The organism is Cupriavidus sp. DF5525, assembly GCF_040149425.2.
Taxonomy (GTDB): domain Bacteria; phylum Pseudomonadota; class Gammaproteobacteria; order Burkholderiales; family Burkholderiaceae; genus Cupriavidus; species Cupriavidus pickettii_A.
Genome location: NZ_CP168266.1, coordinates 226,664 through 284,334, shown reverse-complemented (window position 1 = coordinate 284,334; position 57,671 = coordinate 226,664). Strand labels below are relative to the sequence as shown.

At 67.4% G+C, this 57,671-nt stretch carries 46 protein-coding genes (2 of these 46 running past the window's edge); 17 read left to right on the top strand and 29 right to left on the bottom strand.

The genetic code is table 11. The features are described from left to right. The 6 genes from ABNX08_RS22500 to ABNX08_RS22475 all read right to left on the bottom strand — a co-directional run. Nucleotides 1-4,861, bottom strand: partial view of a beta strand repeat-containing protein gene (locus ABNX08_RS22500; protein WP_374063701.1) — the 5' portion only. It extends 443 nt beyond the left edge of the window; only the first 4,861 of its 5,304 coding nucleotides appear in the window; it begins with the start codon at nucleotides 4,859-4,861; its stop codon lies off the left edge, out of view. Between the two features lie 74 nt (nucleotides 4,862-4,935). Further along, nucleotides 4,936-6,336 carry an HlyD family type I secretion periplasmic adaptor subunit gene (locus tag ABNX08_RS22495; RefSeq protein ID WP_022537909.1) on the bottom strand — a complete coding sequence of 467 codons (1,401 nt, stop codon included), beginning with the start codon at nucleotides 6,334-6,336 and terminating at the stop codon, nucleotides 4,936-4,938. Continuing rightward, nucleotides 6,320-8,512 (bottom strand): type I secretion system permease/ATPase, encoded by a 2,193-nt coding sequence (locus tag ABNX08_RS22490; protein WP_022537908.1) that lies wholly within the window; start codon nucleotides 8,510-8,512, stop codon nucleotides 6,320-6,322. Before ABNX08_RS22490 ends, ABNX08_RS22495 begins: the two co-directional genes overlap by 17 nt. A 304-nt stretch (nucleotides 8,513-8,816) precedes the next feature. Further along, complete coding sequence (locus tag ABNX08_RS22485; protein ID WP_022537907.1) at nucleotides 8,817-9,023, bottom strand: DUF6494 family protein; 207 nt, start codon at nucleotides 9,021-9,023, stop codon at nucleotides 8,817-8,819. A gap of 98 nt (nucleotides 9,024-9,121) precedes the next feature. Continuing rightward, complete coding sequence (locus ABNX08_RS22480; protein ID WP_022537906.1) at nucleotides 9,122-10,381, bottom strand: CaiB/BaiF CoA-transferase family protein; 1,260 nt, start codon at nucleotides 10,379-10,381, stop codon at nucleotides 9,122-9,124. Between the two features lies 1 nt (nucleotide 10,382). After that, nucleotides 10,383-11,297: an SDR family NAD(P)-dependent oxidoreductase gene (locus tag ABNX08_RS22475; RefSeq protein WP_022537905.1), complete on the bottom strand. Its 915-nt coding sequence runs from the start codon at nucleotides 11,295-11,297 to the stop codon at nucleotides 10,383-10,385. Between the two features lie 190 nt (nucleotides 11,298-11,487). Between ABNX08_RS22475 and ABNX08_RS22470 the strand changes: the two genes are divergently transcribed. Further along, on the top strand, nucleotides 11,488-12,390 hold the full coding sequence (locus tag ABNX08_RS22470) for a LysR substrate-binding domain-containing protein (RefSeq protein ID WP_022537904.1): 903 nt from the start codon (nucleotides 11,488-11,490) through the stop codon (nucleotides 12,388-12,390). A 35-nt stretch (nucleotides 12,391-12,425) separates the two neighbouring features. Here the strand turns inward: ABNX08_RS22470 and ABNX08_RS22465 are convergent, their stop codons facing one another. Beyond that, nucleotides 12,426-12,935, bottom strand: a complete 510-nt coding sequence (locus tag ABNX08_RS22465; protein ID WP_022537903.1) for a DUF2628 domain-containing protein — start codon at nucleotides 12,933-12,935, stop codon at nucleotides 12,426-12,428. Nucleotides 12,936-13,130: 195 nt separating this feature from the next. Then, on the bottom strand, nucleotides 13,131-13,598 hold the full coding sequence (locus ABNX08_RS22460; RefSeq protein ID WP_349608833.1) for an MgtC/SapB family protein: 468 nt from the start codon (nucleotides 13,596-13,598) through the stop codon (nucleotides 13,131-13,133). A 512-nt stretch (nucleotides 13,599-14,110) separates the two neighbouring features. Here ABNX08_RS22460 and ABNX08_RS22455 point away from each other — a divergent pair. The 6 genes from ABNX08_RS22455 (at nucleotide 14,111) to ABNX08_RS22430 (ending at nucleotide 21,199) form a co-directional block, all read left to right on the top strand. Next, nucleotides 14,111-15,280 carry an acyl-CoA dehydrogenase family protein gene (locus tag ABNX08_RS22455; RefSeq protein ID WP_022537901.1) on the top strand — a complete coding sequence of 390 codons (1,170 nt, stop codon included), beginning with the start codon at nucleotides 14,111-14,113 and terminating at the stop codon, nucleotides 15,278-15,280. A gap of 9 nt (nucleotides 15,281-15,289) precedes the next feature. Next, nucleotides 15,290-16,492 (top strand): CaiB/BaiF CoA-transferase family protein, encoded by a 1,203-nt coding sequence (locus ABNX08_RS22450; protein ID WP_022537900.1) that lies wholly within the window; start codon nucleotides 15,290-15,292, stop codon nucleotides 16,490-16,492. 71 nt (nucleotides 16,493-16,563) lie between these two features. Next, nucleotides 16,564-17,946 (top strand): MmgE/PrpD family protein, encoded by a 1,383-nt coding sequence (locus ABNX08_RS22445; RefSeq protein ID WP_022537899.1) that lies wholly within the window; start codon nucleotides 16,564-16,566, stop codon nucleotides 17,944-17,946. 10 nt (nucleotides 17,947-17,956) lie between these two features. Further along, nucleotides 17,957-18,781: a CoA ester lyase gene (locus ABNX08_RS22440; protein WP_022537898.1), complete on the top strand. Its 825-nt coding sequence runs from the start codon at nucleotides 17,957-17,959 to the stop codon at nucleotides 18,779-18,781. 45 nt (nucleotides 18,782-18,826) lie between these two features. Continuing rightward, entirely contained in the window at nucleotides 18,827-19,693 is an 867-nt protein-coding gene (locus tag ABNX08_RS22435; protein WP_022537897.1) for a MaoC family dehydratase N-terminal domain-containing protein, read from the top strand. Between the two features lie 114 nt (nucleotides 19,694-19,807). Then, entirely contained in the window at nucleotides 19,808-21,199 is a 1,392-nt protein-coding gene (locus ABNX08_RS22430) for an IS4 family transposase (RefSeq protein ID WP_022537896.1), read from the top strand. A 174-nt stretch (nucleotides 21,200-21,373) separates the two neighbouring features. On the opposite strand, the gene ABNX08_RS22425 is transcribed toward ABNX08_RS22430, so the two are convergent. Together ABNX08_RS22425 and ABNX08_RS22420 are read right to left on the bottom strand one after the other, a co-directional pair. After that, complete coding sequence (locus tag ABNX08_RS22425) at nucleotides 21,374-22,345, bottom strand: tripartite tricarboxylate transporter substrate binding protein (RefSeq protein WP_022537895.1); 972 nt, start codon at nucleotides 22,343-22,345, stop codon at nucleotides 21,374-21,376. A 72-nt stretch (nucleotides 22,346-22,417) separates the two neighbouring features. Further along, nucleotides 22,418-23,938 (bottom strand): class I adenylate-forming enzyme family protein, encoded by a 1,521-nt coding sequence (locus tag ABNX08_RS22420; RefSeq protein WP_022537894.1) that lies wholly within the window; start codon nucleotides 23,936-23,938, stop codon nucleotides 22,418-22,420. A gap of 319 nt (nucleotides 23,939-24,257) precedes the next feature. On the opposite strand from ABNX08_RS22420, the gene ABNX08_RS22415 reads away from it, so the two are divergent. From ABNX08_RS22415 to ABNX08_RS22405, 3 genes are all read left to right on the top strand, one after another. Next, the gene (locus ABNX08_RS22415; RefSeq protein ID WP_022537893.1) at nucleotides 24,258-25,451 is read left to right on the top strand and encodes an acyl-CoA dehydrogenase family protein; all 1,194 of its coding nucleotides are present in this window, start codon (nucleotides 24,258-24,260) and stop codon (nucleotides 25,449-25,451) included. Nucleotides 25,452-25,464: 13 nt separating this feature from the next. Beyond that, the gene (locus tag ABNX08_RS22410) at nucleotides 25,465-26,592 is read left to right on the top strand and encodes an acyl-CoA dehydrogenase family protein (RefSeq protein ID WP_022537892.1); all 1,128 of its coding nucleotides are present in this window, start codon (nucleotides 25,465-25,467) and stop codon (nucleotides 26,590-26,592) included. Between the two features lie 298 nt (nucleotides 26,593-26,890). After that, nucleotides 26,891-27,340 (top strand): cellulose biosynthesis cyclic di-GMP-binding regulatory protein BcsB, encoded by a 450-nt coding sequence (locus tag ABNX08_RS22405; RefSeq protein ID WP_022537891.1) that lies wholly within the window; start codon nucleotides 26,891-26,893, stop codon nucleotides 27,338-27,340. A gap of 104 nt (nucleotides 27,341-27,444) precedes the next feature. Here ABNX08_RS22405 and ABNX08_RS22400 read toward each other — a convergent pair whose 3' ends face one another. The 4 genes from ABNX08_RS22400 to ABNX08_RS22385 form a co-directional block, all read right to left on the bottom strand. Further along, a complete protein-coding gene (locus ABNX08_RS22400; protein ID WP_022537890.1) occupies nucleotides 27,445-28,617 on the bottom strand; it encodes a thiolase in 1,173 nt (390 codons plus the stop codon). A gap of 3 nt (nucleotides 28,618-28,620) precedes the next feature. Then, nucleotides 28,621-29,013 carry an OB-fold domain-containing protein gene (locus ABNX08_RS22395; RefSeq protein ID WP_041681707.1) on the bottom strand — a complete coding sequence of 131 codons (393 nt, stop codon included), beginning with the start codon at nucleotides 29,011-29,013 and terminating at the stop codon, nucleotides 28,621-28,623. Between the two features lie 188 nt (nucleotides 29,014-29,201). Next, a complete protein-coding gene (locus ABNX08_RS22390; RefSeq protein WP_041681957.1) occupies nucleotides 29,202-30,746 on the bottom strand; it encodes an acetolactate synthase large subunit in 1,545 nt (514 codons plus the stop codon). A 61-nt stretch (nucleotides 30,747-30,807) separates the two neighbouring features. Beyond that, nucleotides 30,808-31,593 (bottom strand): GntR family transcriptional regulator, encoded by a 786-nt coding sequence (locus tag ABNX08_RS22385; RefSeq protein ID WP_022537887.1) that lies wholly within the window; start codon nucleotides 31,591-31,593, stop codon nucleotides 30,808-30,810. Between the two features lie 319 nt (nucleotides 31,594-31,912). Here ABNX08_RS22385 and ABNX08_RS22380 point away from each other — a divergent pair, with 319 nt between their 5' ends. Beyond that, nucleotides 31,913-32,410 (top strand): thioesterase family protein, encoded by a 498-nt coding sequence (locus tag ABNX08_RS22380; RefSeq protein ID WP_022537886.1) that lies wholly within the window; start codon nucleotides 31,913-31,915, stop codon nucleotides 32,408-32,410. A gap of 84 nt (nucleotides 32,411-32,494) precedes the next feature. On the opposite strand, the gene ABNX08_RS22375 is transcribed toward ABNX08_RS22380, so the two are convergent. The 7 genes from ABNX08_RS22375 to ABNX08_RS22345 form a co-directional block, all read right to left on the bottom strand. Then, nucleotides 32,495-33,919 carry a sensor histidine kinase gene (locus ABNX08_RS22375; RefSeq protein ID WP_022537885.1) on the bottom strand — a complete coding sequence of 475 codons (1,425 nt, stop codon included), beginning with the start codon at nucleotides 33,917-33,919 and terminating at the stop codon, nucleotides 32,495-32,497. A 343-nt stretch (nucleotides 33,920-34,262) separates the two neighbouring features. Continuing rightward, the gene (locus ABNX08_RS22370; RefSeq protein ID WP_022537884.1) at nucleotides 34,263-34,466 is read right to left on the bottom strand and encodes a CsbD family protein; all 204 of its coding nucleotides are present in this window, start codon (nucleotides 34,464-34,466) and stop codon (nucleotides 34,263-34,265) included. A gap of 110 nt (nucleotides 34,467-34,576) precedes the next feature. Beyond that, complete coding sequence (locus ABNX08_RS22365) at nucleotides 34,577-35,158, bottom strand: hypothetical protein (RefSeq protein ID WP_022537883.1); 582 nt, start codon at nucleotides 35,156-35,158, stop codon at nucleotides 34,577-34,579. Between the two features lie 339 nt (nucleotides 35,159-35,497). Beyond that, a complete protein-coding gene (locus tag ABNX08_RS22360) occupies nucleotides 35,498-38,620 on the bottom strand; it encodes an efflux RND transporter permease subunit (protein WP_022537882.1) in 3,123 nt (1,040 codons plus the stop codon). A gap of 13 nt (nucleotides 38,621-38,633) precedes the next feature. Next, nucleotides 38,634-39,845, bottom strand: coding sequence for an efflux RND transporter periplasmic adaptor subunit (locus tag ABNX08_RS22355; RefSeq protein ID WP_041681706.1), 1,212 nt, complete (start codon nucleotides 39,843-39,845; stop codon nucleotides 38,634-38,636). 53 nt (nucleotides 39,846-39,898) lie between these two features. Further along, a complete protein-coding gene (locus ABNX08_RS22350) occupies nucleotides 39,899-41,149 on the bottom strand; it encodes a TolC family protein (RefSeq protein ID WP_349608664.1) in 1,251 nt (416 codons plus the stop codon). 543 nt (nucleotides 41,150-41,692) lie between these two features. Then, nucleotides 41,693-42,850 carry an acyl-CoA dehydrogenase family protein gene (locus ABNX08_RS22345; protein WP_022537879.1) on the bottom strand — a complete coding sequence of 386 codons (1,158 nt, stop codon included), beginning with the start codon at nucleotides 42,848-42,850 and terminating at the stop codon, nucleotides 41,693-41,695. Nucleotides 42,851-43,082: 232 nt separating this feature from the next. Here ABNX08_RS22345 and ABNX08_RS22340 point away from each other — a divergent pair, with 232 nt between their 5' ends. Next, nucleotides 43,083-43,322, top strand: a complete 240-nt coding sequence (locus tag ABNX08_RS22340) for a hypothetical protein (RefSeq protein WP_022537878.1) — start codon at nucleotides 43,083-43,085, stop codon at nucleotides 43,320-43,322. 15 nt (nucleotides 43,323-43,337) lie between these two features. On the opposite strand, the gene ABNX08_RS22335 is transcribed toward ABNX08_RS22340, so the two are convergent. From ABNX08_RS22335 to ABNX08_RS22325, 3 genes are all read right to left on the bottom strand, one after another. Then, complete coding sequence (locus ABNX08_RS22335) at nucleotides 43,338-44,198, bottom strand: LysR family transcriptional regulator (protein ID WP_022537877.1); 861 nt, start codon at nucleotides 44,196-44,198, stop codon at nucleotides 43,338-43,340. A gap of 228 nt (nucleotides 44,199-44,426) precedes the next feature. After that, nucleotides 44,427-44,810 (bottom strand): hypothetical protein, encoded by a 384-nt coding sequence (locus ABNX08_RS22330; RefSeq protein WP_022537876.1) that lies wholly within the window; start codon nucleotides 44,808-44,810, stop codon nucleotides 44,427-44,429. A 218-nt stretch (nucleotides 44,811-45,028) separates the two neighbouring features. Beyond that, nucleotides 45,029-46,540 (bottom strand): SLC13 family permease, encoded by a 1,512-nt coding sequence (locus ABNX08_RS22325; protein WP_022537875.1) that lies wholly within the window; start codon nucleotides 46,538-46,540, stop codon nucleotides 45,029-45,031. Nucleotides 46,541-46,822: 282 nt separating this feature from the next. On the opposite strand from ABNX08_RS22325, the gene ABNX08_RS22320 reads away from it, so the two are divergent. After that, nucleotides 46,823-47,560 (top strand): helix-turn-helix domain-containing protein, encoded by a 738-nt coding sequence (locus tag ABNX08_RS22320; protein ID WP_022537874.1) that lies wholly within the window; start codon nucleotides 46,823-46,825, stop codon nucleotides 47,558-47,560. A 37-nt stretch (nucleotides 47,561-47,597) separates the two neighbouring features. On the opposite strand, the gene ABNX08_RS22315 is transcribed toward ABNX08_RS22320, so the two are convergent. From ABNX08_RS22315 to ABNX08_RS22300, 4 genes are all read right to left on the bottom strand, one after another. After that, nucleotides 47,598-48,422 carry a class I SAM-dependent methyltransferase gene (locus ABNX08_RS22315; protein WP_022537873.1) on the bottom strand — a complete coding sequence of 275 codons (825 nt, stop codon included), beginning with the start codon at nucleotides 48,420-48,422 and terminating at the stop codon, nucleotides 47,598-47,600. Between the two features lie 131 nt (nucleotides 48,423-48,553). Then, nucleotides 48,554-48,799 (bottom strand): hypothetical protein, encoded by a 246-nt coding sequence (locus ABNX08_RS22310; RefSeq protein WP_022537872.1) that lies wholly within the window; start codon nucleotides 48,797-48,799, stop codon nucleotides 48,554-48,556. 87 nt (nucleotides 48,800-48,886) lie between these two features. After that, complete coding sequence (locus ABNX08_RS22305) at nucleotides 48,887-50,230, bottom strand: sorbosone dehydrogenase family protein (protein WP_022537871.1); 1,344 nt, start codon at nucleotides 50,228-50,230, stop codon at nucleotides 48,887-48,889. Nucleotides 50,231-50,397: 167 nt separating this feature from the next. Further along, nucleotides 50,398-51,102, bottom strand: a complete 705-nt coding sequence (locus tag ABNX08_RS22300; protein WP_041681955.1) for a glutathione S-transferase N-terminal domain-containing protein — start codon at nucleotides 51,100-51,102, stop codon at nucleotides 50,398-50,400. A gap of 316 nt (nucleotides 51,103-51,418) precedes the next feature. Here ABNX08_RS22300 and ABNX08_RS22295 point away from each other — a divergent pair, with 316 nt between their 5' ends. From ABNX08_RS22295 to ABNX08_RS22285, 3 genes are all read left to right on the top strand, one after another. Beyond that, nucleotides 51,419-51,955 carry a fimbrial protein gene (locus ABNX08_RS22295; protein WP_022537869.1) on the top strand — a complete coding sequence of 179 codons (537 nt, stop codon included), beginning with the start codon at nucleotides 51,419-51,421 and terminating at the stop codon, nucleotides 51,953-51,955. A 72-nt stretch (nucleotides 51,956-52,027) separates the two neighbouring features. Further along, a complete protein-coding gene (locus ABNX08_RS22290; protein ID WP_022537868.1) occupies nucleotides 52,028-52,861 on the top strand; it encodes a fimbria/pilus periplasmic chaperone in 834 nt (277 codons plus the stop codon). A gap of 30 nt (nucleotides 52,862-52,891) precedes the next feature. Then, complete coding sequence (locus ABNX08_RS22285; protein ID WP_022537867.1) at nucleotides 52,892-54,022, top strand: fimbria/pilus outer membrane usher protein; 1,131 nt, start codon at nucleotides 52,892-52,894, stop codon at nucleotides 54,020-54,022. Between the two features lie 102 nt (nucleotides 54,023-54,124). On the opposite strand, the gene acnB is transcribed toward ABNX08_RS22285, so the two are convergent. Further along, nucleotides 54,125-56,716 (bottom strand): bifunctional aconitate hydratase 2/2-methylisocitrate dehydratase, encoded by a 2,592-nt coding sequence (gene acnB / locus ABNX08_RS22280; RefSeq protein WP_022537866.1) that lies wholly within the window; start codon nucleotides 56,714-56,716, stop codon nucleotides 54,125-54,127. A 464-nt stretch (nucleotides 56,717-57,180) separates the two neighbouring features. On the opposite strand from acnB, the gene fliL reads away from it, so the two are divergent. Next, nucleotides 57,181-57,671: the 5' portion of a flagellar basal body-associated protein FliL gene (fliL, locus tag ABNX08_RS22275; protein ID WP_022537865.1), read on the top strand. Its footprint extends 4 nt past the window's final position; the window shows 491 of its 495 coding nt (coding positions 1-491); the start codon lies at nucleotides 57,181-57,183; the stop codon falls past the right edge of the window.

Genomic DNA, 57,671 nt, shown 5'->3' with positions numbered 1-57,671 from the left:
TGAAGGCCGAGCCGATCACACCTTCTATGTTCCTGTAGGTGTCGGTGCCAAGGCCCACTGCGCCCAGGTTCACCGTGGTGTCTGTGCTGCTCTGTGTCAGCGAAAAACTCACAGCCCCGGTGGCATCGGAGAAATCCAGCAGGTCGATGCCCGCACCGCCATTGATGGTGTCGTTGCCGGCGCCAGCGCGGATGATATCGTTGGCGGAGCTGCCGGTGAGCGTATCGTTGTAGGCCGACCCGATCACTCCCTCAATATTGCTGTAGGTGTCCTTACCCAGGCCGCCACCCAGAGTGACCTGGGTCCCGCTGCTGCTCTGCGTCAGGCTAAACGTGATCGCGCCGGTTGCATCGGAGAAATCCAGCATGTCGATGCCCGACCCGCCGTCAATGACATCGTTACTGGCGCCCCCTCGCAAGACGTCGTCGCCGGTGCCGCCGTTGAGGGTGTCGGCAGCGCCGCCGCCAATGAAGACGTCACCCACGCCGGCACCAGTCATGGTGTCTGAATTGCCGCCACCATCCAGATAAGACGCCTGGTAACTGAGATTCTCAAGCGAAAAGCCGGCAGGACTGTTCTTGTCCATAACGTTGACGGTCACCGTCGCCATGCTGTTGCCACCTGCGCCGTCGGAGACGGTATAGCTGAAGCTGCCCGACGTCGACTTGTTGTCACTATCAAACTCGATGAAGCTGCCATTGCTTTCAGTGACAAGTCTGAGGCCGGAAACCGTGCCGGAGGCGGAATCGACCGCAGTAATAGACAAGGCTCGTCCGTCGATGTCGACATCGTTGCCAAGCAGCGCGCTCACCGGAATCAGGATGTTGCTGGTGTTATTCGATACGTAGACAACGTCCCCTGCTGCCACTGGCGCATCGTTGACGGGATTGAGCGTAATCGCCACCGTATCGGTATCGACCGAAGCGCCATCGTTGGTCTGTATCTGCAACGATGCGGTGCCTGCGTAATCTTTCTCGCCAAGGAAGCTCATGCCATTCAGCGCAGCATTGATTGCCGCATCGCTGCCCGTGAATGTCATGGTGCTGTCCGCGGTGCCGTCGCCCGACAGGAACTGCAGTCCGGCAACGCCGTTCAGCGTAATCGCGCCGTGGCTTGCGCTCAGTGTCACGGTGTGGCTCGCGTTGTCCACGTCAGAGATGCCGAGTGCATTGCCGTTGGCGGTACGGAACACCAATGGCGTATCTTCGTTGACCACCTGCGCCAGGGGCACGGCATTCACCGCAGCATCGTTGGTGCCGGTGATGTTGACGGTGATCGCCTGGGTGGCGGTGAGATCAGCCGACTGCACGGACAGCGAGTCGGTCACATGCTGGCCCGCGCCGAGGGACTGGGCCTTGCTGTTGTCCAGCGTGTAGGTCCAGGCCCCGGTATTGCTGTCGAAGGTGAAGGAGCCGTATTGCCCGGCCAGGCTGGCCGGTGGCACGGCAGCAAAGTGCGCTTCGCCGCTGTCGGCATCGCTGACCGTCAGCGTGCCGCTGGCCGTAGGGTCGCCGGGAATGGCATTTCCTGCCCCGCCGGCCTCGGTCACCGAGGTGTCCTCGCTGGCTGAAGACGTGATCGTGGCGTAGTCGTTCGCGCCGGTGATGTTGACGGTGATAGTCTGCTGCGCGGTATGGTCGAACGAAGCCACCGTCAGTGAATCGCTGACCTGCTGGGCTGCTGTCAATGCATTGGCCTTGCTGTTGTCGAGCGTGTAGGTCCAGGCGCCGGTGTTGGCGTCGAAGGTGAAGGTGCCATACTGCCCCACCAGACTCGGCGGTGGCACATCGGCAAAGAGCGCTTGGCCCGCATCGACATCGCTGACCGTCAGCGTGCCGCTGGCGGAAGCGTCGCCAGCAATCGCATTGGCCGCGCCGCCCGCTTCGGTCACCGACGTGTCTGTACTGCCCGACGCCGCGATGGTGGCATGGTCGTTGGCGCCGGTGACGTTGACCGTGATGGTCTGCTGCGCGGTCTGGTCGAACGAGGCGACCGTCAGCGAATCGCTAGCCTGCTGCCCTGCGGTCAATGCATCGGCCTTGCTGTTGTCGAGCGTGTAGGTCCAGGCACCGGTATTGCTGTCGAAGGTGAAGGTGCCGTACTGCCCCACCAGACTCGCCGGTGGCACATCGGCAAAGTGCGCTTGGCCGGCATCGACATCGCTGACCGTCAGCGTGCCGCTGGCGGAAGCGTCGCCAGCAATCGCATTGGCCGCGCCGCCCGCTTCGGTCACCGACGTGTCTGCACTGCCCGACGCCGCGATGGTGGCATGGTCGTTGGCGCCGGTGATGTTGACCGTGATGGTCTGCTGCGCGGTCTGGTCGAACGAGGCGACCGTCAGCGAATCGCTGGCCTGCTGGCCCGCGGTCAACGCATCGGCCTTGCTGTTGTCGAGCGTGTAGGTCCAGGCACCGGTATTGCTGTCGAAGGTGAAGGTGCCGTACTGCCCCACCAGACTCGGCGGTGGCACGGCAGCAAAGTGCGCTTGGCCCGCATCGACATCGCTGACCGTCAGCGTGCCGCTGGCGGAAGCGTCGCCAGCAATCGCATTGGCCGCGCCGCCCGCTTCGGTCACCGACGTGTCTGCACTGCCCGACGCCGCGATGGTGGCGTGGTCGTTGGCGCCCGTGATATTGACCGTGATGGTCTGCTGCGCCGTTTGGTCGAACGAGGCGACCGTCAGCGAATCGCTAGCCTGCTGCCCTGCGGTCAATGCATCGGCCTTGCTGTTGTCCAGCGTGTAGGTCCAGGCACCGGTATTGCTGTCGAACGTGAAGGTGCCGTACTGCCCGGCCAGACTGCCCGGCGGCACGGCAGCAAAGTGCGCTTGGCCCGCATCGACATCGCTGACCGTCAGCGTGCCGCTGGCGGAAGCGTCGCCAGCAATCGCATTGGCCGCGCCGCCCGCTTCGGTCACCGACGTGTCTGCACTGCCCGACGCCGCGATGGTGGCATGGTCGTTGGCGCCGGTGATATTGACCGTGATGGTCTGCTGCGCGGTCTGGTCGAACGAGGCGACCGTCAGCGAATCGCTGGCCTGCTGGCCCGCGGTCAACGCATCGGCCTTGCTGTTGTCGAGCGTGTAGGTCCAGGCACCGGTATTGCTGTCGAAGGTGAAGGTGCCGTACTGCCCCACCAGACTCGGCGGTGGCACGGCAGCAAAGTGCGCTTGGCCCGCATCGACATCGCTGACCGTCAGCGTGCCGCTGGCGGAAGCGTCGCCAGCAATCGCATTGGCCGCGCCGCCCGCTTCGGTCACCGACGTGTCTGCACTGCCCGACGCCGCGATGGTGGCGTGGTCGTTGGCGCCCGTGATATTGACCGTGATGGTCTGCTGCGCCGTTTGGTCGAACGAGGCGACCGTCAGCGAATCGCTAGCCTGCTGCCCTGCGGTCAATGCATCGGCCTTGCTGTTGTCCAGCGTGTAGGTCCAGGCACCGGTATTGCTGTCGAACGTGAAGGTGCCGTACTGCCCCGCCAGACTGCCCGGCGGCACGGCAGCAAAGTGCGCTTCACCGGTGTCGACATCGCTCACCGTCAGCGTGCCGCTGGCAGTGTCGACGGCAATGGTGTTGGCGGCAACGGCGCTGGCTGCCCCACCCGCTTCCTTCACCGACGTGTCCTCGCTGCCCGACGCCGTGATGGTGGCCCCATCATTGGCGCCGTTGATCCGGATGCTCAGCGACGATGCCGCGCCGGCCTGGCCGTCGGTCACGTCATAGCTGAAAGTGTCCTGCACATGCTCACCCTGCCGCAGTGCCTGCACCTGGCCATTGCCGTTATCCAGCTTATAGCTATAGCTGCCGTCAGCATTGATCGTCAGCGTGCCGTAGTGCCCGACATACGTGCCGGCATTGGCCACCGCCAGCACATTGCCGGCGTCGACATCGCTGTCATTGGCCAGCACATTGCCGGTGATCGGGTTCGGCGAGTTGTCCTCGCCGATCGCGTGGGTATCGGCCATGGCCGTGGGCGCATGGTTCTCGTAGCCGGCAAAGTCCGACTTGGTCAACTCGTGCAGGCCATTGAGCCTGATGACCATTTCCGCCGTCGCGGGATTGCCGTCGACATCGACATAGACATAGGTATTGCCGCCCGATTGCTGGAACCAGGCGCCATGAGCCGTGGGCTGGCGTCCACCCCATTCAAAACCGGAGTTGCCCAGCACCGGGCGCAGGTCGAGGCGGTCCGCGCCACGCTGGAAGTCGGTGATGACATCCATGCCGGACGCTGCGGAGTCGGACACCGCGTTGTAGACGAACACGTCGCCGCCACTGCCGCCGCTCAAGGTATCGCCGCCTGCCCCGCCGCCAATGTTGTCGTCGCCGCCTTCGCCGTAGATGGTGTCCTTGCCATTGCCGCCGGCGACGATGTCGTTGCCGCCCAAGGCGGCATTGTTGCCGTTGTCCCCATAGATCAGGTCATCGCCGTTGCCGCCAAAGATGCGGTCGTTACCCGGCTGGGCCGACTCATGGCCGCGCCCGAGCAGGTGGTCGGCGTAGCTGTCGTAGCCGTCGCCATACAGCGTATCGCCGCCATTGTCGCCGGTGTAAAGCGCCGAGGAACCGTCGATGCTGCCGATCACGTCGTCGCCGCTGCCGCCATAGACCGCGTCGGCGCCGTTGCCGCCGGACAGGTTATCGTTGCCGCGCCCGCCGAATACGCGGTCCTTGCCATTGGCCCCCAGCAGCGTGTCGTTGCCGTCGCCGCCTTCGACGATATCGTCGCCGTTGCCCGCATCGACATAATCATTGCCATCGCCAGCGCTGACATAGTCATTGCCGTTGCCGCTCAGGATGGTGTCGCTAGACGTGGTGCCGCCGATGTTGTCGCTGCCGTTGGTGCCGGTCAGTGTTGCCATGATGTCCCTCTCTCCGTCCTGAGTGCCGGCCTGGTGGCCATGCCTTGCTTGTTGTCGTTGTGGGTAACGCTCGCTTATCGTTCGCGGAACGCCATCTCTTTGGTCTTGATGATTGGCTTGAGCAGGTAGTGAAGTACCGTCTTCTGCCCGGTCAGCACATCGACCGTCGCTACCATGCCGGGCAGGATGGGCACCTGCACCGCGCTGCCGCCGGGCCGGTTGTCGCGGGTGCGAACGCGCACCAGGTAGTAGCTTTCGGGGCGCTCGCCGGGGCGCTCCGGGGTCAGCGTATCGGCGCTGATATGCTCGACGGTGCCGGGAAAGCCGCCATACACCGAGAAGTCATAGGCCGACAGCTTGACCGTCGCCGGCTGCCCGGGCCGAAGGAAGGCAATGTCAGCCGGGCGCACGCGCGCCTCCACCAGCAAGGTGTCTTCGAGCGGGACGATTTCCAGCAGGTCCATGCCGGGCTGCACCACGCCGCCCACGGTGTTGATCTTGAGCTGCTTGACGATGCCGGCCAGCGGCGCGCGGACCAGGGTACGGTCGACACGGTCCTGCAGCGCCGTGTTGGTGGCACTCTGCGCCGCCTGCTCGGCCTTGGCCTGGTTGAGTTCGCGCATGGCCTCCGCGCGGAAATGCGTGGCCGCCTCGTCGAGCTTCTGCTGGCTCTCGCGGTAGGCCGCTTCCAGGCGCGGCATGGCGAGCCGCGTGGCATCGAGCTCGCCCTTCAGGTCATTGGTCTGCCGCTCGAGCCGCAGCACGTCGACGTCGGACACCACGCCCTGCGCCACCATCGGGCGCATCATGGAAAGCTCCTGCGCCACCAGCCGGTGGCTCTGCCGCAGCTGCTGCTCGCGCGAGCGCTTCTCGGTCAGTTCCTGTCGCCGCTGCTCGGACTGCTGGCGCAGCACGGCAAGGTTGGCCTCGAACGCGCGCTTGCGCGACTCGAACAGCGAACGCTCCTCGGCGACGAAGCGGCGGCCCTCGGCATCGGCGGGTGCGCTGGCGACGAAGTCCGTGCCGCCGGCCTCGCCGCTCAGGCGGGCGATGCGCGCCACCAGCGCATCGTCCTTGGTGCGGCCCTCCTGGTATGAGGCGGTGAAGCGGGTATCGTCGATGCGCATGAGGGCCTGGTCCTTCTTCACGACTTGGCCCGGGCGCACCATGATCTCGGCAATGATTCCGCCTTCGAGGTTCTGCACCACCTGTACCTGGCTCGACGGGATCACCTTGCCCTCGCCCACCGTGACTTCATCCACGCGCGCCAGCGCAGCCCAGGCCAGCGCCACCATGACAAAGACGAGGGCCGACCAGAGGATCCAGTGCGTGAAATAGCGCGGCTGGGCCATCGCAGCCGCATCGCGCTCACCCATGAAGGCGGTGTCGTCGGCACGCGGCCTCAGCGCGGCGGCGAGCCATCGCGCCATGCGTCGGGGCGGCGCGACGCGTTGCGGGTCAGGCTGAGGCGACATGGAGCTTCCTCCCCGCGAGCGCGTTCAGGACTTCGGCCTTGGGACCGTCGGCGACGATGCGACCCTGGTCCATCACGATCAGGCGATCGACCAGGCTGAGCAGCGAGCCGCGATGCGTGACCAGGATCAGCGTGCGCCCGCCCAGCGCCGCGGCCAGGCGCGCCTTGAACTGCTCCTCGGTGCGGTTGTCCATCGCGCTGCTCGGCTCGTCGAGCAACAGCAGCGGCGGCTGCAGCAACTCGGCACGTGCGATGGCGATGGCCTGGCGCTGGCCGCCCGACAGCCCTTCGCCACGCTCGCCGAGCCGCAGGTCATAGCCGTCCGGCAGGCGATCGGCAAAGTCGCTGACGCCGCCCACGCGCGCCGCGCGCAGCACCGCTTCGTCATCGGCGTACGGGGCGCCCATCACGATGTTGTCGCGGATGGTGCCGCTGAACAGCATCACGTCCTGCGGCACATAGCCGATATCGCGCCGCAGCGCCGCCGGGTCGAGCTGGCGCACTTCGGCGCCATCGACCAGCACCGTGCCGGTATCCGGCGCGTACAGGCCGAGGATCAGCTTCTCGATCGTGGTCTTGCCCGAGCCGATGCGGCCGATCAGCCCGACCCGCTCGCCGCTGGCAATGTGGAACGAGACGCCGTCCAGTGCCGCGTTGTCGCGGCCCGGATAGCGGAAGCTGACCTGGCGGAACTCGATCTCTCCGCGCAATGGCGGACGATGCAGGAAATGCTTGCCGGGCGGGCGCTCGACCGGCAGCGCCATCATCCGGTCGATGCCGGCCAGTGCGGTGCGGGCCTGGTGATAGCGCGTGGTCAGCCCCGCCACTTGCGACAGCGGCGCCAGCGCGCGGCCGGCGAGGATGGTGCAGGCGATCAGGCCGCCCATGGTCAGCCGGTCGTCGGCAATCAGGTACACGCCGATGACCACCACCACCAGCGTGGCGGCCTGCTGGGCGAACAGCGCGACGTTGATCACGCAGGCGGAAAGCAGCCGCGCCCGCAGCCCGAGCTTTGCCATCTGGCCGGCCACCTGTTCCCAGTTGCGTTGCGCTGGGCCTTCTGCGCCGGTGGTCTTGATGGTTTCGAGCCCGACCAGGGTCTCGACCAGCGCCGCCTGGCGCTGGGCCGCGCAGGCGCTGCTGGCGCGTACCGCGCGCGACAACGGACCCTGCAGCGCCAGGCTGATGCCGATCACCAGCGGCACCGCCAGCAGCGGCACCCATGCCAGCGGGCCGCCGACCCAGAACATGGCAGCAATGAAGACCGCGGCAAACGGCAGGTCGATCAGGGTCGTGATGGTGGCCGAGGTCAGGAACTCGCGCACGGACTCGAATTCATGCAGCTGGCTGCTCAGGCTGCCCACGGACGCGGGCCGCGCCTTCATCTCGATGCCCAGCACCTTTTCGAACACTGTCGCGGAGACCGTGACGTCGATGCGCCGGCCGGCCACGTCGACGAAATAGCCCCGCAACGTCCGCATCACCAGTTCGAAGGCAAGCACCAGGCCGACGCCGATGGCCAGCGCCCACAGCGTTTCCAGCGCATGGTTGGGCACCACGCGGTCATAGACGTTCATGGTGAACAGCGGCATGACCAGCGCGAACAGGCTGAGCAGCAGCGAGGCCACCATCACCTCGCCATAAAGCGGCCACGAGTGGCGCAGCACGCCCCAGAACCACTCGTGCGGCGGCGTCGGCCCTGGCTCGCCCGCCGTCTCGAAGCGGTGCGTGGGCCGGGCCAGGATGGCATGCCCGGTGTAGCGGGCCAGCAAGTCTTCGCTGCGGACAGCGTGCTCCCCCTCCCCCCACTCCGGCATCGCGACCAGCAGTTGTCCGGCTTCGCCGCCGCGGCGCAGCAATACGCAGGCCTCGCCCTGGTCGAGCAGCAGGATCGCAGGCAGCACCAGCTCGGGAATCTCGTCCAGCCGGCGCCTGACCAGCCGGGCCGACATACCGGCGCGCGCAGCCGCACGGGGAAACAATGCTGGTGTCAGGCGATGCGTTTCAAGCGGCAGGCCGGCAACCAGGGCTTCGGCCGAAGCTGGGCGGTTAAAACGTCGCGCCAGCCATAGCAGGCACGCAAGCAGCGGATCGTCGGGACGGGCATGTCGGGATGCCGGATCCGGCATATTCCAACCGGCGTCCTCGACAGGGCGTGCGGGTGCGGCGGCATGCATGGCGGGAGCCTGCCTGCTTCAGCGCGGCCCGTGGCCAACGCGGTGGCGTGCGATGCGGCCTGGCGCCATCATCGCTGCGCGGCTTGCGAATACCGCGCTCCCTGCGTAAAGCCTGCGCCAATTGCATCCAGCCATGGTGTCCCCCCGGTCCCATTGGTGTGGCGTTTTTCGCAAGAATAGGCGCGGGGGGCTGGCGCGCCCATCGTGCAGATGGATCAGCGGGCGCAACAAAGGGGCTGGACGGAATCATCCGTTTGGCGTTTCACGCAAGAAACGGGTGACGCCGGGTACAACAACAACCGGCTCACTCGAGCTGGATCTCCCCGTCGAACCGCACGTTGAGCTGCACGCCCGGCAGTTCCAGGGTCACCGAGACCGGAAAGCGCTCGGTGCCGGCGATGGTGCCGGCGGCCAGCGCCTTCGATATCGCCTGTTCGATCTCGCGCTGGGAACTGACGCCGACGACCTTCAGGAACTTGCGGATGCTGAGGTTGAAGGTTTCCTCGTTCATGGCTGTCTCCTGGGAGCGGGCTTGCGACCGCTACCAAGACAGCCTAGGCGATGCGGGGGCAATGCGGGGCGTTTTGCAGGCCCCCGCCGGGGTCCCCGTCAGATCACGCGCTGCTCCCGCAGCTTCGCGATCCGCTCGGCCGACAGGCCCAGCACGGCTTGCAGCACCTGCTCGGTATGCTCGCCCAGCCGGGGCGGCGGCGCGTCATACTGCACCGGCGTGGCCGACAGGCGCAGCGGGCTCTTGACCGTCGGGCATAGGCTGCCGTCCTCGCGCACCAGGTCGACCTGCAGTTCGCGATGCCGCACCTGCGGGTCCTCCAGCACCTGGCCGTAGTCATTGATCGGCCCGCACGGAATGCCCTGCGCTTCCAGCGCCTGCACCCAGTGCGCCGTCGGCCGCGTGCGCATGTGGGCCTCCAGCATCGGCACCAGCGTTTCGCGATGGACGATGCGGCCGGGGCCGGTGGCGAAGCGTTCGTCGGCGGCCAGGTCGGGACGCTCGATGCCGCGGCAATAAGCCTGCCACTGCCCGTCGTTGCCGGCCGCCACGATCATGTAGCCGTCGGCGGTGGCGAACACATGGTAGGGCACCATGTTGGCGTGCGCGTTGCCGTAGCGCGGCATGGCCTTGCCGGTCACGCGCTGGGCGATGATCGGCGTGGCGCCGACCGCGACCACCGCGTCCAGCAGGGCCATGTCGATATGCTGGCCCTCGCCGGTGCGCTCCGCGTGGCGCAGCGCGGCCAGCACGGCCACCGTGGCATACATGCCGGTGAGCATGTCGACCACGGCCACGCCCACCTTCTGCGGGCCGCCGCCGGGCAGGTCGTCACGCTCGCCGGTGACGCTCATCAGGCCGCCCAGGCCCTGGAAGATAAAGTCATAGCCGGGCTTGTGCGCGCTCGGCCCGGTCTGGCCGTAGCCCGTGATCGAGCAGTAGACGATCGACGGATTAAGCGCCTTGAGGCTGTCGTAGTCCAGCCCGTAGCGCTTCAGGTCGCCGACCTTGTAGTTCTCCAGCACGATCTGCGACTTCGCGGCCAGCTCGCGCACGATCGCCTGCCCGTCGGGGCTGGCGATATCGAGCGTCACCGACTGCTTGCCGCGATTCGCGCCGGCAAAGTAGGTGGCATCGCGCGACGGCTGGCCGTCCGCGCCAGGCAGCCAGGGCGGCCCCCACGAACGGGTGTCGTCGCCCGCGCCGGGACGTTCGACCTTGATGACCTCGGCGCCCAGGTCGGCCAGGTTCTGCGCGCACCAGGGCCCGGCCAGGATGCGGGACAGGTCCAGCACCCGGACGCCCGCAAGGGCGCCCCGGGTGCCACGGGTTTCTCGCGTGGCTTGCGTGCCCGCCATCTCAGATCGGGTCCCAGCCGATCACGTCGGGCGAACGCTCCAGCTTGAAGAAGCTGTTGCGCATCGCCGGCATGGCGATCTCGCCCACGCTCTCCGGCGTCCAGCCTTCGCTCATATGCACCGAGCGCACCGGGCGCGGCTGGCTCATCAGCATGATCTCGTTGGCGCGCACCGCGAAGATCTGGCCGTTCACTTCGCTGGCGGCCGGGCTGGCGAGGTACACCGCCACCGGCGCGATCTTGCCGGCTTCCATCTTCTGCAGCTTGGCCACGCGTGCCTTCTCTTCCGGCGTCTCGGCCGGGATCGAGCTGGTCATGCGGCTCCACGCGAACGGCGCGATGCAGTTCGAGCGCACGTTGAAGCGCTGCATGTCCAGCGCGATCGACTTGGACAGCGCGGCGATGCCCAGCTTGGCCGCCGAGTAATTGGCCTGGCCCAGGTTGCCGATCAGGCCCGAGGTCGAGGTCATGTGCACGTAGGCGCCGCCCTCCTGGTCCTTGAAGTAGTTGGCCGCGGCGCGGCTGACGAAGAACGTGCCGTGCAGGTGCACGTCGATGACCGAACGCCATTCTTCCTCGTTCATCTTGAAGAACATGCGGTCGCGCAGGTTGCCGGCGTTGTTGACCACGGCGTCGATGCGGCCGAAGTGGTCCAGCGCGCATTGCACGATGGCATTGGCGCCGTTCCAGGTCGACACGCTGTCCGTGTTGGCCACGGCCTCGCCACCGGCGGCGCGGATTTCATCGACCACGCGCTGGGCGGGGCCGGCGTCGCCGCCTTCACCGGTCATCGACACGCCCAGGTCATTGACCACAACCTTGGCGCCGGCGGCGGCCATTGCGAGCGCGATGCCACGCCCGATCCCACCACCCGCGCCCGTCACCAGCGCGACCTTGCCTGCCATCAAACCGCTCACTGCGTTGCTCCTCTGAATACTTTTTGTGCGGTCACCGACCGCAAATCCGGCAAACACCCTTTCGCCGCGGGCACATGGCGCGCCAATGCGGTCAGTCCGGATGTCAATGCCCCGCGGGATACGATAAATTGGCGGCCGCGACATTGGAATTCACGAATCACAAAAGTGGCCTTTGGCCTTACGGAAGCCCATGCATTACGACCTGACAGACCTCCGCCTCTTTCTGAACGTCGGCGAGACGGAGAACCTGACCCGTGCAGCCGAGCGCAGCTTCCTGTCCCTGCCCGCGGCCAGCACCCGGATCAAGCAGCTGGAAGAGGCGTTCCAGACACAATTGCTGATCCGCCAGGTCAAGGGCGTGCGCCTGACGCCGGCTGGCGATGCGCTGCTGCGCCACGCGCGCGAAGTCTTCCGCGAGCTGGAGTGCCTGCATTCCGACCTGCGGCCGTACGCCAAAGGGGTCAAAGGCCGCGTGCGGTTGCTGGCCAACACCACCGCCACCAACTCATTCCTGGCCGCCGGTGTGTCGCGCTTCCTGACGGAAAACCCGGATGTCGATATCGAGCTGGAGGAGCACCTGTCGCAGGAAATCGTCTCGGCGATCAGCGCGGGCGCGGCCGACCTGGGCATCGTCGCGGGTGAAGTCGCCACCCAGGACCTGGACGTGATGCATCTGTGCAGCGACGAGCTGATCGTGATCGCCCCGGTCAACCACCCGCTGCCGGCGTTCAAGCGGCTGCATTTTGCTGACCTGCTCGATACCTGCCGCTTCGTCGGCCTGAACCAGTTCAGCGCGATCCAGTCGTTCCTGGACCGCATCGCCAGCGGCATGGGCAAGCGCATCAGCCTGCGCATCCAGGTGGGCAGCTTCGACGCGGTGTGCCGCATGGTGGAGGCCGGCGCGGGCATCGCCATCGTGCCCAACAGCTGCGCGCGCCGCTACGCCAGCCGCAAGGTGCTGCGCTTCATCCAGCTGGAAGACGAATGGGCCAAGCGCGAGCTGCGCCTGTGCCGCCGCCCTGGGCGCGAGCTGCCCCAGTTTGCCGAGACCCTGATCCAGTACCTGGTGGACGCGGCGCGCGAGCCGGTGTAAGGCCCGCCTGCGCCGCCCTGCAGCGAATCAGCCCCTCAGCCCGCGGCCAGGCCCGCGGAATGCGCCACCAACCCCGCCAGCGGACGCAGCGACACCACCATCACCGCCAGCAGCAGGCCCATGGCGAACACGCCGGGCCAGCTGGTGCGCCCGCTGCGCGCCAGTGAATAATTGACCAGCTCCGGCGACCAGTGATAGTCGCGCAGGCGCCGGATCGTGGTTTCGGCATGCCAGCGGTAGAGCTGGTTGCCATACATGCCCAGCAGCAGCGCCAGCGCATACAGCATCGGCCGCGACAGCACCAGCGGCATGTCCAGACGGAACAGCGCGTGCAGCACCGGCTCTGCGCAGACGATCAGCGCATAGACGCCCACCTGCCAGTACATGCGCCGGTAGGCCATCCAGAACGGCCCCAGCAGGCACGCCGCCCAGTTCCACGACATGCCGCCGCGGCCCACGGCCAGGGCCCAGCGCGCGCTGTAGAACGGGTAGCGCGGCCCCACGAAAACGGCCAGCGCCGCGTCGTCACGGATCGATGATTTCATGCCAACCTCCCCCTGCCTGCGCTGCGCTCGTCCGTCGCGGCGCAGCCTGTGCCAAAGCATAGGCCAGGCGGCGCGCCGCCTGCGTGCGCTAGCGCGCATTGCGGCGGAGATTGGCGCAGGATCGGGGCAGGACTGGCGGCCGCGGTGCTGCCGGCGCATCCTCGCCCCGGGCCGGGTAATTCTCCGGCCCTATTCCTATTTCCAGCGCCACAGGATCTGCAGGATGATCAGCGTGAAGACGGTCGCGATCACGGCAGTGGTTTCGCGCCCCAGGCCGGCGGCGACGCCGATGGCGGCGACCATCCAGATGCTGGCGGCCGTGGTCAGGCCCTTGATATGGGCCTCGTCGCTCTGCTTCAGGATCGCGCCGGCGCCCAGGAAGCCGATGCCCGCGATCAGGCCCTGCAGCACGCGGCTCATGTCGGCCAGCGGCACCCCGGCCTGCAGCGGCACCAGCACGAACAGCGCCGAACCCAGCGCCACCAGCATATGGGTGCGCAGCCCGGCAGCCTTGCCGGCGGCCTCGCGCTCATAGCCGATCAGGCCGCCCAGCACCACCGCCACGCACAGGCGCACGAGGATGCGGGTGGCCTCGCCGGCGTCGGGCACGTCGGCAAATTCGGCGCGCAGCGCGCTGTAGATTTCGGACCAGACCTCATCCATCGCTTTGCCTCCGGGTGCTGTGGCACAGACCCGAGCGTAGCACGGGGCACGCGCCGGGAACGTGGCGCCCGCAAAGCGGGGACGCCGGCGCCACATCGCCGCAAGCGCCCCGCCCTGAGCATGCGGTGGCGTCCTACAAGGCAAGCGGAAGGTCCCCGACAGTCCCGCTACGCCCCGGTTCCTATATTGGAATCACCGCGACATGACTTCGACAGGAGCCACACCATGCCCTACATCCTCGCCTGGCTACTTGGTGTCCCAGCCTTCGTTCTGATTCTGATCTGGCTGTTCGTACACTGATCCACGGGGCCAAGGCTGCGGCCACAGGCCCCTTCCCCCGACCGCGCGGCGCCGCCAGGCGCCGTCGCCTCCCGACGCCCGGCCCCTGCCGGGCGTCGTGCTTGCCGCACCCCGCTTCCGGGTCCCCTAAGCCGCTCTTTCGCAAATCCGAATTTCGGCGTGCAGGGGGCTCGGGAATAATGGCCCCCATTCAAATCGAACCGGGCCATCCCATGCTTGCACAACAGGATCCAGACCAGCTCTACCCCGAAATCCGCGAAGCGGTGCGCGACCTCTGCGCCGGCTTCGACTCTGCCTACTGGCAACGCGTGGAAGAGCAGAACGCCTTCCCGGAGAAGTTCGTCCAGGCGCTGACCCAGGCCGGCTGGCTGTCGGCCCTGATCCCGGAATCCTATGGCGGCTCGGGCCTGTCGCTGACCGCGGCCTCGGTCATCATGGAAGAAATCAACCGCAGCGGCGGCAATTCCGGCGCCTGCCACGGCCAGATGTACGTGATGGGCTGCCTGCTGCGCCACGGCTCGGACGAGCAGAAGCAGCGCTGGCTGCCGGGCATTGCCTCGGGCGAGCTGCGCATGCAGTCGATGGCCGTGACCGAGCCCACCACCGGCACCGACACCACCAAGCTCAAGACCACCGCGGTGCGCCAGGGCGACAAGTACATCGTCAATGGCCAGAAGGTATGGATTTCGCGCGTGCAGCACTCGGACCTGATGCTGCTGCTGGCGCGCACCACGCCGCTGGACCAGGTCAAGCGCAAGTCCGAAGGCCTGTCGGTGTTCGTGGTCGACCTGCGCGATGCCATCGGCAAGGGCCTGACGGTCAAGCCGATCCGCAACATGGTCAACCACGAGACCAACGAGCTGTTCTTCGACAACCTCGAGATCCCGGCCGAGAACCTGATCGGCGAGGAAGGCAAGGGCCTGAAGTACATACTCGACGGCCTCAACGCCGAGCGCATCCTGATCGCCGCCGAGTGTATCGGCGATGGCTACTGGTTCGTCGAGCGCGCCAGCAACTATGCGCGCGACCGCATCGTATTTGACCGCCCGATCGGCCAGAACCAGGGCGTGCAGTTCCCGATCGCGCGCTCGTACATCAATGTGGAAGCCGCCAGCCTGATGCGCTACAAGGCCGCGCAGCTGTTCGACGCGGGCAAGCCCTGCGGCAAGGAAGCCAATATCTCCAAGCTGCTGGCCGCCGACGCCTCGTGGGAAGCAGCCAACGTCTGCCTGCAGACCCACGGCGGCTTCGGCTTTGCCGCCGAGTACGACATCGAGCGCAAGTTCCGCGAAACCCGCCTGTACCAGGTGGCACCGATCTCGACCAACCTGATCTTGTCCTTCGTGGCCGAGCACGTGCTCGAACTGCCGCGTTCGTTCTGAGGGCCGCGCATGTCTGTCAATTCGCCCAAGGACATCCGGCCGCTCGACGGCATCCGCGTGGTCTCGCTCGAGCACGCGGTGGCGGCACCCTTTGCCACGCGCCAGCTGGCCGACCTGGGCGCACGCGTGATCAAGGTCGAGCGCCCAGGTGCGGGCGACTTTGCGCGCGGCTATGACGAGACCGTGCACGGCCAGGCCTCGCACTTCGTCTGGCTCAACCGTGGCAAGGAAAGCCTGACCCTCGACCTGAAGCAGGACGAGGCGCAGAAGGTCCTGCACCAGCTGCTGGCCGACGCCGACGTGCTGGTGCAGAACCTGGCGCCCGGCGCCGCCGCGCGCATGGGCCTGGACTTCGACACGCTGCACGCCAGTTACGACAAGCTGATCGTGTGCGATATCTCGGGCTACGGCGATGCCGGCCCGTATCGCGACAAGAAAGCCTACGACCTGCTGATCCAGGCCGCCGCCGGCCTGATCGGCATCACCGGCGGCCCGGACGAGCCCTCGCGTGCGGGCATCTCGATTGCCGACATCGCCGCTGGCATGTACGCCTACACCGGCATCCTGTCCGCGCTGCTGCAACGTGGGCGCACCGGCAAGGGTGTACGCGTCGAGGTCACCATGCTCGAGGCGCTGTCCGAATGGATGGGCTATGCGCTCTACTTCGGCCACTACGGCGGCACGCCGCCGGCGCGCTTCGGCGCCTCGCACCCGGCCATCGCACCCTATGGCGTGCATCGCACCGGCGACGGCGGCAGCGTGATCTTCGGCCTGCAGAACGAGCGCGAATGGCGCGCCTTCTGCGAGAAGGTGCTGGAGCAGCCCGAGCTGCTGCAGGACGAGCGCTTCGCCACCAACTCGGGCCGCGTGAAGAACCGCCCCGCGATGACTGAAATCATCGAGCAACGCTTTGCCTCGATGACCGTATCGCGGGCGGAGGCGCTGCTGGACGCGGCGCAGATCGCCAACGCGCCGATGAACGATATCGAAGCCGTCTGGAACCACCCGCAACTGGCCGCCCGCAACCGCTGGCGCGAAGTCGCGGTGCCGGGCGGCACCATCGGCGCGCTGCTGCCGCCGGCCAACCTGTCGGGCGTGGAGCCGGTGATGGGCGATGTTCCTGCACTGGGCGCGCACAGCCGGCAGATCCTGGCCGAGCTCGGCTACGCCGACAGCGACATCGCTGCGCTGGTGGACCGGAAGACTATCTGAGCCAATACCGGCGCCCGGGCAACCGGGCGCTTTTTCCTTTCTGCAAGTACACATCCATCTCCGGAGCCGGCATGAGCCAACCCGCAGACACTACCTACCCGACCCGCCAGCTGTGCGACTTCCTCGCCGACCTCAAGCTGGCCGACGTGCCCGCGCCCGTGATCGAGCGCACCAAGGACCTGTTCCTCGACTGGATCGCCTCGGCCATCGCCGGCAAGGATGCGCCGGCGGTACGCAAGCTGCAGGAATTCGCCGCGGCCATGGGCCCGGCCCAGGGCGAGGCCGAAGTGCTGGTCGACCGCCGCCGCACCTCGCCCTATTTCGCCGCGCTGATCAACGGCGCCTCCTCGCACGTGGTCGAGCAGGACGACGTGCATAACGGCTCGGTGCTGCACCCTGCCGCCGTGGTGTTCCCCGCCGTGGTGGCCGCGGCGCAGGCCGAAGGCAAGACCGGTGCCGAAATGCTGCTGGCCTCGATCGCAGGCTATGAGGCAGGTATCCGCATCGGCGAGTTCATGGGCCGCTCGCATTACCGCGTGTTCCACACCACCGGCACCGTCGGCACGCTGGCTGCCGCCGCCGCCGTCGCCAAGCTCTACGGCCTGGACGCCGAAGGCATCAACCAGGCGCTGGGCTCGGCCGGCACGCAGGCCGCGGGCCTGTGGGAATTCCTGCGCGACGCCGCCGACTCCAAGCAGCTGCACACCGCCAAGGCCGCGGCCAATGGCCTGCAATCGGCCTGGCTCGCACGCGCGGGCTTCACCGGGGCCAAGCAGATCCTGGAAGGCGCGCAGGGCATGGCTGCCGGCATGTCGAGCGATGCCAATCCCGCCTGCCTGACCGACGGCCTCGGCACGCGCTGGGCCACCGCCGAGACCTCGTTCAAGTTCTTCGCCTCGTGCCGCCATACGCACCCGGCCGCCGATGCGCTCAAGGCCGTGATGCAGCGCGAAGGCATCGCCGCCGACCAGGTCGCCGGCGTCACCACGCACGTGCACCAGGGCGCCATCGACGTGCTCGGGCCGGTGGTCAACCCGACCACCATCCACCAGGCCAAGTTCTCGATGGGCACGGTGCTGGGCCTGGTGGCCGTGCACGGCCATGCCGGCCTGGGCGAGTTCGAGCAGCATGCGCTGCAGGACGACAGGGTGACTGCATTCCGCGGCAAGGTCGAGATGGAACTCGACGACGAGATCAACGCCGCCTACCCGCGCCAGTGGATCGGCCGCGTGACCGTGAAGACCACCGACGGCCGCACGCTGGCCGCGCGCGTCGACGTGCCCAAGGGCGATCCCGACAACACGCTGTCGCGCCCGGAACTGGAAGCCAAGGCGCTGCAACTCGGCGCCTTCCGCCACGGCGCCAGCGAGGCCGAAATGCGCGAGATCATCCGCCGCGTGTGGGCGCTGGAGCAGGCGCCCAACGTCAACGACTGGCTGCCCGCCGCACGCTGAGAACCCGCGCATGTCCACTGCAGTCACTTACCTGTTCGTGCCGGGCGACCGGCCGGAACGCTTCGGCAAGGCCGCCGCGGCCGGCCCGGATGTCATGATCCTCGACCTCGAGGACGCGGTCCATCCGGACGCCAAGCCCGCCGCGCGCGAGGCCATCGGCGCCTGGCTGGCCGGCCGTCCCGCGGCCAACGCCTTTGTCCGCATCAACGACAGCGCCTCGCCCGCCTTTGCCGCCGACATGGCCTGGCTGCGCGCGCTGCCGCCCGGCACCGCGCTGGCCGGGCTGCTGGTGCCCAAAGCGGAGGATGCCGCCGCACTGGCGGGCATCGCGCAGGCCCTGCATGCGATCAATCCGCAAGGCGAACTGGTCGCCATCATCGAGACCGCGCGCGGCCTGCATCAGGTCGATACCGTGGCGAGCGCAACCGGTGTGGCGCGCCTGGCCTTCGGCTCGCTCGACTATGCGGTCGACCTGGGCTGCAGCCATACGCGCAACGCACTGGCCTTCGCGCGCGGGCGCATCGTGCTGGCCTCGCGCGTGGCCGGGCTGCCGCCGCCGGTCGACGGCGTGACCACCGCGCTGAAGGACGAAGCGGTGCTGGCCGATGATGTCGCCTACGCGCGCGAACTCGGCTTTGCCGGCAAGCTCTGCATCCATCCGGCACAACTCGCCGCGGTACGTGGAGGCTTCCTGCCAAGCGCCGAACAACTGGACTGGGCCCGCCGCGTGCTGGCAGCCACCGCCAGCGGCAGCCATGCAGTGCAGGTCGACGGCAAGATGGTCGACCGCCCCGTGATCGAGCAGGCGCGCCGGCTGCTGGCGCTGGCGCAATAGCGCGCTCCCCGATTTCCACCCGATGTTTTAGAGGGCTTTGATGCCATGACTGACGCCAACTCCGAACTCGAACGCCTGCGCGGCTGGATCGGCCGCAGCGAATCGCGCACCGAAACGCTGTCGCCGGAACCGGTCATCGGGCTCGCGGCCACCTTCGACCTCGATCCCGAGGCCATCGCCGCCGGCCCGCTGCCGCCGCTGTGGCACTGGCTCTATTTCCTGCCACGCGCGCCACAGCGCGAACTGGGGCGCGACGGCCATCCCTCGCTTGGCGGCTTCTTCCCGCCGGTGCCGCTGCCGCGACGCATGTGGGCCGGCAGCGAGCTGACCTTCAGCCATCCGCTGCATCTCGGCGATACCGTCACGCGCACCTCCACCATCAAGGACGTGCAGTACAAGACCGGCCGCACCGGCGAGCTGTGGTTCGTCGCCGTCGACCATGAACTGACCGTCAATGGCAAGACCGCCGTCAACGAGCGCCACGACATCGTCTACCGCGCCATGCCGGACCCGTCCAAGCCACAGGCGCCGCGCCCGCGGCTGGAGCGAACCGCGCAATGGCAGCGCACGCTGCAGGCGGATCCGGTGATGCTGTTCCGCTATTCGGCGCTGACGTTCAACGGGCACCGCATCCACTACGACCGCGAATACACGCGCGACGTGGAGGGCTACCCCGGCCTGGTGGTGCATGGGCCGATGCAGGCCATGCTAATGCTGGACCTAGTGGCGCGTGAACAGCCGCAGGCACGCGTGAAGCGCTTTGGGTTCCGCGGGCTGGCGCCGTTGTTCGATCAGGACATCATCACTGTTGGCGGCACAGCTGATCCGGCGCAACCTGGGCGGCTGGTGCTGTGGACTGGCGATGATGCTGGCGGGCAGGCGATGCAGGGATGGGCTGAAGTAGAAGGCTAAAGAGCTGCCGGTTTGCTCCCTCTCCCGCTTGCGGGCTTGCCTTTACCCACATCTCGATAGGAAAGGTTGTAAACCGGATTGGACGGTGTTAACTTCGGGTGAAGTTGACAATCAGTGGTGGCAATTTTGCCTGATACGGAAGATCTGGAAGACTGGGCCAGCGACGAATTCGGTGGCGCTCAGTTGGGCGATGCACGTCGCACGCAGCGCCTTGTGGCATTGGCGCGCGGACTGGCGCAAAAAGCCCATGTTTCGTTCCCGCAGGCCTTGAGTGGTGCCCAACTCAAGGCGGCATATCGCTTCTTTGATAATGAGGCGGTCGACCCGGACGGAATACTGGCGAGCCACGTCGTTCAAACCGTGGGTCGCATGCAGCAGGTACCTGTCGTATTGGCGGTGCAGGACACCACGGAATTCAATCTGGCAAATTTGCCCGCGACTGAGGGACTTGGTCACGGCACGGGCGGCAATTTGCACGGATTCATGTTGCACAGCGTGCTGGCGGTGACGCCTGAGGGCCTGCCACTGGGCGTGTTGAGCATGAAGACGTGGGTGCGTGCGCCGCAAGCATCGGGCAAGGCCAGGCAGCGCCGGGCGCTGTCCATTCGTGACAAGGAAAGCGTGAAGTGGCTGGAGGGGCTGGAATGCCTTGAGCCGCTCAAGATGCAGTGTCCGGACACGCACCTTGTTGCCGTCAGCGATCGCGAGGGCGATGTGTATGACGTGTTCCTGGCGCCGCGCCCAGCGGGGGTGGACTGGTTGGTGCGGGCCGCCTGGAATCGGGGCGTGGACCACCCAGAGAAGTATCTGTGGGAGACGGTTGCTGCGGCTCCTGTACTTGGGGAGACCGTACTGCACGTGCCCAGGAGCGGCGCCAGGCAGGCGCGTAGCGCCCGACTGGCTTTGCGCTGTGTGCCCGTCCAACTGCGACCGCCGCGCAGCCGCGGTGCAGAGGCCCTACCGAGTCTCGAAGTATTTGCCATTCACGCGCTGGAACTCGACCCGCCCGAAGGCGTTGAGCCGCTCGAATGGATGTTGCTCAGTTCAATGCCCACCCAAACGCTGGAAGATGTGCTCGAACGGCTGAGCTGGTACGCCCGTCGCTGGACCATTGAATCCTGGCATCGTGTCCTGAAAAGTGGCTGCCAGATCGAAGCCCGGCAGTTCGGGACGCTGGAGCGGTTCCTGCGGGCCACGGCGCTGTTCGCCGTAATCGGCTGGCGCATCTTGTACGCAACTATGCTGGGCCGGCTCGAAGCCGATATCCCTTGCTCGGTGCTACTGCAATCGCTCGAATGGCAGGCCTTGTACTGCCGCACGCACGGCACAACCAAGCCACCAGAGCAGGCACCCAAACTCAGCGACGCGGTCCTTTGGGTCGCCAAGCTCGGTGGCTACCTGGGTCGCAAAAACGACGATCCCCCCGGTGCTACTGTCCTCTGGCGCGGCTTCCTCGTTTTGCACGAAATCACCGAAATGTATCGGATCTTCCAGAAAAACGAGTAAGCCGCCGGAAGTTGTGGGTAAAGGCAAGCTTGCGGGAGAGGGAGCACCCAGGCGGTTATCGAAGTCCACGGGCATTTGGTCCCGCCCCCAACGCGACATCAACTCGGCCCTAGCGGCTACATCAATGGAAAAAGCCGGCTCTCGCCGGCTTTTTCCATTGGTACCTGACAGCCCTCAATCCGCCTGGATCTTCGCCGTCTTCACCACCCCACCCCACAGCGCCAGCTCACGCTGGATACGATCGCCCAGCGCCTTCGGCGTGCTGACATTGACGTCATAACCGCCCGCAGCCATCCGCTGCCGATACGCAGGATCGTCGCCGATCGCCTTCTGTGCCTTCACCAGCTTGTCCACCACATCCGCCGGCAGCTTCTGCGGCCCGATCAGCGCATACCACCCGGTCAGGTCATAGTTCTTCTGCCCCGACTCGATCATGGTCGGCACGCTAGGCAGCGCCGGATTGCGTGTCTTCGACGTAACCGCCAGCGCGCGCACCTTGCCGCCGTTGATATGGCCGATGGCGGTGCCAGTGATATCGAACATGAACGTCACCTTGCCGCTCATCACATCGGCCATGGCCGGCGAGTTGCCCTTGTACGGCACGTGCAGCATCTTCACGCTGTTCATCTGCGCCAGCAGTTCCGCCGACAGGTGGTTGGACGCGCCCACGCCCGCCGATCCGAACGAGACGTCGTCCGGATGCTTGCGCGCATACTCAACCAGCTCGCCAACGTTCTTCGCCGGGAAGTCCTTGTTCACCAGCAGCACGTTGGTGTAGTCGGTGATCAGGCCAATGTAGGTAAAGTCCGTGGTCGGGTTGAAGTTGACCGAGCGCTGGATCAGCGGCGTCATGGTCATGGTCGGGCTGGCGACGAAGTACAGCGTGTAGCCGTCCGGCGCCGCCTTGGCGGTCAGGTCGGCGGCGATCGCGCCGCTGGCGCCGGCGCGGTTGTCCACCACCACCGGCTGCTTGAGTACGCGGCCGAGTTGTTCGGCGTAGATACGCGCGGCCGTGTCCACCGGGCCGCCCGGGGCGTAGCCCACCAGCAGCTTGACCGGCCGCGACGGGTAGATGTCGTTAGCCCACGCCGCGCCCTGCAACAGCAGCGTGGTGGACAGTGCCGCCAGTGTCGTCCATGTTTTCATGTTGTTGTCTCCTCCAGATATGACTGAAAAGCCCGGGCCGGAACGCGGTGCCGGGCCCGTAAAGAAAAACGTCTAGTCCAGCAGCGCGCGCAGCGGTTGCTTGAGCAGCTTGCCGCTCGCCGTAGTGGGAATGACGTCGATGATGCGAATTTCCGCCGGACGCTTGTACGGCGCCAGGCTCTCGCGCAGGTAGGCGTCGAGCGCCTTGCGGTCTGGCTCGCTGCCATCCTGCATCTCGATAAAGGCCACCACTTCCTCGTTGCCGTCGCTGGTGGTGCGCCCGACCACCGCAGACTGGCGCACGCCCGGGAAGGCATTGATCACCGACTCGACCTCGATCGGATAAACATTGAAGCCCGAGCGGATGATCAGGTCCTTCGAGCGGCCCGAGATAAACAGCGCGCCGTCGGCATCCAGGTAGCCCAGGTCGCCGGTGTTGAGCCAGCCGCCGGGCAGCAGCGCCTCGGCGGTCTGTTCGGGGTTGCGGTAGTAGCCGAGCATCACCCCCGGGCCACGCACGCGGATCTGGCCCCGCTCGCCGGCCGGCAGCAGCTTGCCTTCGGCGTCGGTGATCTCGATCTCCACGCCTTCGACGATATAGCCCGCCGAGCAGTCGGCGCGCGGCGCGTCCATGCGCGTGATGAACAACGAGCCGGCGTATTCGGTGATGCCGTAGCCATGGTGCAGCGCCTGGCCGAACAGCGTCTCGACCTCGCGCTTGAGCGTGGGATCGAGCGGCGCGCCGCCGGTGTACAGGTAGCGCAGGCGCGGGTAGTCGCCGGCCTTGGCGCCGAGCGCCGGCGCCACCGCCATGATGCGCGTGAACATGGTCGGCACGCCCTGCAGGATGGTGACGCCCGGCGAAGCCAGCGCCTCGAATACTTCGTTGGCGTCGAAGCGCGGGCGCAGGAACAGGCTGGCCCCCGCATAAAGGGTAGCCATCAGCACCGTGGCGATGCCGAAGATATGCGACATCGGCAACGCGCCATAGGCCACGTCGGCCGGGCCCATGTCGCGCGAGGTGGCGGAGATGCGGGCAAAGTGCGTCAGGCCCGCGTGCGGCACCATCACGCCCTTGGGCGCGCCGGTGGTGCCGGAGGTATAGATCAGCGTGGCGACGGTGCGCGCCTGTTCGGCACTCACGCGCTCGGGCGGCGTGGCGGCGCGCACCGCGTGCATGCCCTCGTCATACACCGGGCAGCCGCTGGTCTTGGCGCCGAGGCGCTCGCCGTGCGCGGCGGCCACGTCGGACACATGGCCGGTGAACAGCACCAGCGCCGGCTGCGCATGGTCGCGGATATTGTCGATCTCGCGCGCCGACAGGCGCGCGTTGACCTGGATCGGCCACGCATGCAGCAGGCTGCTGGCGAACAGCGTGACCACCATCTCGTTGCAGTTCTCGCCGATCACCATGACGCGGTCGCCCTCGCCCACGCCCTGCCCCGCCATCCAGTCACGGGCGGCTTCGATGCGCCGCCACAACTCGCCGTAGGCGATCACGGCGCCGTTCTCGTACAGGCACGGGGCGTCTGGCGTCTGCGCCGCCCAGTGGCGGGGAATGTCGTGGATGTATTTGGGGCGGAAGGAAGACATGGGCTGAGTCGTAAGGCGGGCTGAGGTTCAAAGCAGGCCGCTCGCGGATGCTCCGGAATGCATCCCCGAGCACTCGAGCAGTGCTGCGCCAGTTTGCGCCAAGCCCGGCGGCGAAGCCATTTGCAATTCGCTAAGGTGGTCTTCGGCGCCGCTGCCACCCAACGCAGGTGGTTCCGCCGGCATGAAGGACGCCTTTACCATTGATGAAGCAACGAATCGCGCCCGAGCCCTACAATCGGCCGGCACAGTGAGGGCTGCTGCACGCCGCACAAGATCTGCCCAGGCGCCGCGCAGCCCGCGTACCACAGGGGACATACAGATGGATTTGCGTTTCACCGCCGAGGAACAGGCCTTCCGCGAGGAAGTCCGCGCTTTCGCGCAGGCCAGCCTGCCGGAAGACATCCGCAACAAGGTGCTCAACCACCAGCGCGTGGAGAAGGACGACTACGTCCGCTGGCACCGCATCCTGCATGCGCACGGCTGGGGCGCGCCCACCTGGCCCAAGCAATGGGGCGGCACCGGCTGGACCCCGCTGCAGCGCCTGATCTTCGAGATCGAGACGTTCCGCGCCGGCGCCCCGCGCATGCTGCCGTTCGGCCTGACGATGATCGGCCCGGTGCTGATGAAGTACGGCAGCCCGGAGCACCAGCAGCGTTTCCTGCCGCGCATCCCGGCCGTCGAAGACTTCTGGTGCCAGGGCTATTCCGAGCCCGGCTCGGGTTCCGACCTCGCCTCGCTGAAGACCCGTGCAGTGCGCAAGGGCGACAAGTACATCGTCAACGGACAGAAGACGTGGACCACGATGGCGCACTTCGCCGACTGGATCTTCTGCCTGGTGCGCACCGATCCCGAGGCCAAGGCCCAGGAAGGCATCTCGATGCTGCTGATCGACATGAAGTCGCCGGGCGTGACCGTGCGCCCGATCAAGACGCTCGACGGCGGCCACGATGTCAACGAGACCTGGTTCGAAGACGTGGAGGTGCCGGTCGAGAATCTGCTGGGCGAGGAAAACCGCGCCTGGACCTATGCCAAGTACCTGCTCGGCCATGAGCGCACCGGCATCGCCGGCATCGGCCACTGCAACCGCGAGCTGCGCCTGCTCAAGCACTACGCCAGCCAGGCCACCGACGGCGCCGGCCGCCCGCTGATCGAAGACGTGCGCATGCGCGACAAGATCGCCCGCGTGGAAATGGACATCATGGCGCTGGAAATGCTGCTGCTGCGCGTGGCCACGCAGGCCGCCGGCACGCCGGGTCCGGAAGCCTCGATCGTCAAGATCCGCGGCTCGGAGGTGCAGCAGGACCTGGCGATGCTGATGATGGAAGTGGCCGGCCCCAATGCCTGGCCGTATTCGCCGGACTGGCTGGAGCCCGGCGCAAAGCAGCCGGTGGCGGGCCCTGAGTGGGCCGCCCCGGCCGCCTCCACCTACTACGACATGCGCAAGACCTCGATCTACGGCGGCGCGACCGAAGTACAGAAGAACATCATCTCCAAGATGATCCTGGGTTTCTGAAGGGATAGCTGACATGGACTTCACCTACAGCGAAGAGCAACAGATGCTGGCGGACAGCCTGCGTCGCTTTATCGATACCGAATACACCTTCGAAGCCCGCCGCAAGAGCGCGCGTGCGGGCGAGAGCCTGGATCGCGGCGTGTGGGCCAAGCTGGCCGAGATGGGCGTGCTGGGCCTGACCGTGCCGGCCGACTTCGGCGGCTTCGGCGAAGGCCCCGCGAGCCAGCTGGTGGTGCAGCGCGAACTGGGCCGCGGCCTGGTGCTGGAGCCGGTGACCCCGAGCGGCGTGATGGCCGCGGCCATCCTCGCCGCCAGCGGCAGCCCCGCGCAGAAAGACGAATGGCTGCCCGCGATCGCCGCAGGCGAGCGCATCGTCACGCTGGCCTACCTGGAGCCGGGCACGCGCTACCGTCCGGAATCGGCGCGCGCCAGCGCCGAGCGCAGCGGCGACGGCTACGTGCTCAACGGCACCAAGAGCGTGGTCTGGCACGGCGCCGCCGCCGACGCTTACCTGATCACCGCGCGCGTGGCCGGCAGCAACGAGATCGCGCTGTTCCTGGTGCCGCGCGACAGCAAGGGCCTAGGTGTCACCGCATATCCCACGATCGACGGCCTGCGCGCCGCCGACCTGTCGCTGCTGGACGTGACGGTGCCGGCCAGCGCGCTGGTGGGCGAACCCGCCGACGGCCTCGCCGCGCTGGGCGTGGGCCTGGAGCACGGCATCGCCGCGCTGTGCGCCGAAGGTGCGGGCGCGATGGAAAAGCTGATCGAGATCACGGGCGAATACCTCGGCACGCGCCAGCAGTTCGGCAAGCCGCTGGCGACATTCCAGGCGCTGCAGCACCGCATGGCCGACATGCTGGTGCAGAAGGAGCTGGCGCTGTCGATGGCCTATGTGGCAGCACAGGCGCTGGATGAATCCGATCCCTCGGCGCGCCGCCGCATGCTGTCCGCCGCCAAGGTGACGGTGGCGCGCGCCGGGCGCTTCGTCGGCCAGCAGGCGGTGCAGCTGCATGGCGGCATGGGCATGACTGACGAACTGTCGGTCGGCGACTACTTCAAGCGTTTGACCATGCTGGACCAGTTGCTGGGCGACAGCGACTATCACCTGCAGCGCTTTGGCGAGGTGATGGAAGCCTGAAGCCGGCGCCTGAAGCGGCCTGCGCTGCGCAGGCCATCACTCCCATGCCGCAAGCGCAGGCATGACAGAGGTACCGCTGCACGGCAGCTGAGCCCGCGGCCCCTCTCGGGCCGCGACAGCGGACCACGCATCCCACACCAAAACGCCGCCCCCTGACAAGGGGTGCGGCGTTTCTCTTTTTCTAACACCCCAATGAATCTGAGTTCCCGGCAATTCGTGCGGCAGTGCGGCCACCACCCTCCGCCTGGCGGGCGGCACCTGTGACCGGACCCATGCAAAAGGAAACCGCTTCCTGCTCATGAACCACCCTGCCCCGCCCCGCTCATTGCCACCTTCACTGCGCGCTGCCCTCGGCCTGCTGGCCATGTCGTCGTTGCCATGGGCGCCATGGCAGGACGCGGCTGCACAGGCGCCGGCTTTGGCGGCGACGCCTGCTGCGCAAGTCTCGCCCGCGCAAGCGGCCGGCGCAGCCACGCTTGCCCCGGCCACCAGCACCCACGTGATGACCCTGCGCCAGATGGGCGCCTACGGCCCGATCGCGCTGCGCGGCGTGGACCAGGCGCGCCAGCTCGACATCGGCGTGCGGCTGGATGAAGTCGTCACCGCCGCGAAGCTGAAGCTGGCCTTCACCTACTCGCCGGCGCTGGTGTTCCCGCTCTCGCATATCAAGCTCACGCTCAACGACGAGGTCATTGCCACGCTGCCGCTCGATGAAAAGGATGCGGGCCGGCTGGTCACGCGCGACTAGCAAGTGCGGCGGCGGTCAAGTCGCGATGCCGAACACTCGCCACCGGCAAAGGAAAACGGCGGCAGGGATTGCCCCTGCTGCCGTTCTTGTTCCTGTGCTGGCGCCTACAGCGTGGCCGCCGTGCCCAGGATCGCCGTGGCCTGGCTCGACAGCGTGCCGCCGTTGCCGTGCACGACCGCCACCTCGGCATCCTTCACCTGGCGCTCGCCGCATTCGCCGCGCAGCTGGCGCACTGCCTCGATGGTGATGAACATGCCGTACATGCCCGGATGCACGCAGGACAGGCCGCCGCCGTTGGTGTTCACCGGCAGCCTGCCGCCCGGGGCAATGCCGCCGCCGCTGACGAAATGGCCGCCTTCGCCCTTGGCGCAGAAGCCCAGGTCTTCCAGGAACAGCAGCGTGTTGATGGTGAAGGCGTCGTACAGCTCGGCGACGTCCACGTCCGACGGCTTCAGGCCGGCCATGGCGAAGGCGCGCTCGCCGGATTCCTTGGCGGCCGTGACGGTCACGTCAGGCATGCACGAGATCTGGCGGTGCCAGGTCGCGGTGGCATTGCCGAGCACGTAGACCGGCGGCTTGGCCAGGTCTTTGGCGCGGTCGGCACGCACCATCACGTAAGCGCCGGCGCCGTCGGTGACCAGGCAGCAGTCGCGCACCGACAGCGGGTCGGACACCATGCGCGCGTTGAGCACGTCGTCGATGCTGAGGGGGTCGCGCATCATCGCCTCGGGGTTCAGCTGCGCCCATTTGCGCGCGGCCACGGCGACTTCGGCCAGGTGTTCGCGCGTGGTGCCGTATTGATGCATATGGCGCGCCGCGGCGAGCGCGTAGGAGGTGATCGGCTGCAGCGGGTTGTACGGGTTCTCGTACGGCTGCGGGTCCAGCACCGCGCGCACCTTCGAGATGCCGGCGCGGCCGACGGTCGAGGTGCGCTGGTTGCTGCCGTAGCAGACCAGCACGGCGTCGCACTGGCCCGACTCCAGCGCCATCATCGCGGGCAGCATGTGCGAGACAAAGCTGGAACCGCCGATCATGGTGCTGTCGACAAACTTTGGCTTGATGCCGAGGTACTCGGCCACCGGCATCACCCACATGGTGGCGCCGACGCTGGCGGTGGCAATGCCATCGATGTCGCGCATCGACATGCCGGCATCCTTGACGGCGGCCTTGGCGGCCTCCACCAGGATTTCCATTTCCGTCTTGCCGTGCGCTTCGCCAAGGCCCGCCTGGCCGACACCGACGATGGCGACGCTGCCACGCAAATTGGACAAACTCATGGCTCAGCCCTCCACCGGATCGAACACGACGAGAGCAGCCTCGCCTTCCTTGCCCTGCGCCACACGCGCCTTCACGCGCATGCCGATGCGCACGCTGGCCGGCGCGATGCCTTCCACCCGGCTCATCATGCGCACGCCTTCGTCCAGGTCGACCAGCACGACGTTGTAGTCGCCACCGGCGTCCGGCTTGCGGCGGATCACGCTGGTGGAGTAGACCGTGCCGGTGCCCTTGGGCTCGACCCAGGCAAGGGTGTCGCCGCCGCAGTGCGGGCAGATATTGCGCGGGAAAAACACGTGGCGCTGGCAGTCCTGGCAATGCTGGATGCGGAACTGGCCTGCGGCGAGCATTTCCGCATAGACCTTGTCCGGACCCGCCGCCGCTTCCTGGTGGGGCATGGAGTCTCCTTCACTTTTGATGGTGCCGCCATGGGCATGCCATGGCACGGTTATGAGCTTGACGCAGTCTTTGCGTTGCAGCAATTCGCTTCTGCGGAAGGGTGGATTTTTGAATGCGGAAAGCGGCGCTGCACAGGGCTTTTGTGGTGGAGCAGACGTCCTCGCCCCACTCCGGCCCTGCAAGCGTTTCAAATCACCAACTCAATCAAGAACGGCCCCTTGCGCCCGTTCGCCATCCGAAACAGGTCGGCAAAGCTCTCCATATCCGTCGCCCGCGCCCCCTCCACCCCCATGCCATTGGCCAGCTTGACCCAGTCCAGGTCCGGATTGCCGATGTCGAGCATGTCCATCGCAGTCTTCCCCGGATTCGCCCCCACGCCCGCCAGCTCGCCCAGCAGGATCGCGTACTGGCGATTGGCCAGCAGTACCACGGTCACATCGAGCTTTTCGCGCGCCATGGTCCACAGCGACTGCAGCGTGTACATCGCCGAGCCGTCCGCCTGCAGCGAAACCACGCGCCGGTCCGGCGCCGCCACTGCCGCGCCCACCGCCAGCGGCAGGCCAGCGCCGATGGCGCCGCCGGTCAGCTGCAGCCAGTCGTGCGGCGCGGCGTGGACCGTGCCGGGATAGAACGCACGACCGAAGCTGACGCTCTCCTCCACCACGATGGCCTGTTCCGGCAGCAGCGCGCTCAGCGTGCGCGCCACGTTCTCGGACGTAACCGCACCGCGCGCCGGCTCGGCGCGCGGTGCGGTATCCGTAGCGGGCAGCGCCACATTACGCGCGCCGACCTCATCGGCCAGCCGCGCCAGCGCCTCGGCCAGGTCTTCCTCGGGCCGCGCCAGCACATGCACCACGGCATCTTCCGGATATGGCCGCGGCGACTTGCCCGGATAGGCGAAGAAGGTCACCGGCGCCGGCGCGCCCACCAGGATCACGTTGCGGATGCCGGCGAGCTTGTCGCGCGCCACGTCGCCCGAATACGGCACGCGGTCCACCGCCAGACGCCCGCGGCCGCGCGATACGCGCGCATTGGACATCGGCGTGATCAGCCGCGCGCCGGTGGCGGCGGCGATGCGGTGCGCATCGGCCAGCGGCGCCTGGCGCAGCGCGCTGCCCGCCAGCACGACTAGCGTGGGCTGGCCCGAGCGCAGCACGCGCGCGGCCTGCTGCACGGCGTCGGGCGAAACCTTGGGCACGGCCAGCGGCGGCAGCGGGCCCGCTACCACGCCGCCGGCATCCCAGCACACGTCGGACGGCAGGATCAGGCTGGCGACGCCACCCGGCGCGGCGCAGGCGGCCTGCACGGCGGCAGCGGCGTCGGCGCCCACCGAGGCCGCGCGCGTGGCGGTGCGCGTCCACACCGAGACTGGGCGGGCCCAGCCCTCGGTGTCGGCGGTCAGCGGCGCATCCAGCGGGCGATGGTAGGTGGCCTGGTCGCCGATGATATTGACCACCGGCGTCTGCGCGCGGCGCGCGTTGTGCAGGTTGGCGAGACCATTGGCCAGGCCCGGGCCGCAATGCAGCAGCGTGGCGGCGGGCTTGTCGGCCATGCGCGCATAGCCGTCGGCCGCGCCGGTAACCACGCCTTCGAACAGGCCCAGCACGCAGCGCATGCCCGGAATGCGGTCCAGCGCCGCGACGAAGTGCATCTCGCTGGTGCCGGGATTGGCAAAGCAGGTGTCCACGCCGTTGGCGAGCAGGGTCTTGACCAGGCTCTCGGCGCCGTTCATCGGTTGCGTATTGTCCATGTCTCGGTTTTTGTGTGGCGGGTTGGCATCGGGGGTGCGGGACTCAGCCGCGGCGCTTGCGCGGCGCAAGCAAGTCGAAATCCAGGCAGACGAATTCGGTGGGGAATTCGATGCGGGCGTAATAGACGATCAGCTCGCCTGCGCCGGGCGCAACGGCGGGCACGCAGGCAAAGCGCCTCAGCTCGGCCACCGGCGCGCCCACGGCAAGCGCCAGCGCCCCGGCCGACTCCGCACCGGCCGCGACGATCGACAGGCGTTGCCGCGCGGTGCTGACCGACAGGCCCGGGAAGCGGTCCAGCACCGGCACCGAGGCGCCGTGCCGGAAGGCCTCGGGCTCGCGCGCAAAGACGCCGGCCTCGATATAGACCTCGCCCACCGCGAAGGGCCGCCCGTCGAGCCGGTGCAGCCGGCGCAGGAAGTGGTAATCGGCCGCGCGCGCGGCGTTGCATGGCATGCCGAGGTCGTCGGGCAGCGGCACGTTGCCGGCCGACTCCACCATCGCCTCGGTATCCAGTTGCCCGCCCACGGCCACCGCCTCGTCCCAGCTGGTGGACAGCGACACCTGGCGGCGCGTGCGGCACGGCGCCTTGACGAAAGTGCCGCGCCCGCGCGAACGCTCGAGCAGCCCTTCTTCGTCGAGCATCGACAAGGCATGGTGCATGGTCATGCGCGCCACGCCGTACTGGCGGCACAGCTCGTCCAGCGAGGGAATGCGTTCGCCCTGGCGCCAGGCGCCGCTCTCGATCTGGCGGCGGAAGATGGTGGCCAACTGCAGGTAGACCGGCTGGCGGCTGCGCGACAGGAGTTCGGCGGAAGCGGTGTCTGCCATTCGGCGAGGTGGCGGAGGGAGGGGGAAATGCGGGAGCGCTCCCCGCGACCCGGGGAGCGATACGACTTTATAAAAGTCTACAAACCTAGACTACTAGGGTTAACGCGATGGCAAGCAAGCTCGTTCCCGCATGTCGCGGGGCCTCCGATAAGCGGTAAATTCGGCGCTTCTTGTGCTTCGGGCATCACGCTTTTGCGTAGCCCGGAACCCCACTTCAGCGCCCTCCTCGCCCATGGCCAAGCAGCCAGAATGCCACCATGCCCCGACCTCCCCGGGGCAGGCGTGGCTGCCGCTTGCAGCCATCTCAAGGAGTCAACCCATGTTGATGCGAGACGTGATCCCCCATGTTCTCAACCGCGGTACGGCCCTGCCGGAAGCCGGCGTGCTCGAGTCAGGCACGCACAAGACCTTCCACCATGCGATCGACATCTACCTCAAGGATTCCAATGCCTTCATGAACACTTACTTCGCGCGCTATTTCGAGTGGCAGGGCGTGTGCCGGGAGCGCTGGTTCCATGAGTGCATCCACGACAACCTGCTGGCCGCGGGCGGCGTCTTCGTGACCAAGCGCGCGCACCAGGAGTATGTCGAGGAGACCTTCCCGTTCCAGCGCGTGGATTGCTACCTGAATACCTTCCAGGTCAGGCAGTGCTCCGCCTATTTGCTGTTCCGCTTCTGCGTGGGCGGCAAGCCGGTCTCGCTGGGTTACCAGCAGATCGTCTTTGCCGACCGGCAGAAGCGCATTTCGCGCTTTCCCGCGGGCATCATCGAGCGGGTCAGGGAATATGAACTGGCGCTGCCGGAATTTGCGAGCTGATTGGCGTACGCGTTTGCAAACCAGTCCGCGTCCGGCTGAAACCGGGCGGATCTGACATCTGAATTCAGCGCCGCCGGCCGCGGCTCAGCCGGCGGTGCTGGTGCGCAGGCGGCTGTCGGCCATCGAGGTGAAGCGCGGCAGCCGTAGCGTGAAGGTGGTGTGTTCGCCGGGCACCGACTCGCAGTCGATGCGTCCGCCGAAGGTCTCGATCACGCGCCGGCAGAACGCCAGCCCGAGACCCGCGCCACTGCCATGGGCCTTGGTGGAGAAGAAGGGATCGAAGATGCGCGGCATCACGTCGGCGGGGATGCCGGGGCCGGTGTCGCGGAAGCGGATCACGTGGTACTGGCCTTCGCTGGCGCCGGTGATGTCGATGCGCCCGCCGCCGGCGCCGCGCGCGCGGATCGCGTGCAGCGCGTTCTTCAGCAGGTTGAAGAGCACGTAGACCAGCAGCGTGTCGGAGCCGACAAAGCGCCAGTCATGGTCGATGCCGCGCACCTGCACGCAGCCGCGCTCCTCGCCCTGGAACGGAAAACGCTCCAGCGCGGCATGCACGCAATCGGCAATGCCGTGCGGCGCGAAGGTGCTGCGATCGAGCCGCTCCAGCGTGACCGAGGCCAGCGCCATGTCGATCACGGTGCTGGTGCCGTCGACCTCGCGCGTGATCGCGCCGACCAGGCTCGACACGCGCTCCAGTTGCCCGGGCCGCAGGCGGTCTTCGCACAGCCCGTGCTCGACCGCCAGCCGGTAGCCCTGCAGCACCTGCGGCCAGGTGCGCGCCAGTTCCTGCGCCTGCATGCGGATCGTGGCCAGCGGCGTGCGCACTTCATGCGCGACGGTGGCCGCCAGCGAGTAGGGGTGCATCAGGTCGTAGCGCACCACGCTGACCGCCAGGATGCCAAGGCTTGCCGCCACGAAGACCACGCCAGGCGGGTAGAAGGCGATGCCATAGTTGACGGCGTAGTCGACTGCCGCCAGCGAATAGAGCGCCACCGCCACCAGGCACAGGTTGTAGCGCTTGCGGCGTTCGGCCGCGGCATTGTGCCGCGCTTCGGCCAGGATCCACGCGCTGCGCAGCGCCACCAGCACGGTCTGCAGCAGGTGCAGCGGATGCAGCGGCCCGGCCTTGGGATACTCGCCGAAGAAATAGGTGTAATAGCCCGACACCACCTGTCCCGTGCTCAGCAGCAGCATCGCCAGCACCAGGCTCATGCCGTACGAGGCCAGCAGCAGCGGCCGCTCCTGGCGGCGCTCGGTGACCTCGGCGATGAAGTGGTAGAAGGTGGTCGGCAGGAACAGGATGAACAGGTAGCCAAGCCGGGCCAGCAACAGCGCGACGTCGGGATGCGAGGCCTGGAACAGGAACACCCACGTCCCCTGCCAGGCGAAGGTGGTCACGCACAGCAAGAAGAAGGACGCCGAGATGCGCGTCACCCCCTTGGTCACCAGCACATAGAGGCCGTAACCGAGGAAGGTCGACGAGACGAAGGCGGGCAAGGCAGCGTACATGCGCAGAGCAACAAGGCAGGCCAGGCAAGCCGGGCGGATGGCTGGCGTGCCCCCGTGCGCTGCATGGCGGTCGCGCGATGCAGCCTGTCGCCGGGGGACGCCTGACAGGCGCGCGGTGCAAAGAGCGTGGCGCGCCGGGTGCGCGCAATCTTCTTTCGACCGCGACGCGACATGGTATGCCTTCCGTGTGCGGCGTGTGCATCATTCGGTTGCATTCTGAGCTAACGCGCGCTTAATCCACCGCAACTCCCCTCGTTTCGGGGGTATCTGTTGCCCGTTGCGAATGAAACGAACGGCGGGGCGCCCTGGGGCGCCCCGCCGTCTTGCTGCTGTCACGCGCCGCTTACCAGCGGACGTCGCTCTCCCACTGCTTCATTTCTTCCTCGGCCCGTTCCTTGGTGTAGCCATAGCGCTCCTGGATGCGGCCCGCGAGCTGGTCGCGCTTGCCGTTGATCTGCGTAATATCGTCGTCGGTGAGCTTGCCCCACTTTTCCTTGACCTTGCCCTTGGCCTGTTCCCACTTGCCTTCGATCTGGTCCCAGTTCATGATCAGCGCTCCTTCATGCAGTCGCGGCGCGGGCCGCCGCGAAGAGCGGCCCGGTCGCGAGTGAGTCGATGAATGTTCCGCCAGCGGCTGGCGGGATGGCGTGCGGATGCTTACTTGGCGTACTTGGCCTTCACGTCAGCCTGACACTTGTCCTTGGCGTCGCCCGACATCGCGTCGCAGCGTTCCTTGTCGGCCTTGTAGGCAGCGTCGGTGGCGTCCTTCTTGGCGTCGGCGCGGGCTTCGGCAACGTCCGTGCGCGTACCGGTCGCCGCGGCCTTGTCGACCTTGGCAGCCGTCAGGGCTTTCTCATGGACAGCCTTGGCGTCCTTCTTGCAAACGTCCTTGTCGTTACCCTTCTTGTCGTCGCACATTTCCTTGGCCACGTCATAGTCGCGGTCGGCCTTGGTCTTCTCGGCCTTGGCCATCGCCTTTTGCGTGCCGTCGCGGCGAGCTTCCGCCTGGGCCTTGGCCACGTCGCGGTCGCGCTTGGCTTCGGCCTTGCACACGTCCTTGGCGTTGTCCTTCATGCCGTCACATTTGGCGGAGGCAGCCTTGTAATCCGCGTCCGCCTGCTTCGCCGCGGCGTCATAGTCCGCTTTGGATCCAGCAGTCGTCGTCTGCGCCAGGGCAAACCCTCCCGGGGCGGCAATCATCATCGAACACACTGCTGCAGTCAGCCATTTCTTCATCATGTCGAGCTCCTTTCCGGGTGATTGCGTAAGGTACTAAGGTACGCATGAGGGGCCGGCGGCTATGCTGCTGCTGGCCACGCCGTATGTACAGAGTAGGACCCGGGGGATTGCTCAAGCAGGCGACGGGCTCCGAAAGGCGCGTCAGACTATTCCGACACCAGGGTCCGGTGGCGGCACATCGGCGCGGCATGCACCTGGTTGCGGAGGTGGCGGCATCCCTGGGAGAGGGTGCGCGAGGGAGATGAACAGCGCAGGAGAGGATGGCGATGAAAAATTGCGGCGCTACGCGTCGACGGCGCCGCTCGCCCGGCGGCGGGGCGTGGCCCCGCCGCCTTGTCATCATCCTGAAATCGACGGCGTCAACACGTTTGCGTCTGGCGCCTCGCCCTCCTCGTCCGGCCAGTTGCGCCCCACCATCCATTCATAAAGCGTCGGCAGCACGATCAGCGTCAGCACCGTGGCGGTGATCAGGCCGCCGATGATGACGATGGCCAGCGGGCGCTGCGTCTCCGAGCCGATGGCGCGCGAGATCGCCATCGGGAACAGGCCCAGCATGGCCAGCAGCGCGGTCATCAACACGGTGCGCAAGCGGTCCATCGAACCGGTCAGCACGGCCTGGCGCACCGGCATGCCTTCGTCGCGCAACTGGTTGAAGTAGGTCACCATCACCACGCCGTTGAGCACCGCCTGGCCGAACAGCGCGATAAAGCCGATCGCCGCCGATACCGACAGCGGGATGCCGGTCAGGAACAGCGCGAACACGCCGCCGATCAGCGCGAACGGGATGTTCGAGATGATCAGCGTGGCGCTCTTGAACGACTTGAAGGCGTTGAACAGCAGCAGGAAGATCACCAGCACCGACAACGGCACCACGATCGCCAGCCGCGCCATGGCACGCTCCTGGTTCTCGAACTCGCCCGACCAGCTGATCTTGACGTCGTCGGCCTTGACGTTCCTGGCTACCAGCTTCTGCATGTCCTTGACCACGCTGCCCATGTCGCGGTCGCGGATAAAGATGCCGATCGAGGTGGTGCGCTGACCGTTCTCGCGGCTGATGTTCATCGCGCCGGAAGCGGCGCGGAAGCTCACCAGCTGCGACAACGGCACCTGCGCGCCGTCGGCGGTCTGCATGAAGATATTGGGCAGGTTCGGCAGCGCGCGCTCGGACGGCTTCAGGCGCACCGCCACGCTGAAGTGCCTCTCGCCTTCCCACAGCTCGGTGGCGGCCTTGCCGGCCAGCGCGGTTTCCATCAGGTCCTGCACGTCGGCCACGTTGATGCCGTAGCGCGCGGCCTGGGCGCGGTCGAACTCCAGTACGTACTGCGGCAGCTCGCCGTCGCGGTCGATAAAGGCGCGCATCACGCCCTTGACCGACTGCACGTTGGCCAGGATCTGGTCGGCCACCCGCTTGTTTTGCTCGAGGCTGTCGCTCTGGACCTTGATCACGATCTGGCCCTTGATCTGCGAAATGCTCTCCAGGATGTTGTCGCGCACCGGTTGCGAGAAGTTGGGCTCGATGCCGGGCAGCTGGCGCAGGTTGTGGTCGATCTCGCCGATGATGCGGCGCTTGTCGTAGCCGTCGCGCCACTGCTTTTCCCCTTTCAGGTCGACCAGGATCTCGACGGTGTTGATCAGCTTGGGATCGGTGCCATCGTCGGGGCGACCCACCTTGGAAATGGTGGTGTTGACCTCCGGCGTCTTGCGGATCACGCCGCGCAACTGCCGCGCCTGCTCGCGCGCCTCGTCGATCGAGACTGACGCCGGCAGGTCGAAGCTGACCCACATCGAGCCTTCGTCCAGTTCGGGCAGGAATTCGCTGCCGAGGAACTTGCCCACGCCCACGGTCGCCACCAACAGGCCCAGGGCCACGCCCACCACCAGCTTCTTGTGGTCCAGCGCCCAGGCGAGCATCGGCTCGTACAGTTTCTTGCAGTAGCGCACCACGAAGTTGTCATCGTGCGCGATGTTCTTCGTCAGCAGCAGGTGGCACAGCAGCGGCACCACCGTCAGCGAGATGATCAGCGAGCCGATCAGCGCGCCCGTCACGGTATAGGCCATTGGCGCGAAGATCTTCCCTTCGTGCCGCTGCAGCGTGAAGATCGGGATGTGCGCGGCGATGATGATGACCATCGAGAACACGGTCGGCCGGCCCACTTCGCTGGTGGCCAGCAGGATCGCGTGCAGCCGCGCCCTGCTGTCCTGGATCTGCTGTTCCTTGAGCTCGCCCAGCCGCTTGAAGATGTTCTCGACCACGATCACGGCGCCGTCGACGATGATACCGAAGTCCATCGCGCCAAGAGACAGCAGGTTGGCGGGGATGCCCACCCAGGTCAGGCCGATGAAGGTCGACAGCAGCGCCAGCGGGATCACCAGCGCCACGATCGCCGCGGCGCGCACGTTGGCCAGGAACAGGTACAGCACCGCCATCACCAGCAGCGCGCCCTCGACCAGGTTGCCGAACACCGTGTGCAGGGTCTTGTCGATCAGCGTGGAGCGGTCGTAGTACGGCACGATCTTCACGCCCTTGGGCAGGATCTGGTCGTCCAGCAGCTCGATCTTCTTCTTCAGCGCCTCCAGCACCAGCGACGGGTTCTCGCCCTTGCGCATCACCACGATGCCCGAGACGATGTTGTCCTCGTCGTCCTGCCCCATCAGGCCCTGCGGCGGCGCGCTGCCGATCCTGACGTCGGCGATGTCCTTGACCAGGATCGGCGTGCCGTTGTTCTCGGCCACCACCACGTTGGCGATATCGGCCGAGGTGCGGAAGCTGCCCAGCGAGCGCAGCAGGAACTGCTGGCGCCCGTGCGTCACGGCACCACCGCCGGCGTTGGCGTTGGCGCGCTGCAGCGCGGTAAAGAGCTGCGACAGAGAGATCTTGGCGTCGCGCATGCGCGCCAGGTTGGGGTTGACCTCGTACTGCTTGATGGTGCCGCCGATCGTGACCAGGTCGGCCACGCCCGGCACCTGGCGCAGGTTCTTCTCAACCACCCAGTCCTGCAGCGTGCGCAGTTCCTGCGGCGTATAGCCCTTGCCGGTCAGGCGAAAGCGGTAGATCTCGCCGATCGCGGTGGACAGCGGCGCCAGGTCCGGATGCACGCCGTCGGGCAGGTCCACGCTGCGCAGCCGCTCCAGGATCTGCTGGCGCGCGGTCACGTCGGTGGCCTTGTCGTTGAAGGTCACCATCATGAACGACAGGCCGAACTGCGTATGCGAGAACACGCGCACGGCGTTGGGCGTGCCGGCCAGCGCGGTTTCGATCGGGATGGTTACCTGGCGCTCCACCTCTTCGGCGGCGCGGCCCGGGTACAGCGTGATGACGTTGACCTGGATGTCGGAGACGTCGGGAAAGGCCTCGATGGGCAGGTTCTTGAAGGCGGCCAGGCCGCCGCCGACGAAGATAAGCAACCCCAGCCAGATAAAGAGCTTCTGGTGCAGGGCAAAGCTGACGATGCGCGAGATCATGTGGCGGCCGTCCTCACTTCTTCTCGGCCGCGCGCGCCGCGTTGACGGCGGTGGCGTCGCGCAGGATGTCCTGCAGGTAGAGATTGCCTTCGGTCACCACGGTCTCGCCGTCCTTCACGCCTTCCAGGATCTCGCTGGTGCCGGGCATGGTCACGCCCACGCGCACCTGGCGGCGCTCGAAGCTGTTGGCGGCGGTGCGCACGAACACGTAGTTGCGGTTGTCGGCCAGGAACACGGCCTTGGACGGCACCGAGATGCCCTTGAACGACGCCGCCGGCAGCTTCGCGGTGACGAACATCTCGGCCTTCAGGCGGCGGTCGGAGTTGGGCACCGACAGCCGTACCTTGATGCTGCGCGCGGTCGGATCGACATAGTCGGCGATCTTGACCACGGTACCGGCAAAGGTCTCGCCGGGATAGGCGGCGGTGCTCAGCTGCACGCTGACGCCGGGCTTGAACAGGCTCAGGTCGGCTTCGCTGGCATCGACCTGGGCCCACAGCGTTGTGGGATCGGTCACCAGGAACAGCGGCGCGGTGGGCTGCTGGTCCGGGCGCAGTTGCATGCCGGGATTGATATTGCGCTCCACCACCAGGCCGTCGATGGGGCTGCGCAGCGCAAAGCGCTGGTTGACCCCATCGCTGCCGCCCTCTGCCGCGCCGTACTGGCGCAGCGCCGCCTGGGTGCGCTGCAGATCGGCCGCAGCGCGCGCGGCATCGGCCTGAGCCTGCTCCAGTTCCTTCTGCGCGACGATGCCGGCGCCGTACAACTCGCGCTGGCGCGCCAGCGCCTTGGCGGCTACCGCGCTGTCGGCGGCGGCCTTGCGCGCATCGGCCTGGGCCACGCCAAAGTCCGGCGAGGTCAGGCTGGCCAGCGGCTGGCCGGCCTTCACCGTCGCCCCGGGCTGCACCAGGATCTCGGTCACACGCCCGGCGAAGGGCGTGAACACGCGCACGGTCTTGTCCTCATTCCAGACCAGGCGCCCGGGCAGATTCAGCATGCGCTCGCCGCCGGTCTTGGCCACTTCGCCGGCAATGCCGGGCAGCGTCTTCACGCTGGCGGGGAACTGGATGGTGTTGCCGGTGACCTTGGGGTCGTCATCGGGCTTGGGCGCTTCGGACTTGCCGCAGGCGGCCAGGGCCAGTGCGCACAGCGACACGGCACAGAGGGCGGAACGGCGGGCAGGCCAGCCGGCGAGGAAGCCGGAGAAGCGGGGGTTGCAGGACATGCTGGACAGGAGAGACATGAGGGAAGCGCGGCAACTGCGGTTTCTGGAGCGGTTCAGGGACGTGTCTGCGAGGTCGTCGCGGCGCCAGCGGTGGTAGAGGTCTGCAGCGCGGCGCGGTAGGCGGACAGCGCCTTGGCGTATTCGCCCTGCGCTTCGACGGCGTCGAGCCGGGTCTGGCGCAGCGCGCGACGCGCATCGAGCAGGTCGAGCACGCCGGTGGCGCCCTTGCTGTAGGCAAACTCGGCGCTGGAGGCCACGCTCTCGGCGGCGGGCAGCACGTCCTCGCGCATCTGCCGCAGCGACTGGCGCGCGGTCTCGAGTTGGCTGCGCAGCCGGTCGATTTCATTGCCGGCCTCGAGCAGCACGCGATTGCGGTCGTCGAGCGCGGCGTAGTAGTCCACCTCGGCACGGCGGGCCTCGCCGCCGTTGCTGTGGCGCACCGGCAGCGGGATCGAAACGAATACGCCGTAACTGTTGCCGGTGCCGTAGGTATTGGTGGCGGAGACGGGAAAGTGCTCGGCCTGTGCGCCCACGGTCACATCGGGCACGCGTCCGGCGCGAGCCAGTTCACGCGCGGAGGCGGCGGCGGCCAGGCGCGCCTCGGCGGCGGTCACGTCGGGGCGGCGCTGCAGCGTGTCGGGGTCGGCCTGGGGCACCGGGGTGTCCACCGGCGGCCAGTCGGGCACCAGGCGGTTATCCGCCAGCGTGCCGGGCACGCCCATGGCCTGGGCCAGTTGCGCCTTGTCGCGGTAGTGGCCGGTCATGGCCTGGCGCATGTCGTTCTGCGCACGCAGCCCGTCGAGCTGCAGCTTGGTCACGTCGGCACGCGCTACGTCGCCCGCCTTGAGCCGCGACTCGCTGGCCTGGCGCGTGCGCTCGTAGAGCCCCAGCGTTTCCCTGAGCACGGCCACGCGCTCCTGGCTGACCAGGGCCTCAAAGAAGGCCTGCTCCACCGCGCCGGTCTGCTGCGCCACCACGGCCTGCACCACCTCGCCCGCCGCGGCGCTGGCCTTGCGCGCGGTATCCACGCGCAGGCCGGCCTTGTTGGCGGTCTCGATCACCTGGTCCACGCGCAGCTTGGAATCGACCGTCTTGCTGCGCAGGTTGCCCGAGCCGACGCCGGCATGCGGGTTGATGTTCTCCACGCCCAGGCTCAGCACCGGGTTGGGCCGCTGCGAGGCGATCTGCACATCCGCCTGGCTGGCTTCCACGCCCCGGCGCGCGGCGATGATGTCGCGGTTGCAGCGCAGCGCGTCCAGGCGCGCCTGTGCCAGCGTCAGCGCGGCGCCGGCCGGCGGGGGCACGCAGGGCCCGGCGGCATCGGCGGAATCAACGTAAACGACAGGAGCAGGGGGAGCAGGGGGAGCAGCAGGAGCCGCGGAAGCACCGGTAGCGGTGGAAGGAGGCGCCTCCGCGGCGCCGGCCGCGGGGCTGGCCAGGACCCCGGTCACAAGCAGGGCCCCCAGGGCGGCACGGGTGAAGACAAAAGGCACGATCAGTCAGGCTCGGTTCGACTACGGTCTGCGGTAAACGACCGTGCCCGCCCAACGGTGCACCGGACCGATGAATTTTCATTGGTCCCCGCCCGCCAGTGCATCGCAAGCCGGGGCTGTCCTGGTGCAACCCTCGCCTGCCGTCCCGATGCAAAAAACGCCACCCGGACACGTTCTCCCGCCCGCATTCAAACCGAATCGCATTACAAACGGCTTTCATATGGCTGACAAAAGCCTTCAAATGCGTGAAAACCCCAAGTAACCGAAAAAATTCGGAAAATGACTACCTGCGGCCAGGCGATTCCCTACGTGGCCCTCGCAAATCCCCTTAAGCCGCCCACCTGCGGCCCCGGCTTACGCCTTGGCGCGGTCGTCCAGCCCGAGGCTGCGGCCGATGATTTCCTTCATGATCTCGCTGCTGCCGGCATAGATGCGCGAGATCCGGGCATCGGTGTACATGCGGCAGATCCGGTATTCCTCCATATAGCCCGCGCCGCCGTGCATCTGCACGCCCTCGTCCACGACCCGCCCCTGTAGTTCAGAAGTCAGCAGCTTGGCCGAGGCCGCGGTCTCCACCGTCAGCGTGCCGGCGTTGTGCTGGAGCACGCACTGGTCGACAAAGGTCTGCAACGCATCGAGCTGCGCGCGCAGCTCCGCCAGCTTGAAGCGCGAGTTCTGGAACGTGCCGATGGCACGGCCGAAGGCCTTGCGTTCCTTCACATAATCCAGCGTGATATCGAAGGCCACCTGCGCCGACGCCATGTAGCCGCAGGCGCCGATCAGCCGCTCCTCGGCCAGGTGGCGCGTCAGGTAGCGGAAGCCCTGGCCCGGCTCGCCCAGCACGTTGGCCTTGGGCACCTTGACGTTGTCGAAGAAAAGTTCCGACGTGTCCTGCGAATGCAGGCCCATCTTGCGCAGCTTGCCCCCGCGCTCGAAGCCCGGCATCCCGCGCTCGACGATAAAGAGGCCCAGGCCGTGGCTGCGCTCCGGGTCGGTGCGGGCGACCACCACCACGTAGTCGGCCAGCTGGCCGTTGGAGATATAGGTCTTGGCGCCGTTGAGCACCCAGTGGTCGCCATGCTCCTCGGCGCGCGTGCGGATGCCGGACAGGTCCGAGCCGGTCTGCGGCTCGGTCATGGCGATGGCAAAGATCGCCTCGCCGCGCGCGGCCGCCGGCAGGAGGCGCAGGCGCTGCTCCTCGTTGCCGATGCGCCCGACATAGGGCGCCACCAGCCGCGAGTGCAGCGTGCCGAAGAAGCCCGAATCGCCATGGCGCGCGTTCTCCTCGATCAGGATCTGCTCGTAGCGGAAGTCCTCGACCCCGGCGCCGCCGTATTTTTCGTCGGCCCACATCAGCAGGTACCCCTGCTCGCCCGCCTTGCGGAACACCTCGCGGTCCACGCAGCCCTGCTCGCGCCAGCGCTCCCCGTGCGGCCCGACCTCGCGCTGGTAGAAGCGACGGGCGGATTCGCGGAAGGCGTCGTGTTCGGCTTCGAAGATCAGGCGTTGCATGGCGGGGTCTCCTTGGATCTGGTGTTCAGGTCGGATGAGTGTCCGCCGGGCCGCGTCCATCAGATTCGTCGGAAAGGATGATTTTTTCTACAACACCCGAATGGGCGGGGCTGCCGGGAAGGCCCGTTCAGTGCAATCTTATTGATATGAATTAGCGATAACTTTCATTTACCGCCGGGCACGCTTCGTGCGCATACTGAATCCACAGACACACGATTCGAGGGAGCGGGCAATGGAAGTCATTCTCTGGATTGCACTGGCGCTGGCCCTGGTCGCGCTGGGTGGCACCGTCACATGGCTGATCGGGACGCTGGTGCCGGAACCGGTCTTCGAGCATGCGCAGAAGCATGGGCGTTTCGCCGGGCTCGAGCCGCGCCCGCCCCGCCGTGGCGGCGGTGGCCGGCGCGTGCGGCAATGGCGATTGGTGGCCGTGCCCGGACCCATGGGGCAATTGGTGCCGGTGCGGATCTGAAGCTGTCGGCAAGGCCTATTGCAGGAAATCCCAGCGCTGCGACCAGTCGGATTCCTCGCGCACGATATCGTGCAGGATGCGCACCGCATCCTGCACCGTGCCGGCAGGGGTCTTCGCGCAGACCAGGAATACCGGGTAGGAGAATTCGGACGCCTCCTCCACGCGCGCCAGCACCCCGCTGTCCAGGTAGCTCTGCACCACGCGCGTCCGGAAGTAGCCGCTGCCGCCGAACTGCAGGATGTATTGCAGCGCCAGCGGCCCCAGGTTGAAGTACAGCGACGCGCGCGCATGCTCCGGCAGCGCGCTGTCATGCTGGCGGCGGAACTCCGGCCCCCAGTCGACATAGACATAGCCGCCGTCGCGCTGCGTCGAGCGGATCAGGATCAGTTTCTCTTCCATCAGGGCCTCGACGTGCATGCCCGGCGCGTACTCCGGCTGGTAGACCAGTGCCGCGTCGAGCGTGCCCGACTGCAGCTTGCGCTGCAGCGCGTCCCCTTCCCCCACCTCCGCCCGCACCGCCTGCGCCGGCATCTGCTGGAGCAGGCGCGTGGTCCACAGCAGCACCAGCGGGTTGCCCAGGCTGATCTCGGCACCGAAGCGGAACAGGCTGCCCAGCCCGGCCGGCAGGGGCAGCTCGCGGCAGGCCGCTTCCCAGGTCTGTACCAGCTGGCTGGCGTAGCCGAGGAAGCGCTGCCCGTCGGGCGTCAGGCGTGCGCCGGCCTTGTTGCGCTCGAACAGACGGCAGTTGAGCTGCGACTCCAGGCTCTTGAGGCGGGCGGTTACCGCGGTCTGGGTGACGTGGAGCTTGTCGGCCGCCGCGAGCAGGCTGCCACTACGCACCACCTGCAGGAAGGTGCGGGCGAGTTCGATGTCCATGGTGTCCCGATGATTGGGCGGTGTGACGAATTGTAAGCAATGGGCGCCAAAAATCGCGAAACGGCCACACATGGATGTACTTCTGATGGCCAGGTATATGCTCGACACGAATAGCCGAAGACCTGACGATAGTCACGCGCAACGTGCGCGATTTTGCGGCCTATCCAGGCCTGCGCATCGAAGACCGGACGCAGCCGCCGGCGGGTTGAATTCCCCGCCTGCGGAGTGTCAGTGCGCCGGCTGCTCCCGCCCCACCGGCCGCCCTGCCGCTGGCATGGCAACCGGCACGGCGCCCGCCATCGGCGCCGCCGGCTCGCTGCGCGCCTCGCGCGGCTGCCTCAGCGGCGCGACACCTTCCGGCGCCTGCAAGGCCACGCCGTTGTCATAGCCCGTGGCAACGGCCTCGAGGTATCCGGGGGCAAATTTCTGTTCCGGCGTCACGGCCTGCACGGCAGGCGCAGCCGCCTGTGGGGCCTCGGCCTTTGCACAGGCCACGCTGTTGAGGCATAAGCCAAGCACACGCAGCAGCACTATGGCGCGGCGCGTACGGTGGAGTTTGGGGTGCGGGCGCAGCGCGCCCTGCCCGCCCTGGCATTGGGGTTGGGTATTCATCGGGATTCTCCGGGGAGCCATTGCTGGCGGGTGGAACTACGAGCTGCGGCGCCGCGCTCGCTGTTCATTGCGCAATGACCGTGCCACCGTCACAGCGCCCGTTGCGGCGCGGATTACGGCACTTTCCGGAGGTTGATTGGTGGGGCCGGGCCGACGTCGGCGGTCAGGGTGTCGGGCCGCGCCCAACACCGTCAGCCCGCTTCGCACTGGAGTTCCCGTCAGGGCAGGTATCCAAGCAAGCGCCACCAGAAATAGTCCAGCGGCAGCAACACCAGCACCGTGATCGCCGCCAGCGCCAGGCACAGCCGCGTGCCGTAGCGCAGCCCCACGCCGCCCAGTTGCATCGCGATCACGATCGGCGGCGACTGGTAGGGGAAGAACACCGTGGAGAACACCGGCACCTGCAGCATCAGCACCGTTTCCAGCGGCAGGCCGGTGGCCGCGGCGAACTCCCGGGCCAGCGGTGACAGCACTGCAGGCAAGCCGGGCAGCGTGGTCATCAGCCCCAGGCTGGCACCGACCGCGCCCAGCGCGCCGACGTTGGCCGCGGTATGCCCCGGTGTCAGCTGCAGCCAGTGCAGCAGCGCCTGGCTGATCGCGGTGCCCAGTCCGGTCGATTCCACCACCGCCCCCAGCCCGAGGAAACCCGCCACATAGAGCAGCGGCACCAGGTGGACCTGTTCGGTCAGCGCCCTGGACGACACCAGCCCCACGCCCGGCAGCAGGCAGATGATGCTGGCCGCCAGCGCGATCCACGCGGGCGAGATGCCGTGCAGCGCATCGGTGGCAAACCCCAGCACGGCGATGGCGAGGATCACCGCCAGCAGCCGCTCCTGCCGCGCCATCGGCGTGCGCGCGGCCGCGGCCTGCGGCGCCAGTGGCGCGTCGTGCGGGAACAGCCGGCACACCAGCCACACCAGCACCACGGTCTTGAGCAGGCCCAGGATCGGAAAGTGCAGCAGCAGGTAGCTGCCGTAGCTCAGGTTGATGCCGTACAGCGAACTGGCCGCTCCCAGCAGCACGCTGTTGGGAATGTTGGCGGGCAGGATCGTGGTCGGCGGCATATAGCTGGCGGCGGCCACCGTCAGCACGATGCCGATGCGCCCGTTGGAGCCGGGCGCCAGGCCCACGCGATCCGCCAGCGCCAGCACGATCGGGATCAGCAGCAAGACGCGTCCGGTGGTGGACGGCATCAGGAACGCCAGCCCCACGGTGCTGGCCGCCACCATCGCGATCAGCTGCGGATAGGTGCGCATGCGGTGCTTGAAGACGGCATCGGCCAGCCGTAGCGCCAGCCCGCTGTTGCGCAGCGCCACGCCGGTGACCGCGCCACCGAACATCAGCCACCACGCCGGCGAGGCAAACCCGGAGAACACCACCTTGGGCGGCGCGATGTGGAATACCACGGCGCACAGGAAGAACAGCAGCGTGGCGGTCGGCTCGGGCAAGGCGCCGACCGCCCAGCAGCATACGGTCGACAGCACCAGCGCCGCGGCCCAGACCAGCGCCGGGGGCGCGCCCACGGCCTGCCCGGTGATCCAGACCAGCGCGATGCACAGGCCGATGGCCAGCGCCGCCCTGGTGGACTGCTGCAGGCCTGGCTGCGAAATGGGAACAGCAGCGGGAGCAGGAGCGGGAGCAGCGGCCGGCGCCGCCGCCACGGTGGCCTGCGCGGTGTCGGGCGCGTGCAGGCCGAAGCGCGCCACGGCGCGGCGAACGAATGGGGGCATGGAGAAACGTCTCATCGGTGGCGCCGGTCCCGCGCTGCGCGCGCGTAGTGTGGGCCGGTGCCTGTTTTAGGGGGACCGGTAGGTGCCGGGCCTCTTCTGCCTGCATCGTAGGCTGGGCCCGATTGGCCGGGTTACACTTATCGGGCAACTTCTTGCGAATTTATGCCACGCGCCGCCCCAGCCTCTCCTGCGCTTCTCGCGACTGCCACGTCTGCCAAGCCTGCACGCCGGCGCCCGGTCTACTCGCCAGTGCCGCGCGCCCGGCCCAGCGCTGAGCAGCCGGTGATCGCGCACCTGCGCCGCCCGCCCCCCAACGCCGTGATCCATCCGCACCGCCACCCGTGGGGCCAGCTGTCGTTCCCTATCAGCGGCAGCCTGCGCATCACGGCGGCCGGCACCACCTGGCTGGTGCCGGCAATGCGCGCAGTCTGGATTCCGCCGGACGTGGAGCACGACACCGTGGTGCTGGGCGCGGTGCGCTTCTACGCCTGCTATATCGCGCCGCAGGCCTGCACGCTGTCGGCGAGTTCCTGCGTGGTGCTGGAGGTATCGCCGCTGCTGCGCGAACTGATGGAGGCACTGGCCCACGACGACACCCTGGGCGAGCGCCGCCGGCAGCTGTGCGCCAGCCTGCTGGTGGAAGAACTGGCAGCCGCGCGCACGCTTTCGCTCGGCCTGGCGCTGCCGTCAGACCGCCGCCTGCAGGCGCTGTGCCACGCGCTGATGGAAGACCCCGGTTCGACGCTGACGCTGTCCGAATGGGCCGCGCGCACCGGCGCCAGCGAGCGCACGCTGGCGCGCCTGTTCGAAAGCGAGCTGAAGACAAGTTTCGGCCACTGGCGCCAGCAACTGCGGCTGGCGCATGCGGTCGACCTGATGTGCCGCGGCAAACCGCTGGCGCACGTGGCGGCCGAGACCGGCTATGCCCACGCCGGCGCGTTCTCGACCATGTTCCGGCGCGCGCTCGGGCAGACTCCGCGCGACTTCATGGCGCGCCGGCGCGCCGGCGCCGGCGACTGAACGCCGCGGCGTTCGGGCTGGGGGAGCGCCGCGGCGCTCAGGGTTTTACCGCCGCGGCCAGCACGGCCGGCATCGGCACCTCGAAGCCGCTGCCGCGCATATAGGCCGCGACCGTACCGCGCAGCACGGCGCGGATCTCGTCGCGGGCCTTCGGTGTCTGCGCGCGCAGCGTGGCCGCGGCGCGCACGGTGCCTTGCGCCAGCGCGTCAAACAGCTGGTCGGGCGTGGAGAAGCGCCACACCTGGTGCACATGCCGGCAGGTGGGCGAGACAAAGCCGGCCTTCTGCAGCGCGCTGCGGCATTCCCCCGGATCGCTGAACAGGAAGAAATTCGGGCCGGCCGGGATATCGACCTCCATCGAGCCATAGGCGCGGATCGCGGCATAGACGGCGCCGAAACCCACCGCCCGTTCGGGCGCGTCCCAGACCGTGAAGGCAATGTGCCCGCCCGGGCGCAGCACGCGGAAGGCTTCGTTCAGCGCGGCGTCGGGATCGGACAGGTGGCACATGCCGAAGCCGTTGACGACCACGTCGAAGCTGGCATCTTCAAACGGCAGCGCCTGCGCGTCGGCCTGTTCGTATTGCACATCGGGATAGAGCTTGCGGGCCAGCTGCACCTGCGCCAGCGAAAAGTCGATGCCGATGGCCTCGGTCCCGCGCCGCGCAGCCGCCGCGGCGACATGGCCGGAGCCGCTCGCCACGTCGAGCACGCGCTGGCCGCCGGCGGTATGGGCTTCGTCCAGCAAGGCCTCGATCGATTGCTTGGTTACGTGCGACAGGTGTTCCTGGTACTGGCTGACGACCTCCGGATCCTCCCAGCCAGCCAGTTCAAAGGCGCGAAACGAATCTTCGGTGTGATTCATGACCCCCTCCTCGGCATCGGTATCCAGGCTGCCGGTTGCCCGGGGGAACTGCGCAGGCGCGATGAAGCCGCGCCGCGCGACCCAGTCACGCGAAGTATAGACAGCGCCGGCTGCCCGCAGGGCCCGCTCGCTCAGGCAAAGCGCAGCGGCGCCACCGGCGCGAAATACACCACTTGCACGGCCACGGAAGCGACGATGAACCGCCAGCTGGGCGCCGGCTGCGGCAGCGCGGGCAGCGCCACGGCGGCGATCAGGCCTGCGGTGACCGCCACCATCACGGTCGAGAGCATCTTGTCGCCGCCGCCCTTGACCACCGCGTTCCATGCGGCATGCAGGAAGGCGGCAAGCAGGACGACGGCGAAGACGGTCAGGGACATGGAAGGGCGGCGCGGATCGGCTCGGGGAACGCGGTCACTCTGATGGCGCCACGCGCGTGCCCGCCGACCGCCACCCGCTTCGCTGCCCTACTTCGCCCCGCTCACCCGCCACACCATGTTGCCCACGTCGTCGGCCACCAGCAGCCCGCCGCGCGTGTCGATCGCCACGCCCACCGGCCGCCCGCGCGCCTTGCCAGTTTCGTCGAGAAAGCCGGTCAGCACGTCGAACGGCGCACCGTTGGGCCGACCCTGGCTGAACGGCACGAAGATGACCTTGTAGCCGGCCAATGGCCTGCGGTTCCACGAACCGTGCTGGCCGATGAACATGCCATCGCTGAAGCGCGCCGGCAGGCTGTTGCCGCTGGCGGCGGCCAGTCCCAGCGGCGCGGTATGGGAGCCAACCGCGTAGTCGGGCACGATGGCCCGCGCGACCAGCTCCGGCGCCGGCGGCTTGGCGCGCACGTCGACGTGCTGGCCGTAGTAGCTGTACGGCCAGCCGTAGAAGCCGCCGTCGCGCACCGAGGTGATGTAGTCCGGAACCAGGTCGCTGCCGATCTCGTCGCGCTCGTTGACGGCGGTCCACAGCACGCCGGTGGCCGGCTCCCACGCCATGCCGTTCGGGTTGCGCAGGCCGCTGGCGAAGATACGGTGCGTGCCGGTCTTCGGGTCGACCTCCCAGATGGCCGCGCGCCCGGCTTCCTTGTCCATGCCGTTCTCGCCCACATTGCTGTTGGAACCCACCGTCACATAGAGCTTGCTGCCGTCGCGGCTGGCGATGATGTTCTTGGTCCAGTGGTGGTTGAGCGGCCCGCCGGGCAAATCCACCACCTTCTGCGGCGCCGCGCTGATCTGGGTCTGGCCGGGCTGGTAGGGGAAGCGCAGCACCGCGTCGGTGGCGGCCACGTAGAAATCATTGCCGACCAGCACCATGCCGAACGGCGAGTTCAGGTCCTCCAGGAACACCGAGCGCTGGTCGGCCACACCATCGCCGTCGGCGTCGCGCAAGAGCGTGATGCGGTTGGCGCTGGGCGTGCCGGCGCCGGCGCGCGTCATCACCTTCTTCATGATCCAGCCCTTGATGCCCTTGCCATCGTCGGGCTTGGGCGGGGCATTGCTCTCCGCCACCAGCACGTCGCCGTTGGGCAGCACGTAGACCCAGCGCGGATGGTCGAGCCTGTCGGCAAAGGCCGTCACGGCCATGCCCTCGGCAGGCACCGGGCGCTGGCCCTCGGCCCAGCCGATGGCCGGTGCGATCTTGACGGTGGGGATGGCGGTCTTGTTCGGGGGCGGCAGCTGCGGGGTGGGACCGAAGCCGGCTTCGGAGGGCAGCTTGGCCGATTCGCCGCAGGCGGCCAGGGCTGTGACAGCAACCGCCAGCAGGGCGGCTCGCAACAGGGGCGGGCTCGATCGGGACGGGGTGGGCATCGGCATGGTCCGGGCTCCTCAGGCAAGGCATGGCCACGCCGGGTGCGCAGCCCGGCGCGCCTGCTCTTGGACTATAGGACGCAGGCCCGCCGGCCCTCTGTAGGGCGCCGGCGCAGCCGTCGTGTAGGACAAACACGCACAGGTGCGCCGCCAGCGCCGCGCCGCCGCCAGCCTCAGCCGCGGTGCGGCGTATCGAGCCCCTTGATCACGGCCGGACGCGTCACGAAGGCTTCCAGCGCGCGCGTGACGTGCGGGAAGTCCTGGATGCCGACAAGCTCGCCCGCCTCGTAGAAGCCGACCAGGTTGCGCACCCACGGGAAGGTGGCGATATCGGCAATGGTGTACGCGTCGCCCATGATCCACGCGCGGCCGTCCAGGCGCTGGTTCAGCACGTTCAGCAGGCGGCGGCTTTCGGCCACGTAGCGGTCGCGCGGGCGCTTGTCCTCGTAGTCCTTGCCGGCGAACTTGTTGAAGAAGCCCAGCTGCCCGAACATCGGCCCGATGCCGCCCATCTGGAACATCACCCACTGGATGGTCTCGTAGCGGCCCGCCGGGTCGGCCGGGATCAGCTTGCCGGACTTGTCGGCCAGGTACAGCAGGATCGCCCCCGATTCGAACAGCGCCAGCGGCTTGCCGCCGGGCCCGTCGGGATCAAGGATGGCCGGGATCTTGTTGTTCGGGTTCAGCGACAGGAATTCCGGCGACATCTGGTCATTGGTGTCGAAGCGCACCAGATGCGGCTCGTACGGCAGGCCGGTCTCTTCCAGCATGGTCGACACCTTGACGCCATTGGGCGTCGGCAGCGAGTAGAGCTGGATCCGGTCGGGATGCTGCGCCGGCCATTTGCGGGTAATCGGAAAGGCGGAAAGATCTGGCACGTGGCCTCCAGTTGCGCGATGGCCGCCGCGGGCGGGCCCACCGGTTTGCGGGAAAACCGGATGATAGCCCGGGTGCCGGAAGCGTGCCGAAGCCGCCGCGGGCGCCGTCGGCACGCCTCCCTCCCCTGCCTTGATATCGGGCGCTTCCCAGCGCATGGCGTCGCAAGCCCGCCATTGTCCGGAGTTTCGCCGAACTACGATTTTTTGGTTTTTGGCCCGCTCATATAGTCGCGTCTCCTTCTAGCAAGGAACCAGGCGATGACCGCAAGGTCGTCCCGCCAGGGCTTAACCAACCCCATTGATCTCTTTCGCAAACATGAACGCTAAGCTTTTCGCCGCCATCGCGGCGTTGACCGCCGCGGTCCCGCAATTCGCCAATGCGGCTGACGGCACCATTACCTTCAACGGCAAAATCACCCCGGTGAGCTGCACCATCTCGGGCAACGGCTCCACCTCGAAGGACTTCACCGTCGTGCTGCCCGACGTGTCGGTCTCGTCGCTGGACACCGCCGGCAGGACCGCCGGCCGCACCGGCTTTACCATCGGCCTCAGGTGCACCCCGGGCACGGGTCCGGTGCATACCTTCTTTGAAGCCGGACCGAACGTGGACACCACCACCGGCCATCTGAAGCTGAATGCGGGCGGCGCGACCAACGTGCAGATCGGCCTGCGGAACGGCATCGACGCCTCGGAAATCCGCCTGGACGCCCCCGATGCCGCGCAGAACTCCAAGGCCGTGACGCTGGTCGACGGCAACGGCACGCTGAGCTACTACGCCGAGTACGTCGCCACCGGCGCAGCCACCCCGGGCGTGGCTGAAGCCAGCGTGCTCTCCACCATCGCCTACGAGTAAGCCGGCCACTGCGCCGCCACGCCGGGACGGGCCCACGCGCGTCCCGTTTGCCTTGCCTCGACTCACAGAAACATGATCTCCATTCCCCTGCGGCCGATGCTTGCGGCCGTGTTCTCGATCGGCATGGCCTTCTGCGCCGCCGTGCACGCATCGGTCGTGATCGGCGGCACGCGCGTCATCTACGATGCGCGGGACACCGAAGTCACGATCAAGCTGACCAACGAGGGCAAGAACCCGGCGCTGACGCAGGTATGGCTCGATACCGGCAACCCGAATGACGATCCCTCGCTGATCAGCACGCCATTCGACATCGTGCCGCCGCTGGCACGGATCGACGCCGGCCGGGCGCAGACGCTGCGCATCATCCATACCGGCGCAGCGATGCCGGAGGGCAATGAATCGCTGTTCTGGCTGAACGTGCTGGAAGTCCCGCCCAAGCCCAAGTCCGCGGGCGGCACCGACAACTTGCTGCAGCTCGCATTCCGGTCCCGCATCAAGCTGTTCTACCGCCCGCGCGGACTGGCGGGCGCGCCGGCGGACGCGCCGGCGCAAGTCCGCGGGCGCCTGGCCACCGCTGACGGCAAGCCCGTCATCGAGGCGCATAACCCCACGCCCTACCACGTCTCGTTCACGGTGCTGGACCTGCTGGACGGCAAGGCCGCCGGAAACACCCCAGCGGCACCGATCACCGCCGGCATGGTGGCCCCGGGCGAAGCGCGCCGCTTCCCGCTGCCAGCGGGCATGCAGGTCACGGCGGGCGCGCAGATGCGCTACCGCGCGATCAACGACTACGGCGGCGACGTGGAAGGACAGGCCAGCGTGGAAGCCGCTGGCGAGCCCGGCTCGCCAGCCCCCTCGCCGGCTCCAGCCCCGAAGCAAGAGGCGGGGGCAGCGCGGGAGCCGTAGCAGCACTGCCCTGATTCGGGCGCGGCCGCGGTGCCGCATCGCCGGCGCCTCCTTTGCGAGGCCGCCGGCACCTACCCGGAGCGCCCGCGCGCAGACGCCGGCGCCCTGACAACGAGGCGCTGGGGTTCGTTCTACCTGTCCGGCTCGACCCAGAACTACTGGAACCGCAAAGGCTCCGATACGCAGTTCGTGCTCGGCTACAACAACAGCTTCGGACGCATCAACCTGGGCGTGACCGCATCGCGCCAGTCCAATGTCAGCAGCGCGCGCTGGGAAAACCGCGTGATGCTCAACCTCGGCGTGCCGCTTGGCAAAGGCGCGCATGCACCGTACTCGATGACCAGCGCGCAGACCGACTTCCACGGCGCCACCAGCCTGCAGGAATCGGTCACCGGCTCACTGGGCGTGGACAATGCCTTCACCTACGGCCTGAATACCGGCTACAACAATGACCGCCAGGGCGAGTCCGCCAGCGTTGGCGCCAGCGCCGGCTACGTGGCCCCGTTCGCGACGCTAACCGGCAGCGCCAGCACCAGCCGCAACTACACGCAGGCCAGCGCCGGCATCTCCGGCGGCATCGTGGCCTATCCCGGCGGTGTCGCCTTTACCCCGACCCACAGCGATACCGTGGCTGTGATCGAGGCCGACAATGCCACCGGCGCGCGCGTGGTCAACAACAACGGCGCGCGCGTCGACCCCTGGGGCCATGCGATGGTGTCCGGCCTGATGCCGTTTGCCCGCAATGAAATCGAGATCGATCCGCGCGGCCTGCCGCTGGACGTTGAATTCAAATCGACTACACAGGCCGTGGTGCCGACCGCCGGCGCGGTCGTGGTGGCGCGCTTCGACACCACCAGCGCCGGGCGTGCCGCCGTGCTGCGCGCACTGACGCGCGACGGCAGGCGGCTGCCGTTCGGCAGCGATGTGCTGGACAGCGAGGGCAACACCGTCGGCACCGTCGGTCAGGGCGGCCGCATCGTCGCCCAGGGACTGAAGGCGGACAGCGGCGAACTGGTAGTGCGCTGGGGCGAAGTGCCCTCGGCCCAATGCCGCTTCCACTATGATCTACCCGAGGCGAAGCTGCAGCGCGGCAAGCCGCTGCCGCAGATCGACGTGTGGTGCCAGGATCCGGTGGTCAAGGCAGGACGGGACCAGCGCTAGCAGCGCCACCCCCAATGGAAAAGGCCCCGCCTCTGCGAAGAGGCGGGGCCTTTCCAATGCCGGCCACCGCATCGCGGCGCCGGCCCGGCAGTGCGACAGTCCTTAAACCGTCACGCCATCAGCCACTTCCTTGAAGTCCTCGATCTGGTCGAAGTTCATGTACTTGTAGATCTTGTCGCCGTTGGCGGTGAGCACGCCCATGTCGGCCATGTACTCGTCCTTGGTCGGGATGCGGCCCAGGCGCGAGCAGATCGCCGCCAGTTCGGCGGAACCTAGGTACACGTTGGTGTTCTTGCCCAGGCGGTTCGGGAAGTTACGGGTGCTGGTCGACATCACCGTGGCGCCTTCGCGCACCTGTGCCTGGTTGCCCATGCACAGCGAGCAGCCCGGCATCTCGGTGCGGGCACCGGCGGTGCCGAACACGCCGTAGTGGCCTTCCTCGGTCAGTTGCTTCTGGTCCATCTTGGTCGGCGGAGCGACCCACAGCTTGACCGGGATGTCGCGCTTGCCTTCCAGCAGCTTGGAGGCTGCGCGGAAGTGGCCGATGTTGGTCATGCACGAACCGATGAACACTTCGTCGATCTTGGCGCCGGCCACGTCCGACAGGGTCTTCACGTCGTCCGGGTCGTTCGGGCAGGCTACGATCGGCTCGTGCACGTCGGCCAGGTCGATCTCGATCACGGCGGCGTACTCGGCGTCGGCGTCCGGCTCCAGCAGCTCCGGCTTGGCCAGCCACGCTTCCATGGCCTTGATACGGCGCTGCAGGCTGCGCGGGTCTTGATAGCCCTGGGCGATCATCCACTTCAGCAGCGTGATGTTGCTGTTGATGTATTCGATGATCGGGTCCTTGTTCAGGCGCACCGTGCAACCGGCGGCCGAACGCTCTGCCGACGCGTCCGACAGTTCAAACGCTTGCTCGACCTTCAGGTCGGGCAGGCCTTCGATTTCCAGGATACGGCCCGAGAAGATGTTCTGCTTGCCTTGCTTGGCCACGGTCAGCAGGCCTTGCTTGATCGCGTACAGCGGGATCGCGTTGACCAGGTCGCGCAGGGTCACGCCCGGCTGCATCTGGCCCTTGAAGCGGACCAGCACCGATTCCGGCATGTCCAGCGGCATCACGCCGGTGGCGGCGGCAAAGGCCACCAGGCCCGAACCTGCCGGGAAGCTGATGCCGATCGGGAAGCGGGTGTGCGAGTCGCCGCCGGTGCCGACGGTGTCGGGCAGCAGCATGCGGTTCAGCCACGAGTGGATCACGCCATCGCCCGGGCGCAGCGAGATGCCGCCGCGGGTGCTGATGAACTCAGGCAGGGTGTGGTGGGTCTTGACGTCGACCGGCTTCGGGTAAGCGGCGGTGTGGCAGAACGACTGCATCACCAGGTCGGCCGAGAAGCCCAGGCAAGCCAGGTCCTTCAGCTCGTCACGGGTCATCGGGCCGGTGGTGTCCTGCGAGCCCACCGAGGTCATCTTCGGTTCGCAGTAGGTGCCCGGGCGGATGCCCGTGCCTTCGGCCAGGCCGCAGGCGCGGCCAACCATCTTCTGTGCCAGCGTGTAGCCCTTGCCGGTATCGGCCGGGTTCTGCGGCAGGCGGAACAGCGTCGACGGGGCCAGGCCCAGCGCCTCGCGCGCCTTGGCGGTCAGGCCACGGCCAACGATCAGCGGAATACGGCCGCCGGCGCGGACTTCATCGAACAGCACGTCGGACTTGACCTTGAACTCGGCGATCACTTCGCCGTTCTTCAGGGCCTTGCCGTCGTAGGGGCGCAGCTCGACCACGTCGCCCATTTCCATCTTCGACACGTCCAGCTCGATCGGCAGCGCGCCGGCGTCTTCCATGGTGTTGTAGAAGATCGGGGCGATCTTGTTGCCCAGGCACACGCCGCCGAAGCGCTTGTTCGGGATGAACGGGATGTCTTCGCCGGTGAACCACAGCACCGAGTTGGTGGCGGACTTGCGGCTGGAGCCGGTACCGACCACGTCGCCCACGTAGGCAACCAGGTGACCCTTTTCCTTCAGCGATTCAATGAACTTGACCGGGCCGCGCTTGCCGTCTTCTTCCGGCTGGAAGGCAGCGCCGTCGCGCTTGTTCTTCAGCATGGCCAGCGCGTGCATCGGGATGTCCGGGCGGGTGGTGGCGTCCGGGGCCGGCGACAGGTCGTCGGTGTTGGTTTCGCCCGGCACCTTGAACACGGTGATGGTCAGGCTTTGCGGCACTTCCGGGCGGCTGGTGAACCACTCGGCGTCGGCCCAGCTTTGCAGCACGGACTTGGCGTTGGCGTTGCCCTTGTCGGCCTTTTCCTTCACGTCGTGGAAGGCGTCGAACATCAGCAGGGTCTTCTTCAGCGCGTCGGCGGCGACGGTGCCGACTTCGGCGTCGTCCAGCAGCTCGATCAGCGGCGAGATGTTGTAGCCACCCAGCATGGTACCCAGCAGCTCGGTCGCCTTGGCGCGGGTGATCAGGGCGCACTTTTCCTTGCCCAGGGCGACGGCGGCCAGGTACGACGCCTTGACCTTGGCGGCGTCGTCCACGCCGGCGGGAACGCGGTGGGCGATCAGTTCGACCAGGGTCTGCTCTTCACCGGCGGGCGGGTTCTTCAGCAGTTCGATCAGCTCGGCCGTCTGCTTGGCGGTCAGGGGCAGAGGGGGGATGCCAAGCGCGGCGCGCTCGGCCACATGTGCGCGATAGTTTTCAAGCATGGGAACCTGCTGAGTAATTAGGTTTAGAAAGTCTCGTTACGTCGCGATTGTAGTCCGAAGCCGACCTAAGGTCAAATGTCTTATATCTTATATAAGAGTGAAAATCAGAAAAGCGCGACAGATCAACGGTTTGCATCGCAGAAGTCATGCAAGACCACATAAAAGCCTACCCGAGTAGCTAGTAGGGAATGCCGGCGGGCATCACGATCCCGCTGCAAGGATAGGCCTCAACATCAGGCCCCGAAAATCCCCGAATCGCCCGGAAAGCTACGCCAGCACTCAAGTTCGCCCCGCGCGAAGCGTTAACCAGCCTGCAGGCGCGCACCACGAAGCGCCCGCTGGCGTAGCCATGCCCGCCCCCTTTCCGCTCAAACGGCCAAGCTGAAAGGGTTTCCCCCTTTTTTTCGGCCCTTTGCTGGCCTGCGATTCCGGAAGAATGGCAGGCATTCCGACACAGGCTTCTCATGGCGAACACGGCTTCCCCTTCCCGGACTGGCAGCAACTCAGGCAAGCGCGGTCGGCTGCTGCTGATCGGCGGCGGCGTGCTTGTCGTGGCACTGGGCGCCGGAGGATTCGTGCTTGGCAGCGTGCTGAGCAACCGCCAGCCGGCCGCAGCCGCAGCGCCGGCCGCCCCGGTGATCCCGCCGCCGATCTTCGTGCCGCTGGATGCATTCACCGTCAACCTCAAAAGCGAGGACGGCGACCGCTTCCTGCACACCGGCCTGTCGCTGAAGGTGGCCGATACCGAGACCCAGGCCCGCCTGGCCCAGTACCTGCCCGAGGCCCGCAGCCGCATCCTGCTGCTGCTGTCCGCCAGGCAGCCGGCCGAGCTGGCCACGCTCGAAGGCAAGCGCAAGCTCGCCGCCGATATCCGCGACACCATCAGCAAGCCATTCGCCAACGGCCTGCCGGCCCAGCGCGTGCTGGATGTGTTGTTCACCTCTTTCGTGGTGCA

Coding starts and splice junctions, on each gene's coding strand:
- ABNX08_RS22310 (WP_022537872.1), bottom strand. CDS start 48,799: ATGTCCCTGACCGTCTTCGCCGTCGTCCTGCTTGCCGCCTTCCTGCAT.
- ABNX08_RS22315 (WP_022537873.1), bottom strand. CDS start 48,422: ATGAATCACACCGAAGATTCGTTTCGCGCCTTTGAACTGGCTGGCTGG.
- ABNX08_RS22375 (WP_022537885.1), bottom strand. CDS start 33,919: ATGTACGCTGCCTTGCCCGCCTTCGTCTCGTCGACCTTCCTCGGTTAC.
- ABNX08_RS22480 (WP_022537906.1), bottom strand. CDS start 10,381: ATGGCGGGCACGCAAGCCACGCGAGAAACCCGTGGCACCCGGGGCGCC.
- ABNX08_RS22385 (WP_022537887.1), bottom strand. CDS start 31,593: ATGGCAGACACCGCTTCCGCCGAACTCCTGTCGCGCAGCCGCCAGCCG.
- ABNX08_RS22295 (WP_022537869.1), top strand. CDS start 51,419: ATGAACGCTAAGCTTTTCGCCGCCATCGCGGCGTTGACCGCCGCGGTC.
- ABNX08_RS22360 (WP_022537882.1), bottom strand. CDS start 38,620: ATGATCTCGCGCATCGTCAGCTTTGCCCTGCACCAGAAGCTCTTTATC.
- ABNX08_RS22365 (WP_022537883.1), bottom strand. CDS start 35,158: ATGATGAAGAAATGGCTGACTGCAGCAGTGTGTTCGATGATGATTGCC.
- ABNX08_RS22400 (WP_022537890.1), bottom strand. CDS start 28,617: ATGAGTTTGTCCAATTTGCGTGGCAGCGTCGCCATCGTCGGTGTCGGC.
- ABNX08_RS22380 (WP_022537886.1), top strand. CDS start 31,913: ATGTTGATGCGAGACGTGATCCCCCATGTTCTCAACCGCGGTACGGCC.
- ABNX08_RS22440 (WP_022537898.1), top strand. CDS start 17,957: ATGTCCACTGCAGTCACTTACCTGTTCGTGCCGGGCGACCGGCCGGAA.
- ABNX08_RS22405 (WP_022537891.1), top strand. CDS start 26,891: ATGAACCACCCTGCCCCGCCCCGCTCATTGCCACCTTCACTGCGCGCT.
- ABNX08_RS22445 (WP_022537899.1), top strand. CDS start 16,564: ATGAGCCAACCCGCAGACACTACCTACCCGACCCGCCAGCTGTGCGAC.
- ABNX08_RS22370 (WP_022537884.1), bottom strand. CDS start 34,466: ATGAACTGGGACCAGATCGAAGGCAAGTGGGAACAGGCCAAGGGCAAG.
- ABNX08_RS22495 (WP_022537909.1), bottom strand. CDS start 6,336: ATGTCGCCTCAGCCTGACCCGCAACGCGTCGCGCCGCCCCGACGCATG.
- ABNX08_RS22305 (WP_022537871.1), bottom strand. CDS start 50,230: ATGCCGATGCCCACCCCGTCCCGATCGAGCCCGCCCCTGTTGCGAGCC.
- ABNX08_RS22410 (WP_022537892.1), top strand. CDS start 25,465: ATGGACTTCACCTACAGCGAAGAGCAACAGATGCTGGCGGACAGCCTG.
- ABNX08_RS22465 (WP_022537903.1), bottom strand. CDS start 12,935: ATGAAATCATCGATCCGTGACGACGCGGCGCTGGCCGTTTTCGTGGGG.
- ABNX08_RS22450 (WP_022537900.1), top strand. CDS start 15,290: ATGTCTGTCAATTCGCCCAAGGACATCCGGCCGCTCGACGGCATCCGC.
- ABNX08_RS22435 (WP_022537897.1), top strand. CDS start 18,827: ATGACTGACGCCAACTCCGAACTCGAACGCCTGCGCGGCTGGATCGGC.
- ABNX08_RS22345 (WP_022537879.1), bottom strand. CDS start 42,850: ATGCAACGCCTGATCTTCGAAGCCGAACACGACGCCTTCCGCGAATCC.
- ABNX08_RS22470 (WP_022537904.1), top strand. CDS start 11,488: ATGCATTACGACCTGACAGACCTCCGCCTCTTTCTGAACGTCGGCGAG.
- ABNX08_RS22330 (WP_022537876.1), bottom strand. CDS start 44,810: ATGAATACCCAACCCCAATGCCAGGGCGGGCAGGGCGCGCTGCGCCCG.
- ABNX08_RS22490 (WP_022537908.1), bottom strand. CDS start 8,512: ATGCATGCCGCCGCACCCGCACGCCCTGTCGAGGACGCCGGTTGGAAT.
- ABNX08_RS22395 (WP_041681707.1), bottom strand. CDS start 29,013: ATGCCCCACCAGGAAGCGGCGGCGGGTCCGGACAAGGTCTATGCGGAA.
- ABNX08_RS22290 (WP_022537868.1), top strand. CDS start 52,028: ATGATCTCCATTCCCCTGCGGCCGATGCTTGCGGCCGTGTTCTCGATC.
- ABNX08_RS22420 (WP_022537894.1), bottom strand. CDS start 23,938: ATGTCTTCCTTCCGCCCCAAATACATCCACGACATTCCCCGCCACTGG.
- ABNX08_RS22325 (WP_022537875.1), bottom strand. CDS start 46,540: ATGCCCCCATTCGTTCGCCGCGCCGTGGCGCGCTTCGGCCTGCACGCG.
- acnB (WP_022537866.1), bottom strand. CDS start 56,716: ATGCTTGAAAACTATCGCGCACATGTGGCCGAGCGCGCCGCGCTTGGC.
- ABNX08_RS22335 (WP_022537877.1), bottom strand. CDS start 44,198: ATGGACATCGAACTCGCCCGCACCTTCCTGCAGGTGGTGCGTAGTGGC.
- ABNX08_RS22425 (WP_022537895.1), bottom strand. CDS start 22,345: ATGAAAACATGGACGACACTGGCGGCACTGTCCACCACGCTGCTGTTG.
- ABNX08_RS22460 (WP_349608833.1), bottom strand. CDS start 13,598: ATGGATGAGGTCTGGTCCGAAATCTACAGCGCGCTGCGCGCCGAATTT.
- ABNX08_RS22355 (WP_041681706.1), bottom strand. CDS start 39,845: ATGTCCTGCAACCCCCGCTTCTCCGGCTTCCTCGCCGGCTGGCCTGCC.
- ABNX08_RS22390 (WP_041681957.1), bottom strand. CDS start 30,746: ATGAACGGCGCCGAGAGCCTGGTCAAGACCCTGCTCGCCAACGGCGTG.
- ABNX08_RS22485 (WP_022537907.1), bottom strand. CDS start 9,023: ATGAACGAGGAAACCTTCAACCTCAGCATCCGCAAGTTCCTGAAGGTC.
- ABNX08_RS22415 (WP_022537893.1), top strand. CDS start 24,258: ATGGATTTGCGTTTCACCGCCGAGGAACAGGCCTTCCGCGAGGAAGTC.
- ABNX08_RS22455 (WP_022537901.1), top strand. CDS start 14,111: ATGCTTGCACAACAGGATCCAGACCAGCTCTACCCCGAAATCCGCGAA.
- ABNX08_RS22340 (WP_022537878.1), top strand. CDS start 43,083: ATGGAAGTCATTCTCTGGATTGCACTGGCGCTGGCCCTGGTCGCGCTG.